The 56,238-nt window shown below is 74.6% G+C and carries 51 protein-coding genes and 1 pseudogene (1 of these 52 only partly in view); 40 read left to right on the top strand and 12 right to left on the bottom strand.

Going from position 1 to position 56,238, the window contains the following annotated elements:
• Nucleotides 1–1,274: the 3' portion of an AfsR/SARP family transcriptional regulator gene (locus AC2TEW_RS05170; RefSeq protein ID WP_484622105.1), read on the top strand. Its footprint begins 664 nt before the window's first position; only the last 1,274 of its 1,938 coding nucleotides appear in the window; its start codon lies beyond the left edge, outside the window; the stop codon is at nt 1,272–1,274.
• A 221-nt stretch (nt 1,275–1,495) separates the two neighbouring features.
• Here the strand turns inward: AC2TEW_RS05170 and AC2TEW_RS05165 are convergent, their stop codons facing one another.
• From AC2TEW_RS05165 to AC2TEW_RS05155, 3 genes are read right to left on the bottom strand one after another with little or no spacing between them, the layout of a single operon-like run.
• Complete coding sequence (locus tag AC2TEW_RS05165; protein WP_484622104.1) at nt 1,496–2,761, bottom strand: multidrug effflux MFS transporter; 1,266 nt, start codon at nt 2,759–2,761, stop codon at nt 1,496–1,498.
• A gap of 3 nt (nt 2,762–2,764) precedes the next feature.
• On the bottom strand, nt 2,765–3,409 hold the full coding sequence (locus tag AC2TEW_RS05160) for an NAD(P)-dependent oxidoreductase (protein ID WP_484622103.1): 645 nt from the start codon (nt 3,407–3,409) through the stop codon (nt 2,765–2,767).
• A 43-nt stretch (nt 3,410–3,452) separates the two neighbouring features.
• Complete coding sequence (locus tag AC2TEW_RS05155) at nt 3,453–4,205, bottom strand: MBL fold metallo-hydrolase (RefSeq protein ID WP_484622102.1); 753 nt, start codon at nt 4,203–4,205, stop codon at nt 3,453–3,455.
• Nucleotides 4,206–4,285: 80 nt separating this feature from the next.
• Between AC2TEW_RS05155 and AC2TEW_RS05150 the strand changes: the two genes are divergently transcribed.
• The 5 genes from AC2TEW_RS05150 to AC2TEW_RS05130 all read left to right on the top strand — a co-directional run bounded on the left by AC2TEW_RS05150 (nt 4,286) and on the right by AC2TEW_RS05130 (nt 8,492).
• Nucleotides 4,286–4,915, top strand: a complete 630-nt coding sequence (locus tag AC2TEW_RS05150) for a winged helix-turn-helix transcriptional regulator (RefSeq protein WP_484622101.1) — start codon at nt 4,286–4,288, stop codon at nt 4,913–4,915.
• Between the two features lie 593 nt (nt 4,916–5,508).
• On the top strand, nt 5,509–6,429 hold the full coding sequence (locus AC2TEW_RS05145; protein ID WP_484622100.1) for a LysR family transcriptional regulator: 921 nt from the start codon (nt 5,509–5,511) through the stop codon (nt 6,427–6,429).
• A 207-nt stretch (nt 6,430–6,636) separates the two neighbouring features.
• The gene (locus AC2TEW_RS05140) at nt 6,637–7,224 is read left to right on the top strand and encodes a hypothetical protein (protein WP_484622099.1); all 588 of its coding nucleotides are present in this window, start codon (nt 6,637–6,639) and stop codon (nt 7,222–7,224) included.
• Nucleotides 7,221–7,613 carry a PIN domain-containing protein gene (locus tag AC2TEW_RS05135; RefSeq protein WP_484622098.1) on the top strand — a complete coding sequence of 131 codons (393 nt, stop codon included), beginning with the start codon at nt 7,221–7,223 and terminating at the stop codon, nt 7,611–7,613. The genes AC2TEW_RS05140 and AC2TEW_RS05135 overlap by 4 nt, the downstream gene beginning before the upstream one ends.
• Nucleotides 7,614–8,306: 693 nt before the next feature.
• Nucleotides 8,307–8,492 (top strand): hypothetical protein, encoded by a 186-nt coding sequence (locus AC2TEW_RS05130; protein WP_484622097.1) that lies wholly within the window; start codon nt 8,307–8,309, stop codon nt 8,490–8,492.
• 150 nt (nt 8,493–8,642) lie between these two features.
• On the opposite strand, the gene AC2TEW_RS05125 is transcribed toward AC2TEW_RS05130, so the two are convergent.
• A complete protein-coding gene (locus tag AC2TEW_RS05125; RefSeq protein WP_484622096.1) occupies nt 8,643–9,998 on the bottom strand; it encodes a GH1 family beta-glucosidase in 1,356 nt (451 codons plus the stop codon).
• A gap of 278 nt (nt 9,999–10,276) precedes the next feature.
• On the bottom strand, nt 10,277–10,861 hold the full coding sequence (locus AC2TEW_RS05120; protein WP_484622095.1) for a TetR/AcrR family transcriptional regulator: 585 nt from the start codon (nt 10,859–10,861) through the stop codon (nt 10,277–10,279).
• Nucleotides 10,862–10,957: 96 nt separating this feature from the next.
• Here AC2TEW_RS05120 and AC2TEW_RS05115 point away from each other — a divergent pair, with 96 nt between their 5' ends.
• Nucleotides 10,958–11,758: an SDR family NAD(P)-dependent oxidoreductase gene (locus AC2TEW_RS05115; RefSeq protein ID WP_484622094.1), complete on the top strand. Its 801-nt coding sequence runs from the start codon at nt 10,958–10,960 to the stop codon at nt 11,756–11,758.
• Nucleotides 11,759–11,852: 94 nt separating this feature from the next.
• Here the strand turns inward: AC2TEW_RS05115 and AC2TEW_RS05110 are convergent, their stop codons facing one another.
• Complete coding sequence (locus AC2TEW_RS05110; protein WP_484622093.1) at nt 11,853–12,830, bottom strand: Lrp/AsnC family transcriptional regulator; 978 nt, start codon at nt 12,828–12,830, stop codon at nt 11,853–11,855.
• Nucleotides 12,831–12,949: 119 nt separating this feature from the next.
• Here AC2TEW_RS05110 and AC2TEW_RS05105 point away from each other — a divergent pair, with 119 nt between their 5' ends.
• Entirely contained in the window at nt 12,950–14,410 is a 1,461-nt protein-coding gene (locus AC2TEW_RS05105) for a carboxylesterase/lipase family protein (protein ID WP_484622092.1), read from the top strand.
• A 159-nt stretch (nt 14,411–14,569) separates the two neighbouring features.
• Here the strand turns inward: AC2TEW_RS05105 and AC2TEW_RS05100 are convergent, their stop codons facing one another.
• Nucleotides 14,570–15,091, bottom strand: a complete 522-nt coding sequence (locus AC2TEW_RS05100; protein ID WP_484622091.1) for a PadR family transcriptional regulator — start codon at nt 15,089–15,091, stop codon at nt 14,570–14,572.
• Between the two features lie 182 nt (nt 15,092–15,273).
• On the opposite strand from AC2TEW_RS05100, the gene AC2TEW_RS05095 reads away from it, so the two are divergent.
• From AC2TEW_RS05095 to AC2TEW_RS05075, 5 genes are all read left to right on the top strand, one after another.
• On the top strand, nt 15,274–15,942 hold the full coding sequence (locus tag AC2TEW_RS05095) for a TMEM175 family protein (RefSeq protein ID WP_484622090.1): 669 nt from the start codon (nt 15,274–15,276) through the stop codon (nt 15,940–15,942).
• Between the two features lie 289 nt (nt 15,943–16,231).
• Entirely contained in the window at nt 16,232–16,750 is a 519-nt protein-coding gene (locus AC2TEW_RS05090) for a hypothetical protein (RefSeq protein ID WP_484622089.1), read from the top strand.
• A gap of 125 nt (nt 16,751–16,875) precedes the next feature.
• Nucleotides 16,876–17,730: a DUF4097 family beta strand repeat-containing protein gene (locus AC2TEW_RS05085; RefSeq protein ID WP_484622088.1), complete on the top strand. Its 855-nt coding sequence runs from the start codon at nt 16,876–16,878 to the stop codon at nt 17,728–17,730.
• Nucleotides 17,731–17,889: 159 nt separating this feature from the next.
• Nucleotides 17,890–18,876 carry an ATP-binding cassette domain-containing protein gene (locus tag AC2TEW_RS05080; RefSeq protein ID WP_484622086.1) on the top strand — a complete coding sequence of 329 codons (987 nt, stop codon included), beginning with the start codon at nt 17,890–17,892 and terminating at the stop codon, nt 18,874–18,876.
• The gene (locus AC2TEW_RS05075) at nt 18,873–19,664 is read left to right on the top strand and encodes an ABC transporter permease (protein WP_484622085.1); all 792 of its coding nucleotides are present in this window, start codon (nt 18,873–18,875) and stop codon (nt 19,662–19,664) included. The genes AC2TEW_RS05080 and AC2TEW_RS05075 overlap by 4 nt, the downstream gene beginning before the upstream one ends.
• Before the next feature lie 90 nt (nt 19,665–19,754).
• On the opposite strand, the gene AC2TEW_RS05070 is transcribed toward AC2TEW_RS05075, so the two are convergent.
• Nucleotides 19,755–20,639, bottom strand: coding sequence for a helix-turn-helix transcriptional regulator (locus tag AC2TEW_RS05070; RefSeq protein WP_484622084.1), 885 nt, complete (start codon nt 20,637–20,639; stop codon nt 19,755–19,757).
• 181 nt (nt 20,640–20,820) lie between these two features.
• Here AC2TEW_RS05070 and AC2TEW_RS05065 point away from each other — a divergent pair, with 181 nt between their 5' ends.
• The 15 genes from AC2TEW_RS05065 to AC2TEW_RS04995 all read left to right on the top strand — a co-directional run bounded on the left by AC2TEW_RS05065 (nt 20,821) and on the right by AC2TEW_RS04995 (nt 38,902).
• Entirely contained in the window at nt 20,821–21,048 is a 228-nt protein-coding gene (locus AC2TEW_RS05065) for a hypothetical protein (RefSeq protein WP_484622083.1), read from the top strand.
• A 423-nt stretch (nt 21,049–21,471) separates the two neighbouring features.
• The gene (locus AC2TEW_RS05060; protein WP_484622082.1) at nt 21,472–23,130 is read left to right on the top strand and encodes an NAD(P)-dependent oxidoreductase; all 1,659 of its coding nucleotides are present in this window, start codon (nt 21,472–21,474) and stop codon (nt 23,128–23,130) included.
• Nucleotides 23,127–24,302, top strand: a complete 1,176-nt coding sequence (locus AC2TEW_RS05055; RefSeq protein WP_484622081.1) for a Gfo/Idh/MocA family oxidoreductase — start codon at nt 23,127–23,129, stop codon at nt 24,300–24,302. Before AC2TEW_RS05060 ends, AC2TEW_RS05055 begins: the two co-directional genes overlap by 4 nt.
• Entirely contained in the window at nt 24,299–25,564 is a 1,266-nt protein-coding gene (locus AC2TEW_RS05050; RefSeq protein WP_484622080.1) for a B12-binding domain-containing radical SAM protein, read from the top strand. The genes AC2TEW_RS05055 and AC2TEW_RS05050 overlap by 4 nt, the downstream gene beginning before the upstream one ends.
• A 31-nt stretch (nt 25,565–25,595) precedes the next feature.
• A complete protein-coding gene (locus tag AC2TEW_RS05045) occupies nt 25,596–26,432 on the top strand; it encodes a phosphotransferase (protein ID WP_484622079.1) in 837 nt (278 codons plus the stop codon).
• Between the two features lie 10 nt (nt 26,433–26,442).
• A complete protein-coding gene (locus AC2TEW_RS05040) occupies nt 26,443–27,516 on the top strand; it encodes a Gfo/Idh/MocA family protein (protein ID WP_484622078.1) in 1,074 nt (357 codons plus the stop codon).
• A gap of 11 nt (nt 27,517–27,527) precedes the next feature.
• The gene (locus AC2TEW_RS05035) at nt 27,528–28,745 is read left to right on the top strand and encodes a cytochrome P450 (protein ID WP_484622077.1); all 1,218 of its coding nucleotides are present in this window, start codon (nt 27,528–27,530) and stop codon (nt 28,743–28,745) included.
• Between the two features lie 11 nt (nt 28,746–28,756).
• On the top strand, nt 28,757–29,614 hold the full coding sequence (locus AC2TEW_RS05030; protein ID WP_484622076.1) for a class I SAM-dependent methyltransferase: 858 nt from the start codon (nt 28,757–28,759) through the stop codon (nt 29,612–29,614).
• A gap of 754 nt (nt 29,615–30,368) precedes the next feature.
• Nucleotides 30,369–32,651, top strand: a complete 2,283-nt coding sequence (locus tag AC2TEW_RS05025) for a peptidase domain-containing ABC transporter (protein WP_484622075.1) — start codon at nt 30,369–30,371, stop codon at nt 32,649–32,651.
• Nucleotides 32,639–34,012, top strand: a complete 1,374-nt coding sequence (locus AC2TEW_RS05020; RefSeq protein WP_484622074.1) for a condensation domain-containing protein — start codon at nt 32,639–32,641, stop codon at nt 34,010–34,012. The genes AC2TEW_RS05025 and AC2TEW_RS05020 overlap by 13 nt, the downstream gene beginning before the upstream one ends.
• Nucleotides 34,013–34,062: 50 nt before the next feature.
• Nucleotides 34,063–34,332: an acyl carrier protein gene (locus tag AC2TEW_RS05015; RefSeq protein WP_484622073.1), complete on the top strand. Its 270-nt coding sequence runs from the start codon at nt 34,063–34,065 to the stop codon at nt 34,330–34,332.
• A 6-nt stretch (nt 34,333–34,338) separates the two neighbouring features.
• Nucleotides 34,339–35,757, top strand: a complete 1,419-nt coding sequence (locus AC2TEW_RS05010) for a class I adenylate-forming enzyme family protein (RefSeq protein WP_484622072.1) — start codon at nt 34,339–34,341, stop codon at nt 35,755–35,757.
• Nucleotides 35,754–37,433 carry an AMP-binding protein gene (locus AC2TEW_RS05005; protein ID WP_484622071.1) on the top strand — a complete coding sequence of 560 codons (1,680 nt, stop codon included), beginning with the start codon at nt 35,754–35,756 and terminating at the stop codon, nt 37,431–37,433. The genes AC2TEW_RS05010 and AC2TEW_RS05005 overlap by 4 nt, the downstream gene beginning before the upstream one ends.
• A 52-nt stretch (nt 37,434–37,485) precedes the next feature.
• Nucleotides 37,486–38,412: a JmjC domain-containing protein gene (locus AC2TEW_RS05000; RefSeq protein WP_484622070.1), complete on the top strand. Its 927-nt coding sequence runs from the start codon at nt 37,486–37,488 to the stop codon at nt 38,410–38,412.
• A 49-nt stretch (nt 38,413–38,461) separates the two neighbouring features.
• Nucleotides 38,462–38,902: a hypothetical protein gene (locus AC2TEW_RS04995; protein ID WP_484622069.1), complete on the top strand. Its 441-nt coding sequence runs from the start codon at nt 38,462–38,464 to the stop codon at nt 38,900–38,902.
• A 22-nt stretch (nt 38,903–38,924) separates the two neighbouring features.
• Here the strand turns inward: AC2TEW_RS04995 and AC2TEW_RS04990 are convergent, their stop codons facing one another.
• Complete coding sequence (locus AC2TEW_RS04990; RefSeq protein WP_484622068.1) at nt 38,925–39,875, bottom strand: LysR family transcriptional regulator; 951 nt, start codon at nt 39,873–39,875, stop codon at nt 38,925–38,927.
• Nucleotides 39,876–39,981: 106 nt separating this feature from the next.
• Between AC2TEW_RS04990 and AC2TEW_RS04985 the strand changes: the two genes are divergently transcribed.
• The 5 genes and pseudogenes from AC2TEW_RS04985 to AC2TEW_RS04965 all read left to right on the top strand — a co-directional run.
• On the top strand, nt 39,982–40,875 hold the full coding sequence (locus AC2TEW_RS04985) for an NAD(P)H-binding protein (RefSeq protein WP_484622392.1): 894 nt from the start codon (nt 39,982–39,984) through the stop codon (nt 40,873–40,875).
• 54 nt (nt 40,876–40,929) lie between these two features.
• Nucleotides 40,930–41,295, top strand: a complete 366-nt coding sequence (locus tag AC2TEW_RS04980; protein WP_484622067.1) for a darcynin family protein — start codon at nt 40,930–40,932, stop codon at nt 41,293–41,295.
• Nucleotides 41,296–41,414: 119 nt separating this feature from the next.
• Nucleotides 41,415–41,837, top strand: coding sequence for a DUF7144 family membrane protein (locus AC2TEW_RS04975; RefSeq protein WP_484622066.1), 423 nt, complete (start codon nt 41,415–41,417; stop codon nt 41,835–41,837).
• A 143-nt stretch (nt 41,838–41,980) separates the two neighbouring features.
• Complete coding sequence (locus tag AC2TEW_RS04970; protein ID WP_484622065.1) at nt 41,981–42,658, top strand: TetR/AcrR family transcriptional regulator; 678 nt, start codon at nt 41,981–41,983, stop codon at nt 42,656–42,658.
• 590 nt (nt 42,659–43,248) lie between these two features.
• Nucleotides 43,249–43,572 (top strand): annotated as a pseudogene (locus tag AC2TEW_RS04965) (transglycosylase family protein); the annotation flags it as partial.
• Between the two features lie 88 nt (nt 43,573–43,660).
• On the opposite strand, the gene AC2TEW_RS04960 reads toward AC2TEW_RS04965, so the two are convergent.
• A complete protein-coding gene (locus tag AC2TEW_RS04960; RefSeq protein ID WP_484622064.1) occupies nt 43,661–46,528 on the bottom strand; it encodes a discoidin domain-containing protein in 2,868 nt (955 codons plus the stop codon).
• Between the two features lie 317 nt (nt 46,529–46,845).
• On the opposite strand from AC2TEW_RS04960, the gene AC2TEW_RS04955 reads away from it, so the two are divergent.
• Together AC2TEW_RS04955 and AC2TEW_RS04950 are read left to right on the top strand one after the other, a co-directional pair.
• The gene (locus AC2TEW_RS04955; protein ID WP_033823726.1) at nt 46,846–47,040 is read left to right on the top strand and encodes a DUF1918 domain-containing protein; all 195 of its coding nucleotides are present in this window, start codon (nt 46,846–46,848) and stop codon (nt 47,038–47,040) included.
• A 37-nt stretch (nt 47,041–47,077) separates the two neighbouring features.
• Nucleotides 47,078–47,767, top strand: coding sequence for a DedA family protein (locus AC2TEW_RS04950; RefSeq protein WP_484622063.1), 690 nt, complete (start codon nt 47,078–47,080; stop codon nt 47,765–47,767).
• Here AC2TEW_RS04950 and AC2TEW_RS04945 read toward each other — a convergent pair.
• On the bottom strand, nt 47,728–48,471 hold the full coding sequence (locus tag AC2TEW_RS04945) for a PIG-L deacetylase family protein (protein WP_484622062.1): 744 nt from the start codon (nt 48,469–48,471) through the stop codon (nt 47,728–47,730). The genes AC2TEW_RS04950 and AC2TEW_RS04945 overlap by 40 nt on opposite strands.
• 44 nt (nt 48,472–48,515) lie before the next feature.
• Entirely contained in the window at nt 48,516–49,172 is a 657-nt protein-coding gene (locus AC2TEW_RS04940) for an NADPH-dependent F420 reductase (protein ID WP_484622061.1), read from the bottom strand.
• A gap of 288 nt (nt 49,173–49,460) precedes the next feature.
• Between AC2TEW_RS04940 and AC2TEW_RS04935 the strand changes: the two genes are divergently transcribed.
• From AC2TEW_RS04935 to AC2TEW_RS04915, 5 genes are all read left to right on the top strand, one after another.
• Nucleotides 49,461–52,463 (top strand): polysaccharide lyase family 8 super-sandwich domain-containing protein, encoded by a 3,003-nt coding sequence (locus AC2TEW_RS04935; RefSeq protein WP_484622060.1) that lies wholly within the window; start codon nt 49,461–49,463, stop codon nt 52,461–52,463.
• A 176-nt stretch (nt 52,464–52,639) separates the two neighbouring features.
• Complete coding sequence (locus AC2TEW_RS04930; protein ID WP_484622059.1) at nt 52,640–53,047, top strand: YciI family protein; 408 nt, start codon at nt 52,640–52,642, stop codon at nt 53,045–53,047.
• An 8-nt stretch (nt 53,048–53,055) separates the two neighbouring features.
• The gene (locus AC2TEW_RS04925; protein WP_484622058.1) at nt 53,056–54,201 is read left to right on the top strand and encodes an RNA polymerase sigma factor; all 1,146 of its coding nucleotides are present in this window, start codon (nt 53,056–53,058) and stop codon (nt 54,199–54,201) included.
• Nucleotides 54,202–54,294: 93 nt separating this feature from the next.
• Nucleotides 54,295–55,053, top strand: a complete 759-nt coding sequence (locus AC2TEW_RS04920; RefSeq protein ID WP_484622057.1) for a YqjF family protein — start codon at nt 54,295–54,297, stop codon at nt 55,051–55,053.
• Between the two features lie 79 nt (nt 55,054–55,132).
• The gene (locus AC2TEW_RS04915; protein WP_484622056.1) at nt 55,133–56,233 is read left to right on the top strand and encodes a calcium:cation antiporter; all 1,101 of its coding nucleotides are present in this window, start codon (nt 55,133–55,135) and stop codon (nt 56,231–56,233) included.
• Nucleotides 56,234–56,238 lie beyond the last annotated feature (5 nt).

Here is a 56,238-nt window from a genome sequence, read left to right as displayed (position 1 = left end):
TCGGCCAACTCGGACTCGACCCCGGTGGCGACCTTCAGCGCCTGGAGCGGGACATCCTCAACGGGTCCGCGCGCACCGAAGGAGCGCGTACCGCGTGGACCGGCCCTGGTGTCCGGCTCGGCCCGCGCACCACCGTGGATCTGGCCCGCACCCTCGCACTGGCGGGTGGCGACGCCCTCGTCCACTCGCGGCGCGACCGCCTCGCCGCCGTCCGGGCGGCGGAACGCACGGGCGACCTCGCCCTGACCGCCCGCATCATCGGCGCCTACGACGTGCCCGCCATCTGGAGCCGGGCCGATGACCCGGAGCAGTCCCGCGCCGTCGTCGCTGCTGCCGAGCGCACGCTCACCGGGCTCGGCCCGGGCGGCCCCGCCGACCTGCGCGCCCGCCTCCTGGCCACGGTCGCCGTCGAGAGCCGCAGCGCCGATCTGTCGGGGACCGAGCTGAGGCACGCGCAGCAGGCGGCGCGTCAGGCAGAGGCGCTGGCACGGGACCTGGCCGATCCCGCCCTGCTGGCCTTCGCCCTCAACGGGGTGTTCCTGCAGTCCTTCAGCGGCCCCGGGCTCGCGGCAGTACGGGACGGGATCGGCGCCGAGATCCTCGACCTGTCCACCCGGCACGGGCTGCCGAGCTTCGCCGTACTCGGCCGACTCGTCCGCCTGCAATCCGCCTCCGCCCTCGGCGACCTCGATGCCGCGACCTCGCACGCCGATGCGGCCGACCGGCTCGCCGCCGCCACCGAGGCGCCCTTGGTCCCCGTCCTCACCGGGTGGTTCAGGGCCCGGGCTACGGCCGCCCGCAGCGCCGAACCCGGCGGACCGACCGCCGCCACGGCAGCAGCGCACTACCGCGCCGCCGAGGACACCCTCCGGACGGCCGGAATGCCGGGGCTGCACCGCGGTCTTTTCCCGCTCGCCCTGCTGGGACTGCGCCTGCTGCACGAGCGGCCCGCGCCCACCGACCCGCACCTCGACTGGGGCCCGTACCTACCCTGGGCGCGCCCGCTGGTGCTGCTCGCCCAGGACCGGGTCGAGGAGGCGCGTGCCGCCCTCACCGCGGCGCCCGAACCACCGCGTGACCACCTGCAGGAGGTCATGTGGTGCCTGACCGCCCGTGCCGCCGTACGCCTCGGCGAGCGCGGAATCGCCGCCCGGGCTGCGGCTGCCCTGCGTGATGCCTGTGCAGAACACGCCGGCGCCGCCAGCGGCATGCTGACCCTGGGCCCGGTGGCGCGGTACCTGGCGGAGGCGGAGGCATGCGCCGGGGCGGGGTGAGCGACCGCCGTCCGCGGGCCCCGGGGCCGTCCGCGCTCACCTCACGGCGCGCGGGATCAGGTCGCCATGACGTTCAGGGGCGTCCGTGGCCGACACCGGGCAGTCGCGACGGCCTCGGCGCCACGCGCGATGGTCCACCTGCTCAACCCTCGTGCCCCCCGCTCTGCGCGAGCTTGAGGTGATCGTGCCGGGGGGACCGCGACCCGGGCCGCCGGCCCGATTCACCGTGTACCTGCCCGCCCGTGCTCGCTGTGCCGGCGCGGTCGCCGGCGCCCGGCAGGTCCTCGGCGAGCCGGCCTGCGGGTGCGCTCACCGGGCATCGACCGGGTGAGGACGCCGAGTGCGAGCAGGGCGAGCGCCGGCAGCACGGCGACGATGATTCCCATCGGCAAGGCGTCGGTGGCGCCACCCGCGCCGGCCAGCGGAGCGAGTGCCGCGCCGAACATGAACTGGCTGAAGCCGAGCAGGGCGGCGGCCGACCCGGCGTGTCCGCCGTGGCCGGCCAGGGCCTGGGCCGCGGCGTTCGGCATGACCAGGCCCACGCTGGAGACCAGGACGAACAGGCCGATCAGCAGCACGGGCAGGGGTGCCCGTGTCAGCACCGCGCCCAGGACCGTGGTGCCGCCGGCTGTCGCGCCCAGCAGACCGGCGAGCAGCAGCGCGCGGGCGCCGGCCCGGGCCACCAGCCGGCCGCTGATCCGGGCGGCCGCGACGAGTCCGGCGGCGTTGACGGCGAACACGGCGCTGTACTGCTGCGGTGACAGGCCGTGGATTTCCTGCAGGACGAACGGCGAGCCGGAGATGTAGACGAACATCGCCGCGAAGACCAGGCCGTTGGCCAGGACGTACCCGGTGAAGACCCGGTCGCCGAGCAGCTGCCCGACGACAGCCGGCAGCGGCTCGCGTGACGCGGAGGGCCGGGTCTCCGGCAGTCCTGCGGCACAGGCCGCCAGCATCACGGCGCCGAGTACGGCCAGGGCCACGAAGATCCCCGGCCAGGCCGTGACGCGCAGCAGCTGGCCGCCGAGGACCGGCGCGAACACCGGCGCCAGGCCGGTGATCAAGGTCAGTGCGGAGAAGAGACGTGCGGTGCGGGTTCCGGAGGTGCGGTCGCGGACCATGGCGTTGGCGATGACGATGCCGAACGCCCCGCCGATGCCCTGGACCAGGCGTAGGCCGACGAGGGTCCGGACGTCGGGCGCCACCGCGCAGAGCGCGCTGGCGAGCGTGTAGAGGGCGAGGCCCGCCAGCAACGGACGCCGCCGGCCGTAGGTGTCGCTCAGCGGCCCGGCGATCAGCTGCCCGACGGCCAGCCCGGCCAGGCAGGCGGTGATGGTGAGCTGGGTGGCCGCGGCGCCGGCGCGCAGGTCGCCGGCGAGGTCCGGCAGTCCGGGCAGGTAGCCGTCGATGGACAGTGGTCCCAGAGCCACGAGCGCTGCGAGCAGGACGATGAATCGGGGGTGCGGGCCGGCGGCGTCGTTGCTCATGGCTCAGTACGCCACGGTGATGCGGCGGCGGATCGCGGTGCCGTTCTCGATCGTGTCGGCCAGGGCGATCGCGTAGTCGGCGTAGGAGATGCGGCTGTTGCCGTCGTCGTCGGTGAGCAGGGTGTCCCCGGCGCTGCGGTAGGCGCCGGTTCGCTCGCCCGCTGCGATGACCGCGGCGGGCGACACGTACGTCCAGTCGAGGTCGTGCACGCCGCGGTAGAGGTCGAGCGCTTCGGACTGGGCCTCGGCGTTGGCCTTCCACAGCGCGGGGAAGGCCGGGTCGTCCATGACCCGGGTGCCGGCCGGCGTGCGCAGGCTGCCGGCACCGCCGATGGTGACCAGGCGGGTGACGCCGGCTCGGCGGAGTCCGTCGATCAGCGCACGGGCGGCACCGACGATCGTGGCGCGGTCGTCCTCCTGGCCGATCCGGGGGCCGACGGCCGACAGCACGGCGTCGTGGGAGGCGGCGAGGCCGGCGACCGCGGCGGCGTCCGTGACGTCACCGGTGGTCACGGTCAGGGCCTTGTGCTCGAGTCCGTCGACGTGGCCGGCCCGGGTGACCGCGGTGACGGTGTGGCCGCGCCGCAGTAGTTCCTCGGTGGCGGGCCGGCCGATGTTGCCGCCGGCACCGAATAGGACGATCTTCATGTGTTGCTCCTTGTTTCCAATGGTTTCTGAGGTTTTCTGATGGTCAGAGGACGGGCTGGCCGTCGGCGATGATCGCCGCGGTGATGCCGCGCTCGTCGGCGGCCTGCTGGAAGCGCCGCTCGATGTCGGGTTGTTCGGTGTAGAACGGCGGGTTGTGGAACAGGCCGTAGTGCATGGCGCAGACGGTGCCGGCGCCGAGTGCGACGGCGGCCTCGACACCCTGCTCGGGGGTCATGGTCGCCGGGACGTTGGACGCGTAGCCCTCGAAGTGGGCGATGACGCCGTTGACCGGGACGAACGCGACGTCGAACGGGCCGTGGTCGCGGGCGATCTGCCACCAGCTGCCGTGCCACTGGGTGTCGCCGCAGTGGATGATCCGCCGGCCGGCGCCTTCGACGACCCAGGCGACCTGGTCGCAGTCGTTGCCGCGCCAGTCCAGCGAGGTCACCGGGGTGACGGTCAGTTCTCCGATGCGGCGTGAGCGGCCCAGGTGCTGGGCGACGGGGGTGATGCCCGCCTCCTGCAGCGCCGCCGCGCTCGGGGTGTGGCAGCCGATCGTGCCGGTGGCCGCGATCCGGGCGATCAGGTCGTGGTCGTAGTGGTCGGGGTGCAGGTGGGTGATGAGGGCGTGGGTGCCGGGCGGGGTGTCGACCGGGTCGACCGGCCGGTGCGGCGGCCCCATCACCGGCGCCAGTGGAGCAACGTTCTCGAGCGGGTCGATCAGCAGGCGGGTGTCGCCGAGACGGATCTCGACGCCGGCCCAGGACAGCCGACGAACGGAAAGGGTGGTGGTCATGGCAGCGACGCTAGACCGACGTTGTTGAGAAAGTCAACAAGGGAGTTTTGAATCTCAACGCCGCAAGGTAGGATGGTGGCATGCGGACCTACGGGCAGTACTGCGGCATCGCGAAAGCACTGGACACCATCGGCGACCGGTGGACCCTGCTGATCGTCCGTGAACTGCTAGCCCTGGGTCCGTGCCGGCACACCGACCTGCGCAACGGGCTGCCCGGGATCGCCAGCAACCTGCTGGTCGACCGGCTCCGCGAACTCGAGGAAGCCGGCCTGATCCGCCGCGAGGCCGCCCCGCCGCCGGTGGCCACCACCCTGTTCTCCCTCACCGAGCGCGGCCGCACGCTGGAGCCGGTGCTGCAGGAACTGAGCCGCTGGGGAATTCCACTGTTGCGCGAGCCGGGCGGCAACGACACCTTCCGCACCCACTGGCTGGACGTGCCCGCCCGGGCACTGACCGACCACCGCCCCGACCAGCCGGCAATCGCCCTGCAACTGCACGCCGACGGCAACGAGGACCTGGTCATCGAAGTCAAGGACGGCTCCGTGCACACCCACGCCGGCCGGGTCGACCACCCCACCGCGTCCCTGACCGGACCGCCGCACCTGCTGGCCGCGACCCTGCTCGGCGACCTCGACCTGAACGCCGCGGTACAGCAAGGCCTGCAGCTCAGCGGCGAACGCGAGGCGGTACTGCGCATCCTGCCCCGCTGATCCGGGTGTGAGACTGGCGAGCTCGCATGTTGAGGAGTCACGAATCGGTCCGCACGGTCGACACTGTGACCACGATGAGTGATGACCAGCTGCCGATGGCCCCGCCCGGACGGGCACATTCTGCCGATAACTTCGCCGTGGTCTTGTCGTGATAGCCGAGGGCCCGAGCAACGACGGGTGCGGGGGCTCCTTCGCGGTGGGCCGAGCTCGGCGAACGGCGCCCACGTGTTCGCCGGGCTGTCCGAGCAGCACCCACAGCCCTACCCACCGCAGAGCTGCGGGCCGCCCGGCGGCAGGCGACGGCCCGGTGGAGCACAGCCCCCCACACACAACCCCACCTGCGCCGCATTCATCCGGGCCGGCATCGCGGAGACGACGGTGGTGCTTCGCCCTGGTGCCGCTGCCCGCCCCAGGCGGGACCGCCCGTGAGCTCGCCCTCCTGTGCTCACCACACGTCGGCGGCGCGGCTCCTCCGGTCTGGCGACGGCCGCTCCAGCGGCGGCGACGCGATGGCGCTCTCGGCCTCGCATCGCCAAGCCGGAACCCCCAACTGTTAACAACAGTGCATGATTTCCACTCCTATAGTTACTGTCATGCAATTGGATCTGAATCTGCTCACCGCCCTGGACGCGCTGTTGGAAGAGGGCAGCGTGGCCGGAGCCGCGGACCGGCTTCACGTCACCGCGCCGGCGATGAGCCGCTCGCTGGGCCGTATCCGCAAAGCCACCGGCGACCAGATCCTGGTCCGCACCGGACGCCACATGACGCCCACGCCCCGCGCGCTGACCATGCGCACCGAGGTCCACGCCCTGGTGCAGCAGGCCCACCAGTTGCTGTCCGCCCGTACGGACCTCGACCTGGCGGGCCTGGAGCGGGTGTTCACCGTCCGCCTGCACGACGCCCTCACCACCGCCTGCGGGACCGCCCTCGTCGCTGCGATGCACCGCCAGGCCCCAGGGGTGAAGATACGCCTGACGGTCGAGCCCGGCCACGACACCCCCGAGCTGCGTCGCGGTGAGGTCGATGTGGCCTCCAGCGCCGGACCGTCGCCCCAGCCCGACATCCATCACCGCCTCATCGGCCAGGACAGGATCATCCTCGCCGTCCGGGCGGGCCATCCGCTCACCGAAGGACCGGTGACCGTCGAGCGGTACGCGGCGGCCGACCACGTGACCGTCTCCCGGCGTGGGAGCCTGCGCGACCGGGTCGACGACGTCGTCGCCGCCCTCGGCCACGAGCGCCGCGTCACCGTCTCCGCCCCCGCGACGGACACCGCCCTGCAGCTCGCCCGTGACGCCGACGTCGTGGTCACCCTCCCCGACGCGGTCACCCGCTCCGCCCGCGACCAACTGGGCCTGACCACCCTGCCACTGCCGTTCGACCTGCCGCCCGTACCCCTCTATCTGCTCTGGCACAAGCGCTACGACGACGACCCCGCCCACGCCTGGCTGCTCGACCTGGCGACCCGGACCCTGCAGAACCTGTTCACCACTGCGGAGGCCTCCGGTCAGTAGCATTCCGCCGCAGCAGTACACCCGACAGTGCCGGATGCCGAACCGTCCGCCCCGGCGCGGGCCAGGCTCTGCCCATCGGCGGCGAACTCGACTTCTCCACACCTCCGGCGGACGCGACGAACGACCCGGTGCTCACGCTGTCCCGCGGGCACCGGGTCGTCCTGCACGGTCCCGGCCGCACCCATGCCTTCCGGGAGCACCACCCGGGTGGGCAAGCACCTGCTGACCGCCCTCATCGACACAGGTCACGTCGGCAGCACGCAGTTCGACCGGCGGCCGGTCCCCTTCGACGCCGTGCCGTTCAGCATGTCGACCATCGCGGCTCTCATCAGGCCAGGGGCCGACAAGGCCGTCAACCGGCACAGGCCGCGAGGACAGGACGGCGGGGAGCAGCTCAACCACGGCGACGGCCGCCTGGGCGCAGCCGCCCCTGGGCCGGGCGGCGGCATTCCAGGAGGGGCAGATCGGTACACCGGTGGTGTACCAGCGGTGTACGATCGTGGTATGGCTGATGCGACGATCAAGGTTTCCCCTGATACGCGTGACCGGCTGGCCGCTCTCGCGGCGGCCCGCGGCACCACGATCGGCGCCCAGGTGGCCCTGCTGGTGGAGCAGCAGCCCACCGCGGAGCAGATCGCGGAGCGGGTTGCCGAAGGCCGCCGCCTGCTTCGGGAGCACTTCGGACTGACCCTCACCGACACCGAGCTGAACGAGGGCCCGGACCTGCTGCAGCGGGTCTACGACATCGCCGCGGCGGATGCGCGCGCCAAGGTCGCCCCCAGGCGCAGCGCGTGATCATTCTGGATTCCAGCGCCCTGTCCGCGCTGGCCGCCGGCCACGCTCGCCTGCACCGGATCATCGACTCCGCCCTGCACAGCCCGTTCCAGCACCTGCTGGTTCCGGTGCTGTGCCTGGTCGAGGCCCAGATCAAGGACGAGGGCGCCGCGGATGCGGTCCCGGCGCTGCCCTCGCTCGAGTTCGAGCCCCTGGACGCGGGCACGGCCGCGGTGGTGGCGGCCATGGTCCGCGACGGGTACGGCGGCCAGGACCTGGCCCACGCCATCGCCACGAGCCTGCCCACCCCGGTGCGCCCGCAGCACCACCTGATCCTGACCGCCCGCCCGGAGCTCTACCCGCCCGGGATCGTCACCGTCGACATCGACGATCCCCGCCTCGAGCCGTAGCTGCCGCCGGCGGGAGGTGTCCCGGGACGGGCTCGACCCGGGCGGCAGAGCACAGGTCCTCGCCGAGGAGGTCCCGCCCGCCGTGCTTCACGGGCCGTGGCGCAGGACCGGCCGGGTGGTGGTAGTCGTGGCCGGGCAGGCCGGCAGCGGCAGGACACTCGTCGTGGACCTGGTGCACGCGGCGCTCGCGCGGCGGGGGCGCCGATGGGTGGCCCGCGACGCCTACACGGCCCGCCCACCCCCACTGTCCATGGTGCTTCGAGGTGGCACGGTGCGTGCCGGTGCCGGCCCGGATTGTGCGTCTCGGGTCCGGCGGGCACCGGCGCAGCCGGGTCAGGTGCGCTCGGGTGGGCCATGCTGCGGGGTGCGTGATCCGGACGGCCCGAACGGCGGTCATCCGGTATGGCGATCCCACCTCCAACCGTGTTCGGCGCCCGGCTCCTCCCCGGCCCGACGGCTCTCGGGCCCGCCAATCGCCTCGCCGGCAGCCCCGGCCACCGCCTTGGTCGGCTGGCCGGGCAGATGGACGCGCTGGCGGGCCGACTGCTCGCGGCCAACGTGGACGGTGCCCTGAGCCGGGCCCTGGGTGAGCCGGACATCGCCCGGCAGCGGGGGCCGTCGGGCGTAGCCGAGCTCTGGCGGCGTCGCCCGGTCCGGGACACAGTGGACGCAGGCGAACAGCCAGGAGGGCACGTGGCCGACGACGAGCTGGCCGAGCAGGAGATGGACCTGATCCGCCGCTACGTGGATCTCGCCCCTGGTGTCCGGGCCGGCCGGGACGATCTCTACCGAGCCCGCCTCGCCGAACGCGAAGGTGGCCGCTTCCTCGAGCTCGGACCCGGCATGTACCAGCAGCGGATCGACCTCGCCGAACCGTAACCGGCCGGGGCGGCGCGTGGTTGCGTTCAGGGAGGTGGTGTACGGGTCCTGCCTGGTCGTCGTTTGGTGCGGCCGGAATCTCCGCCGGCTGTGCCACTGTTCGGTCAGGCGATGCAGATCCGCATCGCCTGACCGGGACCGTCGCCAGATCTACCTACCGTGCCGCGCCCGTTGGGCACCGATCAGGTCGCGGTACCACGCGTACGACGCCTTCGGCGTGCGCACCTGCGTCCCGAAGTCGACGTGGACCAGTCCGAAGCGCTGGTGGAACCCCTCCGCCCATTCGTAGTTGTCGAGGAGCGACCAGGTGTAGTAGCCGCGGACGTCGACGCCTTCGGCGACGGCGGCGGCCACGGCGTCAAGGTGGCCGGCCAGGTAGTCGATGCGCGGCTGGTCCTGGACTGTGCTGTCGGCGGCAAGTTCGTCGGCGACGGAGCAGCCGTTCTCGGTGATGGTGATCGGCGGGAGGGCAGTGCCGTAGCGGCCGCGGAGGCCGGTCAGGAGTTCCCGCAGGCCGTCGGGGACGACGGGCCAGCCGAAGGCGGTACGGGGGACGCCCTCGATCGGGGCTTCGGCGAAGGGGAGGCCGGGGTCGGTGGGGGCGGCGATGCGGGTGGGGTTGTAGTAGTTGACGCCGAGGCCGTCGAGGGGGGTGGCGGCGATGAGCTTGAGGTCGCCGTCCTGGACGCTGCCGCCGAGGTCCTCGCCGACGCCGAACGCCGACAGGTCGGGGTAGCGCCCGAGCAGCAGCGGATCGGTGAACAGGCGGTTGTGGAGGGCGTCGTAGGCGGTGGCGGCCGCGGTGTCGGCGGGGTCGTCGGTGGCCGCTCGGACCGGGGTGAGGTTGTTGGCGATCATCACCTCCAGGCCGCGTTCGCGCAGCGCCGCGGCGGCCAGTCCGTGGCCGAGGAGCTGGTGGTGGGCGGCGGGCAGGGCGTCGAGCATCAGGGCGCGCCCGGGGGCGTGGATGCCGAGGGCGTAGCCGTACACCATGTGCACGAAGGGCTCGTTGAGGGTGATCCAGGCGGGGACGCGGTCGCCGAGCCGGTCGGCGACGATCGCGGCGTACTCGGCGAAGCGGTACGCGGTGTCGCGGTTCAGCCAGCCGCCGCCGTTCTCCAGGGCCTGCGGGAGGTCCCAGTGGAAGAGGGTGGGCAGCGGGGTGATGCCGGCGGCGAGCAGGGCGTCCACCAGGCGGTCGTAGAAGGCGAGTCCGGCCGGGTTGACCTCGCCGGCGCCGGTGGGCTGGACGCGGGGCCAGGCGATCGAGAAGCGGTAGCCGTCCAGCCCGAGGCCCTGCATGAGCGCGACGTCCTCGGGATACCGGTGGTAGTGGTCGCAGGCCACCGCCCCGGTGTGGCCGTCCCGGACGGTGCCGGGGCGGGCGGCGAACGTGTCCCAGATGGAGGCGCCGCGGCCGTCCTCGTCCACCGCCCCCTCGATCTGGTAGGCGGCGGTGGACACGCCCCAGCGGAAGTCGGACGGGAGGTCGAGGCGGTTCGGCATGGTCGGACTCCCAGCTCACGGTGGCGATCGACGGGAACGCAAGAACACGAGGAATGCTCATGTTAGTGCGCCGCCGCTGAAACGCCAGCCCCGGCAGCTCAGTTCAAGGCTGCGAGTGCTCAGCTGCCACCAGGCCCCGACCGGGACCGACACGGACGGCGCGCCGATCATGGAGCCGATCAAGCCGTCCCCGACGTAGCTGATGTCGGGACCTCGGCCGGCCTGTGATCGCCCGCAGGGCGGCGGTCCGGCAGCGGTCCGGTGCGGCGGCCGGTGGCTCAGCGCCCGCCGTCGCGGACCGCGACGAGGCACTGGTCGTAGAGTCCGGCCAGGTCGAGCCGCCCCTCACCGGCGGCCCAGAGTTCGGTGGCGGTGTCGACGCAGGCGAACACCGTCGCGACGATCGCCCGCGCGCGCGGGTCGCGGGCATCGGGGTCGAGGCCGAGGCGGGCCTGGACGACGGGGACGAGGTCGGCCTGCCAGCGCAGCCGCTTCTCGACGTAGCGGGCGCGCAGGGACGGGGTCTCGAAGATCAGCCGGGACAGCTCCAGGGCCCGCTGCGGGGTGTGCTCGGCGGTGAGGATCGTTTCGAACCCGGCCCGCAGGGCGTCCCAGACCGAGACCTCGGCGGGCTGCAGTTCGACCGTGCGCCGCAGCAGTTCGCCGAGCGCCTCCTGGTCGCCGCAGACCAGGTCCTCCTTGGTGCCGAAGTAGCGGAACAGCGAACGCTGCGAGATCCCCGCCTCCCGCGCGATCTGCGCGATCGTCGTCCGCTCGTAGCCCTGCTCCTCGAAGAGCCGGAGCGCGGTGTCGAGGATCTCCTGGACGGCGGCCTGCCGCGAGCGGTCCCACAAGGTCGTCATGGCGACAAGACTACCCCGCACTGGACAGCGACCGCCTACCTGGCATTAACTGCCAGGTAGACAGCGACTGCAGCGACTGCAAAACAGGAGAGCGTCATGACAGCCGTCGACTACCACGGACAGACCACCCTGATCACCGGCGCCAGCGCGGGCCTCGGCGCCGAGTTCGCCCGCCGGCTCGCCGCCCGCGGCTCCGGCCTGGTCCTGGTCGCCCGCCGCCGGGATCGCCTGGAGGAGCTCGCCGTCGAGCTGCGCGAGCGCCACCACGTCGAGGTGCACGTACTCGCGATGGACCTGGCCACCGACCGCCCCGGCCGGGCCCTGGCCGACCAGCTGGAACAGCTCGGCCTGCACGTCACCAGCGTCATCAACAACGCCGGGTTCGGCTCCTTCGGCCCGTTCCACCAGGCGGACCCGGACCGCCTGCACCAGGAGATCGCCGTGGACGTGACCGCGGTGGCCGACATCAGCCGCGCCTTCATCGGGCAGCTCCGGGCGTCCGGGCGCGGGGTACTGGTCAACGTCGCGAGCATGGCCGCCTACCAGCCCAACCCCAGGATGGCGCTCTACGGGGCGACCAAGGCCTTCGTGCTGAGCCTCACCGAGGCGCTGTGGGAGGAGTCGCGCGGCACCGGACTGCGGGTCCTGGCCCTGTCCCCCGGCGCGACCCGGACCGAGTTCTTCGAGGTCGTCGGCACCGACCGGGCCGCCGGCGGCACCCGGCTCGCCTCCCCCGCCGACGTCGTGAGCACCGCGCTGGCCGCCCTGGACCGCAGGAACCCGCCGCCCAGCGTCATCGCCGGACGGCTGAACCGGGTCATGGCGTCCTTCGCCCGGCTGGCCTCCCGACGGCAGCTGGTCCGGGCCGTCGGCCGCATGACCGCGGCGCAGGCCTGACCGCGGCGCAGACGTGACCGCGGCGCAGACGTGAGCGCGGCGCAGACGTGAGCGCGGCCCGGCCGGAGCGGGGACCGGCCGCGCCGCCCGGGTGTCAGCTCGCGGACGTCCGCAGCCGGCCGGTGCGTTTGACCGAACTGAGGATCCGGGTGACCTCCACGCCGTGGATGCCGCCGATCGGCCCGACGGTGCCGGTCAGGAAGGTGTAGAGCCCGGGCAGGTCGGCCGCGGCCACGGCGACCAGCAGGTTGGCGGCGCCGGTCGTCGCGGCGGCGAACCGCACCTGCGGGTGGCGGCTCAGCCCGTCGCCCACCTCCTCCAGGCTGCCCGGGCCGGTGGTGATCCACAGCAGCGCCTCGGCGTGGATGCCGAGCAGGCCCAGGTCCACCTCGCAGGCCAGCCGCACCACCTGGCCCGGGACGATCAGGTCCAGGCGCCGGCGCACCGTCGACGCCGAGGTGCCCAGCGCGGCCGCGAGGTCGTCGAGGGTGGCGCGGGAGTCGGCGGTGAGCCGCTCGATCAGCGGCTCGTCCAGCGGGTGCGGGTCCGGAGCCGGGCGGGGTTCGCCGCTCAGGGGCGCCAGCGCCCCGAACTGATCGGCGGTCAGCAGGCCCGCGCTCCACACGAAGCCCGCCGGGAACACCCTCATCAGGTCGTACGCGTCCCAGGACCGGACGCCCGTGGTGGCGGGCAGGTCCCGGAGCAGCAGCGCCGCCCTGGCCTGCGGCCCGTCCAGGAACAGCACGGCGCTGACCTCGTCGCCGCCGCCCAGGATGTCGACCCAGACGCTGTCGGGCCGCCGTGCCAGCGCCGCGGCGATCGCCGTGATGCGGCTCGGCCGGCACCGGATCCGCAGGGCCACCGGGGTCAGCCCAGGGAAGCGCAGCGGGTTGCGGACGGCCGTGGGCCGCAGCGTGCCGTCGTGCAGCAGCGGAGCCGCCCGCCGTACGACCGTGCGCTCCGAGAGCCCGAGGGTGCGCGCGACCGTCCGCCAGGACGCCCGCGGCGACGCCATCAGCACGGCCGCGATCCGCCGGTCCGTCCCGTCCAGCTCCTGTCGTCGGTGTCCCACATCCGTCAGAATTCCACGCCGTGCGGCGCACAATCCCTGGACTCGGCCGGCTTCCCGTACCTTTCCGCCCTCCGACGGTAGACCTGGACCATAGCACCGCGGCCAGGAAGGTGACACCGATGACCCTGATCGAACGATCCGTCGCACACCCCGAGTCGGGCAGTGTCCGGGGCACCGTCGAGGACGGGATCGCCGCGTTCCGCGGCATCCCCTACGCGGCCTCCCCCGTGGGGGAGTTGCGCTTCGCGCCGCCCGAGCCGCACCCGGCCTGGCCGGGCGTGCGGGAGGCGGACCGGCCCGGTCCGTCCGTCCCGCAGGACCCCTCGCGGCTCGAGGCGGTGATGGGCCGCCGCACGCCCGACTGGGACGAGGACGGCTGCCTCACCCTCAACGTGTGGACCCCCGCCCTCCCGGCCGGCGGGACCGGACCGGGCGCCCTGCCGGTCCTGGTCTGGTTCCACGGCGGCGGTTTCACCAGCGGCTCGGGCGGCTGGGACTGGTACGACGGCCGGCACCTGGCAGCCGCCGGCGGGATCGTCGTCGTCACCGCCAACTACCGTCTCGGGCCGCTCGGTTACCTCCATCTTCCGGACCTCGGCAGCGAGAACCTCGGTGTGCAGGACCAGGGCGCCGTGCTGGCCTGGGTGCGGCGCAACATCGGCGCCTTCGGCGGCGACCCCGGCAGTCTCACCGTCGGCGGGCAGTCCGCCGGCGCGTTCTCCGCCCTCCACCTCGCACTGTCCCCGGTCACCGGCGCGTGGATCGGCCGGGTCATCGCCCAGAGCGGCCCGTTCGGGCTCGCCCCGCAGGACCCGGACACCGCGCACGACCACGCCCGGCGCTTCCTCGGCCTGCTCGGACTGGACGGCGTGCGCGACCCGCGGCCCGCGCTGCGCGCCGTCCCCGCCGGCCGGCTCCTGACCGCCTACCGGCAGCTGTCCCGGGACCTCGCCCGCCCGGGCGACGTCGCCCCGCCGATGTACCCCGTCCTCGGCGCCGCCGGGATCCCCGCGACCTGGCAGCGGGCGCTGGCCGGGGGACGGCTCGACGGCAAGGACCTGCTCACCGGCACCACCCGCGACGAGATGACCGCGTTCTTCGCGTCCGACCCGCGCCTGCGCGACGCCACCACGGACCGGGCCCGTCCGATCGCCGCCGCGATGGCCGGTGACGGCGGCGAGCGGTACGACCGCACCGCCGCCCGGCTCGGCGCGGCGACGCCGGGCGAGGTCCTGACCGAGCTCGGCGGCGAACTCCTGTTCCACGACGGCACCTTCGCCATCGCCGGGCACCACGCCGCGGCCGGGAACCCGGCGTACGTCTACCGGTTCGACGCCGCCCCGGCCGACGATCCGGCCCGCCTCGGTGCCACGCACTGCGCCGAACTCCCGTACTTCTTCGACACCTTCGCGGCCTACCCGGACAGTCCCATGCTCGGTCGGCCCACCCCTGCCGCCCGGTCGCTCGGCCGCACCTTCTCCCGCGCCGTGGCCAGCTTCGTCGCGACCGGCCGGCCCGCGGCCGACGGCTGGCGCCCGTACGAACCGGCTTCCCCGGCAACGGTCCGCCACTTCGGCTGAGCCGCCGTACCCGGGCCGACCGGCCAGGGGCGGGTGACGGCCGGTCGAGCACGTCCGGCGCGTCCCGTGGGAAGGCCCGGGAGGTGACACCCGTGCGGCCGGCCGGGGGTCCGTCGGTGGTGTCGGTGGAGCGGTCGGGGTCCGCGCAGCCGGCCGCGCTCAGAGGTGCTCGGTCAGGCGTTCGGCCGCCCAGTCCGCCCACTCCTCGGCCGACTTGGAGCCGCGGATCCCGAACTCCAACGCCAGCCACTGGCAGACCTGGGCCGGATCCCCGCGCCACTCGGCGCCGTCGCGGAGGCTCTCGAGGAAGGCGTGGCGCTCCTGGTTGCGGCGGGCGAACTCCTTGAGGTAGGCGGCGCCCTCCTCGCGCGGCAGCGACCACAGGAAGAACACCCGCAGCAGGGCGGCGCTGCGGTACGCGCTCTCCGCCCCCGGCCCGGTCATCCACTCCCGCAGTTCGGCGCGCCCGGTGTCGGTGATCCCGTACTCGCGGCGGTTGCGCGCGCCGACGCCGGTGACCTCGATCAGGCCGGCCTCGCTGAGCTTGCCGAGCTCCCCGTAGACCTGGCTCGGCTTCGCCGGCCAGACCATGGCGAGCGTCGTCTCGAAGCGCTTGTTGAGGTCGTATCCGCTGCTGGGGTTCTCGGCCAGCAGGCCCAGGATCGCGTGGCGCAGGCTCATGGTTCGCACTCTACCGGGGCCGACCGTTCAGAACTGGACAGAACTCTCTTGACCGGTCATTCTTTCACCGTCCAACTTTTGACTGTGGCGGCCGCCGGAAGCACCGACCGGGCCGCGGCCACCGCGGCCACCGCCGACACCACCGACACCACCGACACCGAGAGCCGGAGGAAGACCCCGCCATGGCCGACACAGCCGCCACCCCCGCAGGTACGGGACAGCACGGGCCCGGCACCACCGAGCTCGTCAGCCCGGAGCGCCTGATCTACTTCTCCGACGCCGTGATCGCCATCGCCATCACGCTGCTCGCGCTCGAGCTGCCGGTCCCGACCGGGGGCGTCCACGGCAACGACGGGCTGCTGGACTTCCTGCGCGAGCACCTGACCGAGTACGTGGCGTTCCTGATCAGCTTCACGGCCGTCGCCATGCACTGGCTGTTCCACCAGCGCCTGTTCCGCTACGCGAAGGGGGTCGACGGCGGCGCGATCCGGTGGAACCTGGCCTGGCTGCTCATGATCGTCATCACCCCCTTCGCCACCAAGCTGCTGACCGCCGAGGCCGACGCGTTCCAGGTCCAGTTCACCGTCTACGCCGCCAGCCAGGCCCTGGCCGGCGTCTTCCTCCGGCAGGCCTTCGCCTCGGTCCGGCGCGCCGGCCTGCTGCGCGAGCACACCCCGCCCGCGGCCGTCGCCGACACCCTGGCCTGGGTCACCGCCGTCACCGTGACCTTCTCGGTCTCGGTACCGCTCGCACTGGTCACCCACTCGGCCTCGCTGTGCTGGCTCCTGCTCCCGGCGGTCCGGTTCGCCCTGCACCGGGCCGGCCGCCCGGGGCGCGCAGCCAGGGCCTGACCACGGCGGCACCGCTCCGCCGCCGACCCTGCGGAGCCGCGCGACAGCATTCGGCATCGGATGGCGCCAGGTGACACCACCTGGCGCCATTTGGCTCCCCCTGGCACCACTTGGCATCACTTGGCGCCATCTGGCGCCACTCCTCACCCCATGGCACACCCGGGCGCCACCCGCCCCGCCGCCCCACGCATCACATCTCCGCAGGTCAGAGCCGCTACCACCGATCCGACCCCGAGCGGCGCCGCCATGACGCTTGCGCATGGCGCCAATGTGGTGCCATGATGGCGTCATGGACCTCAGCCCGTATGTCGCCACCCTCCGCCGCGAACTCGCGGTGGCCGCCGAAGCCGGCGGGGACGACGCCCGCGCCCTGGCCGAGCGGCTGCTCGCCCCGCTGGAGTCGGCGACCCGTCTGACCATGCTCAACGTGCTCTCCGCCGCGATGGACGAGATCACCCGCGAACTCGCCCCCGGCTCGGTCGACGTACGGCTGCGGGGGCTCGACCCCGACTTCGTGGTGACCCCGCCGCCCGCCTACAGCGGCGCCACGGAAGCCGGCCCCGTGTCCGCCGAGCCGCTCAGGGCGCCCCTGCCCGCCGACGGCGACGAGGGCGGCACCGCACGGGTCAACCTGCGCCTGCCGGCCCACCTCAAGGCGCGCGCCGAGGAGGCGGCGGGCCGCGAGGGGCTGTCGGTCAACGCCTGGCTGGTGCGCGCCGTGTCGACCGCGGTCGACGGCGGCCCGCAGCCGGCCGCGACGGCGAAGACCCGGACCGTCGGACAGAGCATCACGGGCTGGGTGCGCTAGCCCCACCGCCCGACCCGCACCCGCCCGGCCCACACCACCACACCCGCACCCGCACCACCTCATCTCACCTCCCACCACGTCCCACCAGCGGGGACGTCACCAAGACCCATGAGGACGGGACAGCCATGCCTTCTTTCGACACCCCCGAACCGATCTCGGTCACCGCGCACGTGGAGGCCGGCTCCATCCAGTTCACCGCCGGCGACCGCCGCGACACCGTCGTCGAGGTGCGGCCGCGCGACCCGAAGAAGGACCTGGACGTGCGGACGGCCGACCAGACCGAGGCCGTCTGCACCAACGGTGTCCTGACCGTCCGGACGCCCAAGCCCAATCCGTACCTGCTCGGCCTCGGCCGCACCGGCACCGTCGACGTCACGGTCGAGCTGCCCGCGGGCTCGCAGGTCGACCTGACCGGCGCCTGGACCCTCGTGTTCGGCGAGGGCCGGCTCGGCGAGGTCCGGGTGAAGACCTCGTCCGGCGACGTCCGCCTCGACACCACCGGGCCGCTGAAGCTGACCGCGTCGCACGGTTCGATCACCGTGGACCGGATCGAGGGCGCGGCCGAGATCACCACCAGTTCCGGCAGCCTGCGCGTCGGGGCCATCGAGGGCCCGGCCGTCCTGAAGAACTCGCACGGCACGACGACCGTCGGCACCGCGGCCGGCACCCTCCGGGTGAGCGGGGCCAACGGCGACATCGACATCGCCCGCGCCGCCGACTCGGTCACCGCCACCACCGCCCACGGCACCCTGCGGGTCGGCGAAGTGGCGCGCGGCAGCGTCCAGTTGGAGACCTCCTACGGCGCGATCGAGGTCGGCATCCGGCCGGGCACCGCCGCCTGGCTCGAGGTGCACTCGGGTTCGGGCCAGGTACGGAACTCGCTCACCACGTCCGGGACGCCCGAGGACACCGAGGACACCGTCGAGGTCCGCGCCCGCACCCGGCACGGCAACATCGACATCCTGCGCGCCAAGGCCTGACCGACAGCCCTCCCCACCCGCAGCCCCGCCCCGCCGGCGCCCCGCCCCGCCCGCAGCCCGCCGCACCCGCGCCCGCGCCCCGCCCCGCTCCCCCGCCCCACCCGTAGCCCCACCTGTCACCTCAGCCCTCGATCGGAGAGGCACATGCCCACTTCTGTCATGCCCACGTCCAGCAGGAGCGCCGACCCGCAGTCGCCCGCCGCCGTCTCCGCGGTCGGTCTGCGCAAGTCCTACGGCGACAAGAGCGTGCTCGACGGAGTCGACCTGTCCATCCCGGCCGGGACCGTGTTCGCCCTGCTCGGGCCGAACGGCGCCGGCAAGACCACCGCCGTCAAGATCCTCTCCACCCTGATCGGCGCCGACGGCGGGCAGGCCCGGGTCGCGGGCCACGACCTCACCGCCGACCCGCAGTCGGTCCGCGCCGCGATCGGCGTCACCGGCCAGTTCTCCGCCGTCGACGGCCTGATCACCGGCGAGGAGAACATGCTGCTGATGGCGGACCTGCACCACCTCCCGCGCAGCGAGGGCCGCCGGGTCGCCGCCGCCCTGCTGGAGCAGTTCGACCTGACGGCCGCGGCGAAGAAGCCCGCCTCCACCTACTCCGGCGGCATGAAGCGCCGGCTGGACATCGCCATGACCCTGGTCGGCAGCCCGCGGATCATCTTCCTCGACGAGCCCACCACCGGCCTCGACCCGCGCTCCCGCCACACCATGTGGCAGATCATCCGCGGCCTCGTCGCCGACGGTGCGACCGTCCTGCTCACCACCCAGTACCTGGAGGAGGCCGACCAACTCGCCGACCGCGTCGCCGTCCTGCACAACGGCAGGATCGCCGCCGAAGGCACCCCGGACGAGCTCAAGCGGCTGATCCCGGGCGGGCACGTCCGCCTGCGCTTCACCGACCCGGCCGCCTACCGCACCGCCGCCGCCGCGCTGCCCGACGCCACCCGCGACGACGAGGCGCTGGCCCTGCAGCTCCCCGGCGACGGCAGCCAGCGCCACCTGCGCGCCGTCCTCGACCGGCTGGACGGCGCCGCCGTCGAGGCCGACGAGCTGACCGTCCACACCCCCGACCTCGACGACGTGTTCTTCGCCCTCACCGGCACCACCGACATCCCCCACCAGTCCGAGGAGAACGCCCGATGAGCCAGCTCGCCCTCGCCGTCCGCGACTCGTCCACCATGCTGCGGCGCAACCTCCTGCACGCCCGGCGCTACCCGTCGCTCACCCTGAACCTGCTGCTCACGCCGATCATGCTGCTGCTGCTCTTCGTCTACATCTTCGGCGACACCATGAGCGCGGGCCTGGGCGGCGGGCCGGCGGACCGCTCCTCGTACATCGCGTACATCGTGCCGGGCCTGCTGCTGATGACCATCGGCAGCACCGTGGTCGGCACCGCGGTCTCCGTCTCCAACGACATGACCGAGGGCATCATCGCCCGCTTCCGCACCATGGCGATCCACCGCCCCTCGGTGCTCGTCGGGCACGTCGCCGGCAGTGTGCTGCAGTCGGTCGCGAGCGTGGTCCTGGTCGGCGCGGTCGCAGTGGCCATCGGCTTCCGCTCGGTGCACGCCACGGCCCTGGAGTGGCTGGCCGCGTTCGGGCTGCTGGCCCTGTTCGCCCTGGCGTTCACCTGGATCGCCGTCGGGATGGGGCTGATCAGCCCGAACGCCGAGGCGGCCAGCAACAACGCGCTGCCGATGATCCTGCTCCCGCTGCTGTCGAGCGCGTTCGTCCCGGTCCACTCCATGCCCGGCTGGTTCCAGCCGGTCGCCGAGTACCAGCCCTTCACCCCCGCGATCGAGACGCTGCGCGGCCTGCTGCTCGGTACCGGCATCGGGCACAACGGCTGGCTCGCCGTCGGCTGGTGCCTGGCCCTCACCGCCCTCGGCTACCGCTGGTCCACCGCCACCTTCAACCGCGACCCGAAGTAACCCGCACGGCACACCCCCCGTCCCCCCGCCGGCCCGGCGGGGGGACACAGGTCGTTGGCGCCGCTCCCCCGTCACGGTCATGACGGAGGGTCAGGCGGGGTGGAGCTCGTCCTCCGGGGAATCGAGGAGCCCGGTGCGGGTGGCGATGACGGCGGCCTGGAAGCGGCTCCCGGCGCCGAGGCGTTCGAGGATGTCGGCGACCCGGCGACGGACGGTACGCAGGGACATCCCCAGGCGGCGGGCGATCGTCTCGTCCTTGAGGCCGGCGGCGAGCAGTCTCAGCAGGGTGGCGTCGATGTCGCGGGCGGCCTGCCCGAGGGCTTCGGCGCCGAGCGCGGTGGGGTCGACGTAGACGCTGGCGTGCGTCCAGGCCTGTTCGAAGATGCCCCGCAGGTAGGCGATGAGGTGCGGTTCCCGGACGACCAGGGCGCCCCAGGTGGTGGTGTCGGTGGGCAGGAAGGCCACGGTGTCGTCGAAGACGATGAGGCGGCCGAAGAGTTCGTGGGCGGTCCGGTACTCGCCGCCGAGGGCGGTGGCGGCGGCGACGTAGACCTGGGTGGGGCCGTGGAAGCGGACCGAGTGCTGCTGGAGGGTGCGCATCCTGATGCCGCGTTCGAGCAGGGCGCGGTCGCGGGCCAGCGCCGGTTCGAGGTTGGCGGGGTTGCGGGAGACGTCGCCGGGCTGGCAGGCGATGACCTCGTGGCGGCAGCGGGCGGCCTCCTGTTCCAGCAGCGCGTGGACGGCCGCGCTGTCGGGCAGCAGGGTCACCGCGTCCGCGTCGCCGCCGGGCGCAGCGGGGCGGGTGAGGAGGGTGGCGCGCTGGATGTCCTCGTGCAGGGCGGCCAGGCGCTGCTGGTGGGCGGCGGTCTCGGCGGCGATGCGGGCCTCGAACTCGGCGGCGAGGTCCGCCAGGGCGGTGTGCGGGGGCAGGGGGTCGCCCTCGTCCCGGCGCAGCTCGCCATGATTGTCCGTCATGTCTGTTTCGCTCATTTCCTCCCCCTGTCTTGTTGGTGCCCTGACACTTTAATGACGGGCGTCGTGCCTGGTCGGTTGATCGTGCACGGGAAACAATCCAGACATCGGCAGCGAACGCGGTCTTTTCGTCGGCCTCGCCGTTCGCGCCCGCACCACGACTTTTGATCTGAGGGATCCTGCTTTGAACCGTCTCCTGAGCACCGCCGCCGGCGCCGTCACGACCCTGATCGCCCTGTCCGCCCTGGCGGTCCCCGCCACCGCCGCCACCGCCGCGCCGGCGCCGCGCGCCTCGGAGGTCCGGGAGCAGCACCCCGACCCCGCGCAGCCGCACCGCGTCGGCAGCGTCCTCAACACGTCCTGGGGTGACTGCTGGCGCGGTCCCGACTGCGGCAACCGCGCCAGCCAGTAGCGGCACCCAGGGCCCGTCCGGCGGACCCGCGCGCCCCTCTCCATTCGCAGCCGCCCGGCCGCCTGCTGACGAGGCGTCGACCGCCCACGGCACGACGGCCCCCGGCCGTGCCGCGCCCGCGCCGTTCCGCGTGCGTGAGCCCTCCGCCCGCCCGGGCCCGAGCGGCCCGCCCCGGCCCGAGCAGCCCGCGCGGCCGGCCGGCCGTCGAACGGTCCGCCCCAGCCACCTGAACGCACCGCCCCCGTCACCGCTGCGCGCGGAGCCGCGCACCCGGGTGCGCCCGTTCGTCATGCCCCGATCCGAGGAGACCGCTTTGACTGCTCTGCCCCTGCGTGCAAACGCGTGGCTCCGCCCGGCCGGCGCCGCGGCCCGCGCACCGTGGGACCCGCCGCGGACCTCCGGCACCCGTCGGGAGGTGGCCCGGTGACCGCCGAGGTCGTCACGGCCGCCCCCGGAACCCGGCGCGGCGACGCCGACGGTGCACCGGACGGCCTCCGGCTGGTCGAGGCGGTGACGGGACCGGCCTCGCCCGCCGAGGTGCGCGACGCCGTCGCGCAGGTGCTGGGCCCGCGCCTGGCCGCGGCGGCGTGGCACACGGCCGACGGCCCGGACGGCCAGCCCCGCACCGTCGACCTCCGGCTCGACGGACACCGCGTCCGGCTGGCCCTGGAGCCGGCCGCACCGGCCCGGCACCGCACCCTCGACCCCGTGGTGCCGGAGCCCGCGCTGTGGCGGACCGCCGTCGAGACGGACGCCCCCGCGGGCACCGAACTGCCCGCAGCGGTACGGGAGGTCGTCGCCGCGGTCCGCGAGCGGGCCGACCGGCTCACCGACGCGGAGAGTGCCGCCGTGTGGTCCGCGATGCCGTTGCTCCGTCACTTCGCGGGCCGGGGACCCCGAATCGACGGCTGGGCCTTGGTCTTCCGCGACCACTACGTGGAGAACAGCGTCGGCTTCCTGCTCGCCGCCGAGCGGGCGGGCATCCCGCGCGAGTGGATCTACGCGCTGGCCAAGGGGGACCGCACCTCGGGCCGGCACCGGGTGCACGCCTGGTTCCGCGCCCGCGGCTACCGCAGCGCCGTCCTCGACAACTCCGTCATCGACGGCACCGCCCCCGGCCAGGAGGTCGCGGCCGCGCAGCGGGTCGCCGCCGACGTGGACCGCTTCATCGCCGCCGCGCACCGGGCCGGCCGCCGGGTGCTGGTGATCGACGACGGCGGGCTGCTCGCCCGCGGTCCGGGCGCCGCCCGGCTGGTGGGCGAGCCCGTGGACGCCGTGGTCGAGCTCACGGTCAGCGGTCTCAAGCGGATCGGCGCCGGACCACTGCCCGGCGTGCCGGTGTTCAACGTCGCCCGTTCCCAGCTGAAGAGCCTGCTGTCGTACGAGGAGATCGCCGACTCCTGTCTGCGGCGGCTGCGCGAGCTGGTGCCGGGGCAGAAGTTCATCGGGCGGCGGGTGGTCGCCGTGGGGTTCGGCACGCTGGGTTCCCGGCTGGCCCGCCGGCTGCGCTCGCTGGGCTGCCGGGTCACCGTGGTGGACCGGGACACCCTGGCCCTCGTCCAGGCCGCCGAGCAGGGCTTCGAGACCGAGCCGACGCTCGCCGCCGCCCTCCGCCGCTGCACCCCCTTCCTGGTGACGGGCAGCACCGGCGAGGCACTGCTCGGCCCGGAGGAGCTGCCGCTGCTGCCCGACGGGGTGCTGCTGGCCGGCTTCGCGACCAAGGACTTCAGTCTGCTGAGCACCGGCGGCGCGGGCACCGTCGAGTCGGTGCTGACCGGTGTCGGGGTCCGCCACCGCCTGCCCGGCGGCGGGGTGGCGACGCTGCTGGGGGACGGCCGTTCGCTCAACCTGTTCGAGTACGAGGGCATCCCCAACTCCGGCTACGACGCCTACCGGGCGGGCACCCTGATCGCGGTCCGCGAACTGTGCCACCGGGCCGACGAACTCGCCCCGGGCGTGCATGTGCGCGAGGTCGACGAGGCCATCCGGGCGGCGGGCCTGTACGAGGCGTACTACGACACGTACATCGCCGACACGGCCGCCCACCGGACAGGTCCCGCCGCGGCGGAGCCGCGCCCGTGAGCGGGGACGCACCCGTACCGGGCGGGCGTGCCTGCGTCATCGGGTACGGCAGCGTCGGGCGGCTGCACACCGAGGTCCTCACCCGGCTGGGGCTGGAGGTCGGCGTGCTGGACCCGGACCCGGCCCGGCGCCCCGGCCCGGGGGTCGCGTGGTGGCGGGGCATCGGGCAGGTCCCCGACGTCCGCGGCATCGACGTCTGGGTGGTGTGCACCCCGACCCACACCCATCTGCCGGTGGTCGCCTCGGTGCTGGCCCGGGACGCCGCCGCGCGCATCGTGGTGGAGAAGCCCGCCTGCCGGGCCGCCGAGACCACGGCGTTCACCGACCTGCTCGCCACCCGGCCGGCGGCCCGCGTCGTGGTGGTGAACCAGTACCGCGAGGCCGCCGTGCTGGCCTCGCTGGCGCGGCTGGTCGCCCGCGAGGCGCCGGGCGAACCGGTCCGGGCGGTACGCGTCGCGTTCACCAAGGACCGCCGGCCCGACGTCGCCCGGGGCCGTTTCGTCGACCGGGACCACGGCGTCTTCGGCTACGAGTGGCTCCACATGCTCGCGGCGCTCGGCCAACTCCTGCCCGCCCCCGCCTACGACGCCTACCTGCGCGGCCCGGTGGAGCCCGGATCGCTGCTGGTGGCGCCCGACCCCGCCCTGCTGCTCGCCGCCGCGCACGAGCGCAGCACGGTGGACGGGGTGGCGGTGGAGCTGTTCTCCACGGTGGCGGGCGACGGCGCCGAAGGCGTACTCCCCCGGCCCGCCTGGACCCGCGGCTACCCCAAGGCGATCGGGGAGCGGCAGCGCCTGGTCCGGGTGGAGACGGCGTCCGCCCGCTTCACCGCCGAACTGGAACCGCTCGGCGGGCCCGCCCGCGGGCAGGTCCGCCGGGACGTGCACCGGATCACCGTACGGACCCCGGGCGGGGACCGCCGGCTGGAGGTCGTCGACCCGCTCATCGGCAGCGCCTGGACCGGCATGCTCACCGCCCTGGCGGCCGACGACTGCCCGCCGCCGGACCTGCGCACCCTGCACCGGATCGCCGCCCTGCTCGGCACCGTGTGGCCGCAGGCCGCCGGTCCGGCGCTGGTCGGCGCCGACCGGGCCGGGCCGCCGTCCCGCACGGGCCGCCCGCCCGGCCGGCCGGCCGGGTCCGTCCTCACGTCCCGACAGGAGTCCGCATGACCCAGGTGTGTTTCGTCGTCCCCCAGGACGAGTTCGAACGCCACTTCCTCCAGCAGCCGTTGGACGTGCTCAACGCCGCGGCGGTACTGCAGCGGGACGGGCTGGCGGTGAGCCTGTGGGACCGCCGGCTGGACCCGCTGCCCGCCGGCGGGGACACCCCCGACCTGGTGGTCGTGGTGACCGCCGTCGCCGACCGGGCCCAGTGCTACCCCCTGGACCTCAGCCCGGTGAAGGACGCCGTCGCCGCCGTCCGCTCCCGGTGGCCCGGCGTGCCGGTGCTGGCCTGCGGACCGCACGCCACGCACCTGCCGCAGGCCTGCCGGCGCGAGCTGGGCGTCGACTTCGTCGCCCGCGGCGAGGCCGACTCGGCCGCCGTCCAGGCGGTCCGCGACGTCCTGCACCGCCGCGCCCTCACCCCGGTGCTGCCCGCGGCCGGCACCTACCCGGACCTCCCCGTCGACCAGTGGCCGCTGCCCGCCTACGAGTTGACCGACCCGTCGGCCTACACGGCGGAGGTGGTGATCGACGGGCGGACCCGCCGCGCGCCCTGCGGCCTGGTGATGGGCGTCCGCGGCTGCAGCTACGGCTGCTCCTTCTGCCACCTGCCCTTCGGCGCCCGGATGCGGGACCGGCCGGTCGCGCAGACGCTGGCCGAGACCGCCGCCCTGCAGGCCCGCGGCACCGAGTCGGTGTTCTTCCTGGACTACGTCTTCGGGCTGCACCGGACCTTCTACGACGAGCTGTGCGACGGCCTGGCCGGCTCCGGCCTGGAGTGGACCGGCCAGACCCGCGCCGAGGTGGTGCTGCGCACCGACGTCCGGCACTGGGCGGACGCGGGCTGCCGCGGCATGTGGCTGGGCGCGGAGTCCCCCGGCGTCGCCGACACCGGCGTCGGAAAGCGGGTGCCGCCGCAGAAGGTGTCCGAGGCGATCGACAAGCTGGCGCAGGCCGGCATCAAGCCGTTCGCCTTCGTGCTGCTCGGCCTGCCCGACGACCCGGCCTGCGCCAACGGCGAGCTGGTCGACTGGGCGGCCTCGCTGCCCGCGGACTTCGGGCTGAACCAGCTGGTGCTGCGGCCGGGGACGGCGCTCTACGACCGGCTCGCCCCGCAGTACAACGACGGGCGCACGCCCGTCTCCTGGGCCGAGGTCGCCGAGGTCACCCGGCGCTACCGCCAGGCGTACCCGACGGACCTGGACGCCCAGTGGGACCGGCTCACCGCCCTGCCCAACTACCTGGGCAACGCCATGGCGGCGGCATGAGGCCCGCCGGGGCGGCGGGAGGTGCGGGCGCATGAGGGACGGCGAGGAGCACACCGGGATGTCGACCGTGCGGCGCGTCGGAGCCACCGTGCGCCGCACGCCCGGCCCGTGGACCCCCGCGGTCCACCGGCTGCTGGGCCACTTCGAACGCGTCGGCTTCGGCGGCGCCCCCCGGGCGCTGGGCATCGACGCGGACGGCCGGGAGGTGCTCCGGTACGTCGAGGGCGAGGTCCCGCGGGGCACGCAGGTGGCGGACCTGCCGGACAGCGCGGTGTTCGAGGTGGGGAGGCTGATGCGCCGGATGCACCGGGCCGCCGACGGCTTCTCCCCCGCGCCCGCCCGCTGGGCCCACCCGCCGGCCCCCGCCGACGGGGAGGCGGTCGTGTGCCACAACGACATCGCCCCGCGCAACACCGTCTTCGTGGCCGGCCAGCCGGTCGCCTTCGTCGACTGGGACGCCGCCGGGCCCGGCACCCCCGAGTGGGACCTGGCCCAGGCCGCCTGGCAGTTCGCGCCCCTGACCGACGACGCCGGCTGCGCGGCGCTCGGCTGGCCGGCCCCGCCGGACCGCGGCCACCGCTTCCGCCTGCTGGCCGACGGGTACGGGCTGGCGGCGGACCGCCGCCCGGGCCTGGCCGCGCTCGCCGCGACCCGGATCCGCTTCACCGCGGACCTGATCCGGCGGCAGGCGGCGGCGGGCGAACCGGCCTTCGTCCGCCTGGTGGAGTCGGGCCTGGCCGACGGCGTCGACCGCGACGCCCGCTGGACGCTGGCGCACCGCGACGCGCTCGCCGCGGCCCTGCTGGACGGCGCCCCGCTCGACGGTTCCCGGCCCGCCGCGTCCGACCCCCGTCACCCCGCCCGCTAGGAGGCACAGGATGCTCAGATTCGGCATCATCGGCGCCGGGGTGATCGGCAGAGTCCACGCCCGGACGCTCGCCCGGCTGCCGGGACGCGCCACCCTGGTGGCCGTCGCGGGCCGCAGCCCGGACCGGGCCCGCGCCCTGGCGGCCGAGCACGGCTGCACCTGGCACTCGTCGGTACGGGACCTGCTGGCCCGGCCCGACCTGGACGCGGTCTGCATCTGCGTGCCCAGCGGCCTGCACGCCGGGATCGGCGAGGCCGCCCTGCGGTCGGGCAAGCACGTCCTGGTGGAGAAGCCGCTGGAAGTGAGCCTGGCCGCGGCCGACCGGCTGATCGGGACGGCCCGGTCCACCGGCCGCACCCTGGGCGTGGTCCTGCAGCACCGCTTCGACCCCGCCGCCCGGTACCTGCACGACGCGGTCCGGGCCGGCACGCTGGGCGCCCTGACCTCCGCGCACGCCGAGGTGCCGTGGTGGCGGTCGCAGGGCTACTACGACTCCGGCCGCTGGCGCGGCACCGCCCGCCTCGACGGCGGCGGCGCGGTCATCAACCAGGGCATCCACACCCTCGACCTGCTCGGCTGGGTGATGGGCGAGGCGGTCGAGGTCACCGCCCGCACCGCGCTGCTGGCGCACCGCGGCCTCGACGTGGAGGACACCGCCGCGGCCGTGGTCCGGTTCGCGAACGGCGCGCTGGCCACCGTTCTGGCGACCACCGCGGCCTACCCGGGCCGCACCGCCCGGCTGGCCGTCCACGGCACCCGCGGCTCCGCCGTCCTCGACGACGACCGGATGGCCTACTTCCACGCCACTGCGGACGGCGACAGCGCCGACCCCTACGGCGCGTACGGCGCCGGCGACCACAGCGCCGGCCTCCCGCTGCGCTACGACGACGAACGCGACCCCACCGGGATGCCCGCCGCACCCCACCGCGACCAGCTGGCGGACTTCTGCGACGCCGTCGAGGACGGACGTCCCCCCGCGGTGAGCGGGCCGGAGGCCCGCCGCTCACTCGCCCTGACCCTCGCCCTGTACGAATCCGCGCGCACCGGACGGACCGTGCGTCCGGACGGAACCCGCGCACCATGAAGGAGAGTTCGATGCCCGGACCGGACCTCGCCGACCTGCTGTACGGCGACTACTCCGCGGCGGATCCCCGGGAGGCCCTGCGGGCGCTGGCCACGGTCGCGGCCCTGCCGGACCCGCGCAGCGGCGCGCTGCTGGTGACCGGCCACGAGCTGGTCCGGGAACTGCTGCTGGACCCGGGGCTGACCAGCGCCCCGCCGGGTGACCCGCTGGCCGGCACCGGCCTGTCGGAGCAGCAGCTCGCGCTGCACCGGCCGGTCAGGGACTTCTTCGGCCGGTGGCCCGTATTCAGTTCCGGGCCGTACCACCAGGAGGTCCGCGCCCGGATCCGGCCGGCCCTCGACCGGCGGAGCACCGCCGCCCTGGTCGCGCGGCTGGAGGGCGACTGCCGGGACCTGCTGGCCGGGCTGCGGGACGCAGGCGGGGAGTGCGACTGGGTCGCCGGGTTCTGCCGGCCCTACTCGCTGTCCCTGCTGGCCCGGCTGTTCGGCACCGGCCGGGACCGGATGGAGGACCTCGCGCAGGCGGCCGACGGACTGATGGCCTACCTGGCCAAGCCCAGGTCGTACACCGACGACGACCTGGCGCGCACGGCGGCCGCCTCGCTGGACCGGGCCCGGACCGAGGTGCGGGAGCACATCCTGGACCGGGCCGAGGGCGAACTCGCCCTGACCCTGCGGGAGATGGCCGACGATCCCCGGCTGGGGCCCGATGTCGCGGTCGCGGTGACCACGCAGATCGTCACCGGCACCATCGAGCCGCTGGCCGCCGTCCTGACCGAGGCGGTCGTGCGGGGCGGCGAGCAGTTCGCGGCCGCCGGACCGGCGGACGGATCCGCCGCCGCGCAGCGGGAGTTCACCGACGAGGCGCTGCGGATCAGCTGCCCGTTCCGGTTCGCCCCCCGGTACGCCGTGCGGGAGATGGAGATCGCCGGCCACCGGGTCGCAGCCGGGCAGCGGGTCATGCTGGTCCTCGCGTCGGCGAGCCTGGACCCCGCCGTCTTCCCGGATCCGCTCGCCTGGCGCCCGGGCGCCCGCGAGGCCCGCCCGCTGGCCTTCGGCGCCGGCTCGCACTTCTGCGTCGGCGCCCCCTTGGCGCGCGGCGCGACGGACGCCCTGTGCCGGGTGCTCGCGGCGGACGGCATCCGGGTGAGCCACGACCCCGCCACCTTCGCGCGCGCCCCGCACCTGGGCTCCGAGCGCATCCTCGGGCTTCGCGTCCGCATCCACTAGGAGTCTGCCCCGTGCACCGTCCCCTCCCCGCCCCGCCCGACGGCGACCGCATCGCCGGGCTCTTCGACCGCGCCGCGGCCGGCTACGACCGCGTGGGCATCGACCTGTTCCCCGCCGCGGGCCGTCTGCTGGTGGCGCACGCCCGCATCGCCGCGGGCGAGCACGTCCTCGACGCCGGCTGCGGCACCGGCGCGAGCCTGTTCCCGGCCGCCCGCGCGGCCGGGCCGCCGGGCAGCGTGACGGGCATCGACGCGTCCCCGGAGATGATCGGACGCGTCCGGCAGCAGGCCGCCGAACAGTGGCCGCACCCGCTGCGCACCTACGTCGGCGACCTCGAGGACCCGGACCCCGGGGCGCTGCGCCCGCCGCCCGGCGGCTACGACGCCGTCCTGGCGGGCATGGTGCTCACCTTCCTGCGCCGGCCCGACCGGACCCTGCGCGGCTTCCACGCGGCGCTGCGCCCCGGCGGGCGGCTGGCGCTCTCCTGGTGGGGCCCGGAGCCGCCCGGCTGGGACGGCGTGGTCGAGGCGACCCGGCCGTTCGGCCCGGGGACGCCCGAGGAGATCGAGCGCGGCGTACCGGGACAGCGCAGGGCGCCGGCCCCGGAGTCGGTCCGGGAGCTCGCGCTCGCCGCGGGCTTCACCGGCGTCGAGCTGCACCAGGAGCGCCTGGCGGCCTCGTTCCGGGACACCGACCACTGGTGGGCGTGGATGTGGTCCACCGCCGCGCGGGCGTTCTGGGAGAGCGTCCCGCGCGACCGCCTGCCGGCCGCCCGCGCGGCGGCCGAAGCGGCCCTGGCACCGCTGCGCGCCGCCGACGGCACCCTGCCGTACGTGCTCACGGCGCATTTCGCGGTCTGCCACCGCTGATCCCCCCACCCTCAGGAAATCCGTTCGACCGCACGGCCGGCGCCGCCGGGCCGGAATTCACGAATTCCCGCCCGGCACCTCCGGCCATTTCGGCATGTCAATTTCCGGAACGCCCAGGAATTTCCGGAGAATGCCATTCGGGACTTGCAGATCCGGTTCGGACGGATCTATGGTTCTGACATCCGGTCAGCCGGACCGGAGATGGTGAAACACCATCGATCCGCGCTTCTTTCCGCCTCCTGGCCTGGTGCCGCCGCAGCCTTCGGCCGGCCGCCGGCCCCCAGACGGCCATTTCCGAGGAAATCGAGGAAACCGCCGCAGGCGCAGCGATTCCCGGCCCGTGGGCGCGAAGAAGCCACACCCGAGAGGAAACGTCATGAACAACTTCGACGACATCGACATCACCGAGCTCTCCGACGAGGAGCTGGACGACATCGTGGGTGGCCAGTTCGCCATCGCCGCGCACTGCGTCATCTGACACAGCACCACCTGGCGCCGCGTCGTCCGACGCGGTCTTCCCGGGCCGGGCGGTTGATCCCGCCCGGCCCGTGGCGGCGGAGCCGACTCCGCCGCCTGTGCGTCCCGCCGGCGGGACGCACCCGGTGCCGGGGGGGAGGTGGGGAAGGTGTTCCATCCCACCCCACCAAAAAAGAGGAGGGAGTTTCTCCCTGCCGGTGAGACACACCTGGTTCCGGTGTGGGTAGGGAGTTCTTCCCCGACACACGCCGGCGACGCACGGAGAGGGAGCGGATCGATGACCGGTGAATCGCGCTTCCGGCCCGAGGCGCTGGAACACCACCGCAGGCGCGACGGGCTGGGGCCGGTGCTCGGCCACTCCCCCGCCCCGCCCCGCCCCCGGGGCCTCACCGAACGGCTGAAGGCCGCCCGTACCCGCCTCCCCGGCCGCCCGGGCGCCGACCGGCTGACCGTCTGCTTCCAGACCCAGGTCAGCGACTGCGGCCCGGCCGCCCTGGTGACCGTGCTGCGCCAGCACGGCGTCGAGGTCTCCCTCGACGCGATCCGCGCCCGCGCCGACTCCGGCCGCAACGGCGCCTCCGCCCGCACCCTGCTGGAGATCGCCCGCGAGTACGGCGTCAAGGGCCGCGGCGTACGCGCCGACCTGGACGCCCTGCGCCGGCTGCGGCCCGGCGCGATCCTGTTCTGGAACTTCAACCACTTCGTCGTCCTCGCGGGCGCCGGCCAGGACCACGTGGACGTCGTCGACCCCGCGTACGGGCGGCGCCGGCTCAGCCGGGCGGCCGTCGCGGAGTCCTTCACCGGCGTGGCGCTGGAGTTCGACCCGCCACTGGCCGGTACCGCGAAGGCCGGCCGCGGCGCGGAGAGCGGCAGCCCCTGGCGCCGGTTGCGCCAATTCCTGCCGGGCCGCCGGGAGCTGGGCCTGCTGGTCGCGGCCTCGGTCGCCCTGATGGCCTTCGAGCTGGCCCTCCCGCTCACCGCCGGGATCCTGGTCGAGCGGGTGGTGCCCGACGGCTCCGCGGTCACCCTGTGGGGTGCCGGGGCGCTGCTCGCCGCGGTCGCGGTCCTCTTCCTCCTGCTCCAGCTGGCCAGGTCGGTCCTGGTCGCCGAGCGGCAGGCCGTGATCGAGAAGCGGCTCACCCTGGGCATCGTCGACCACCTGGCCGACCTGCCCTACGACTTCTTCACCGTGCGCAACCCCGGTGACCTCGCGATGCGGGCCCGCGCCAGCAACGTCCTGATCCAGGTGCTGAGCGTGACCGCGGTCTCGGCCGTGCTGGACAGCCTGCTTGTCCTCGCCTACCTGGTCGCGATGGTGCTGGCCGATCCGCCGCTGGCCGCCCTGGTCGCCGCCCTGGTCGCCGTCCAGGCGGGTCTGCTGGTGGTCACCTGGCGACGGCAGACCGAGCTGAGCCAGGAGGTGCTGGAACGCCAGACCAAGGCGCAGGAGGAGCTGGTCGAGATGCTGGAGAGCATCTCCTCGCTCAAGTCCAGCGGCCTGGAGGGCCTGGCCGCGGAGCGCTGGTCGCACACCCTGGTCCACGAGGTCAACAAGCGCCTCGGTGCCCGCCGCAACCTCGCCCTGTTCACCTCCCTCAGCCGCACGGTCCAGTTCGGCGCCCCGCTCGCCGTCCTGCTCGCGGGCGTCCGGCTGGTGCTGACCGGCCGTGACTCGCTGGGTGAGGCGCTGGGGTTCATGACCCTGACGATCGCCCTGTTCATCCCGCTGCAGGGGATGTTCGACGCCGGGTCCCAGCTCGCCGCCGTCCGGCCCACCCTCGCCCGGCTCGACGACGTGCTGCGGGCCGCCCCCGAACCGCGTGGCGCCCTGGTCGGCACGGGCGTCGCCGAACCGGGCAGGATCACCGCCGAAGGGGTCTCGTTCCGCTATCCCGGAGCCCCCAGGCCCACCCTCACCGACATCCGGCTGGACATCCGGCCGGGCCAGTTCGTGGCGGTCGTCGGCCGCTCCGGCTCCGGCAAGTCCACCCTCGGCATGCTGCTGGCCGGGCTGTACGTCCCCACCGGCGGTGCCATCACCGTCGACGGCATGCCGCTCGCCGAACTCGACCGGCCGACCTACCGGCGCCGGATCGGCTACGTCAACCAGAACGCCCACCTGTTCGGCGGCTCGATCCGCGACAACATCCTGCTCGGCAGCGAGGACATCGGCGAGGAGGACCTCAAGACCGCCGTCCGGCTGGCCCACGTCCACCGCGAGATCACGGCCATGCCGATGGGCTACGAGACCCTGGTCGCCCCCGGCGGGCACGGGATGTCCGGCGGCCAGCGGCAGCGGATCGTGCTCGCCCGCGCCCTGGCCAAGCAGCCGAAGCTCGTCATCCTCGACGAGGCGACCAGCGCCCTCGACCCGGCACTGGAGGAGTCGATCATGCGCGACCTGCTCGCCGCCGGGATCACCGTCGTCGTCATCGCCCACCGCCTCACCGTCCTGGACGACGCCGACCAGGTCATCGTCATGCGCGACGGCCGGATCGTCGAAGCGGGCCCGCCCGCCGCCCTCAGGGAGACCGGCGAGGAGTACCTGTGCCTGACCTGACCCCCGTCCGGCCCGCGCCCGGCACCCCCGCGCCCGGCACCCCCGTCCCGTTCACCTACGAGCAGGACTGGTTCCACACCAAGACCCGCACCAGCACCTGGGCCCACAAGAACGTCCGGCACGGCTTCGAGATCCTCGGCGACCTCGACACCGACGCCCTGCTGACCGCGGTCCGCGCCTTCGTCACCCGGCACGACGCCCTGCACCTGCAACTGCCTGCCGACCCCGGCCCAAATCCCGAGCAGTGGACCCGGCCGATCGGCGCGGGCGAAGAGGTCGTCGAGGGCCAGAAGGTCGCCGCCGCCTCGCCCGCCCAGTTCTCCCGCTACGCCTCGGCGCTGCTCTCCCGCGACTGCATCACCCCCTGGCGGTACGGCGGGCAACGACCGTTCACCATCCGCCTGCTGCGCTACGACGAGAGCCGCCACGCCCTGCTCGCGACCTTCCAGAACCTGGTCTTCGACGGGCGGGCGCACCACCTGTTCGCCCACCAGGTCTGGCGCGACTACGAGGCGGTCCGGCGCGGCGAGCAGGTCCCCGACAGCGCCCCGTCGTTCGCGGCGGCCGCCGCCCGCCAGCGGGCCGGCACCACCCCGGCCCAGCGGGACCGGGCGCTGGCCGACTGGCGCGAACGCCTCGGGTTCCTGGCCCGCGACCCGTGGACGCGCCCGGCCGGCGCGCCCGTCAGCGAGAGCGGCACGCTCCGCGCCGAGCTGGACGCCCGCACCACGGAGATCCTGCGCCGCGCCTGCGCCGAGCGCCGCCTGAGCCTGCTGCAGTGGACGGTCGGCACCTTCGTCCACGCGCTGGCGTCCTGCACCGGCCGGACCGAGCTGGGCCTGTGGACCTCCATGGACTCCCGGCCGTCCCGGGACCAGGACGTGGTCGGGATGTTCGCCGCCTCCTGCCCGCTGGTGGTCACCGACTCGGCCGGCGACCCCGACGCGGTACGCGGGCAGGTCCGCGCCCAACTGCTCAACGCGCTCAAGCACCAGCGGCTGACCGCGCAGGAGATCACGGCGCTGACCCGGGAGACCGAGGCGCGGCACGGCGTCCCGGTCCGCCGCGACCTCTACCTCAACCTGCGCCGGTTCGACGGCACCTACGCCGCCCACCGCGACACGGGGCCGCTCCGGATCACCGCCGACGCGTACGGGCTGCGCCGGCTCGCCGTCACGGACATCCATGCACTGCACCTGCGGTGCGCCGAGTACCGCGACCGCCTGACCATCGGCCTGCGCTTCGACGGGCGGCGGGTGGGCCGGCCGCTGGCCCGCACGGTCCTGCAGGACGTGCTCGCCGCCGCCGACACGCTCGCCCTGGACCACCGGCTCACCCTGGACCACCGGCTCACCCGCTGAGCAGGCCCGCTCCCGCCGTCCGGGCCGACCGCCACCCCTTTGGAGATGCCATGCCCCACCCGCCGATCGACGCCGTCCTGGCCGCGGCGAGCGAGGTGTTCGGCCGCCGGGCCGAACCGACCGACGACTTCTTCGCCCTCGGCGGCGACTCCATCACCGCGGTCGAACTCGCGGTCCGGCTGGAGGAGCTGCTGGGCGTCGAGGTCGACACCGAACTGATCGTCGGGCTCGCGGACTTCACCGCCCTCGCCGCCGCCCTCGCCGCCGCGCCGGCCGCCCGCGCACAGACCGCCCCCGCCCCGTCGACCCCCCAGCACTGAGGAACCATGCGCCCCCACCTCCGGGACCCGTGGGCCACCGCGCGGACGGCCCCCGACCGCACGGCCGTCGTCGCCGACGACGAGACCTGCACCTTCGCCGGGCTGACCGCCCGCGCGGACGCCCTGGCCCACGCCCTGCGGGCCCGGGGGCTCGCCGACGGCACGGTCCTGTCCACCGACCTCCCCACCGGGCCGCGCTTCTTCGCGCTGGCCCTCGCGGCGCTGCGCCACGGCTACGGCCTGTTCCCGGTCCCGCCGCAGCTGCTCGCCCTCCCCGAGGGCCCGGCCCTGCCGGCGCAGGCCGGCGGGGCACTGCACATCACCGCGGAGCCGCCCGGGCCGGCCCGGCCCGCCCTGCCCTGCCCCGTCGTCGGCGACGACGAACTGCTCGCCGCCGCGGCCACCACACCCGCCGGGCCCGGCCCGGCCGCGCCGCCCGCCGCCGGACACCTGGTGTTCGCCACCTCCGGCACCACCGGCGTCCCGCAGGCCGTCGTCCGCACCCGGCCCGCCCGGCCGTACAAGGGCGTCGCGGTCGCCGAGCGGTACGGCGCCGGCCCGGAGCTCGGCCCGCACCTGATGGCAAACCCGACCTACCACCTCGGCACCCTCGGCCCGGCCCTGTACGCGCTCCAGGCGGGCAGCCCGGTCGTCGTCCAACGCACCTGGTCCACCGACGGGTTCGTCGAACTGGCCGACCGGTACGGCGCGGACAGCGCGTTCCTCAGCCCCGACCGGTTGACCGAACTGGTCGAGGCGGGCCGCGCCCCACGGCACCGCTTCCGGGTGGTCTTCCACGGCGGCGGCGCCTGCCCGCCGGCGGTGAAGCGCGCGGCCATCGACCTGTTCGGGCCGGTCCTGCACGAGTACTACGGCACCTCGAAGAGCGTGCTGACCGAGATCACCACCCCGGAGTGGCTGGACCGGCCCGGTTCGGTCGGCCGTCCACTGCCCGGGATCCGGATCGAGGTCACCCGCGACGGCCGGGTGCTGCCCCCGGGTGAGGCCGGCGAGATCGGCGTGCGGCTGCGCGCCGCCGACCGGGACCCGGGCGAGCCGCCGGTGCACGCCACCGGCGACGTCGGGATGCTCGACGCCGACGGCTACCTGTTCGTCATCGGCCGGGCCGGGACCCCGGAGGAGCTGACCGCCGCCCGCCTCGAACACGGCATCCGCCTGCTGCCCGGGGTCACCGACGCGGCCGTCCGCGGCGGCCCGCGACCGCTCTGCTTCGTGGAACACGTCGAGCACGGGACGTTCCCCGACCCGGTGCCCGCCATCGAGGACTCGGCCCGTCACCTCGGCCTGCCCGCGCCCCGGATCGTCCTGACGCCGTCCGGCTCGCTGCCCCGCACCCCCAGCGGCAAGATCCGGCGCGCCGACCTGGCCGACCCGGGGCCTCTCCCGGGCCGGGGCCGCGGATGACCCCGGCCCAGCGGCCCGTCACCGCCTTCGACCGGCTGGTCCGCCATGCCCGGTACCGGCCCGACACACCCGCCCTCACCTGCCTCGACGGCGACCGGGCCCGCGACCTGACGTACCGCCGGCTCCTCGGCCTGGCCGCCGCGTCCGGTGCCCGGCTGGCCGCGCTCGGGGTCCGCTCCGGGGACCGGGTCGTGCTGGTGCTGCCCAACGACGAGTCCTTCGCCGCCGCCCTGCTCGCGGCGATCGGACGAGGGATGATCCCCGTCCCCGCGGCCACCCCGGCGACCGCCCGGCCCGAGGCGTTCACCCGGCGGCTGCGCGGCATCGTCGCCGACTGCCGCCCCGCACTGGTCGTCACCACCGCGTACTGGCAGGACGCCGTCGGCGGCGCACTCGGCGGCCTCGACGTACCCGGCGGGGTGCACCTCTGGCCGGGGCCGGCCGACGCGCCCGACGACGCGGACCCGGCGGACCACCCGGTCGGGTTCGCCTCCCCGGACGCGCCCGCCTTCCTGCAGTACACCTCCGGATCGACCGGCACCCCCAAGGGCGCCGTCATCAGCCACCGTGCGCTGCAGGCCAGTTGTGCGCAGGCCGCGCGGGTCTACCGGGAGAGCCCGGACGACGTGGCGGTGACCTGGGTGCCGCTCCACCACGACATGGGGCTGGTCACCGGACTGCTGCGCCCGCTCTTCGGCGGCTACCGGTCCGTGCTGATGCCGCCCGAGGCGTTCGCCCGCCGCCCGGGCGCCTGGCTGTCGGCCGTCACCGCGCACGGCGGGACGCTGTCCAGCGCACCCGACTTCGCCTACGCGCTGTGCGCCCGCAAGGTCACCGACCGCGAGGCGGCCGCCCTCGACCTGCGGACCTGGCGGGTCGCGCGCAGCGCCGGCGAGGTGGTGCGGGCCGCCACGGCCGAGCGGTTCACCGCACGGTTCGCCGCCGCCGGGTTCTCCCCCCGGAGCCTGTGCCCCTCCTACGGCATGGCGGAGGCCACCCTCACCGTCACCGCCGGCACCCCGGAGCGCCCGGCCGTCCGGCTGGCCGTGCGCACCGACGCACTGCGCGCGGGCGAGGTGGTCCCGGCCGTCCCGGGGGCGCCCGCCACCGTCCTGCTCTCCTCGGGGACACCGCTGCCCGGCACCGAGGTACGGGTGCAGGACGCCTCCGCCGGTACCGGGGGCGGCCCGCGCATCGGGGACCTCGCCGTGCGGGGGCCGCAGCTGTTCAGCGGCTACTGGCCCGCGGTGCACCGCCCGGACGGGTGGCACCCGACCGGGGACCGGGGGTTCACCCACGACGGGCACCTGTTCGTCCTCGGGCGCGGCGATGACGTCCTGGTGCGCCACGGCAGGAACTTCTACCCGGCGGACGTCCTCGCGGCCTGCGAACAGGTGCCGGGCGTGCGGCCCGGGCGCAGCGCGGTCTTCACCGTCGCGGACCCGGACCCCGACGGCCGGGTGTGCCTGGTGGCGGAGCTCGCGGACGGCCCCGGCACGCCCCCGCCCGCCCGGGTGGCCGACCGGCTGCGGCGGCACCTGGCGAACGCCCTCGACCTGTACGTCTCCGAGGCCGTCCTGCTGCCCGCCGGCGGGCTGCCCGTGACGACCAGCGGGAAGGTGCGGGTCGCCGAGACCAGGCGGCGCCTCGAGCGGGGGACGCTCCCCCGCCTGTGAGCGGCCGACCGATCAGGAACCCACCAGCGGAACGCAGAAGGAATGAGGAACCGTGCACGCTCCGACACTGGCCCAGTGGGTCGGCGACCCCACCGGCTTCGGCACCGCGTACTGGCGCCGGCGGCCGGGCGTCTTCCGGCCGGAGGGGGGCGTGCGCAGCCCCTTCACCCTCGCCGACGTCGATGCCGCGCTCGCCACCGGCTTCCTGCACGAGCCGTACGTGGAGATGACCCGCGCCGAGGACCCGCTCGGCCCCGACGCCTACCTGACCCCGCGTGCGGTCTACGACGTCCCGTACGGCGGGTTCGCCGACGAGGCGAAGATCCGGGCGCTGCTCGACGACGGCGCGACCCTGCTGATGCGCCGGATCGACCAGTGGCACGGCCCGACCCGCGACCTGCTCGCCCAGCTGTCCGCCGAACTCCAGCTGGCGGTCGAGGCGTTCTGCTTCGTCACGCCGCCCGGCACCCAGGGCGTGCCGCTGCACCGCGACGACGCCGACGTCCTGGTCCTCCAGCTGAACGGCAGCAAGTCCTGGGCCGTCCACGAGGGCCCGGCGGACGGCCACTGGCGGCACGGGCGGGTCGACGGCGAACCGCCGGCCGAGGTGCTGCGGACCACCCTGCGGGCCGGTGAAGTCCTGTACATCCCGCGGGGGTTCGCGCACCAGGCGGTCGGCAACGAGGGCCTGTCGGTCCACCTGTCGCTGACCGTCCGGGAGATCAACCTGGGCGACCTGTTCCGCAGCCTGCAGAAGCTCTCGGGCGCCGCCATGAAGATCGAGTCCCGTCCGCTGGACGACGACGCCGTCCTGGCCGCGGCGGCCGCGCTGCTCGACCACGTCCGCACGGCCGTCGCCGGCCTGACGCCCGAGGACCTGGTCCGCCACGCCCGCCGCCGCAAGCTGGCCGCCCTGCCCGCACCCCGTGCCCCGATCTCGCTCTCCGCGCTGGCGGCCGGGTACGACGCCCCGGCCTGACCACGGCCCCGGTTTGCCCCGGTCCGGGCGGGCGCGGCAGGATCGGCCGGTGTTCGAACTGCTCCCCGGCACCGGGGTCGTCCTGCCCGCCGGCGCCGGCCTGCTCCGTTTCGGCCTGGACGACCGGGCCACCGGCCGGACGCTGGCCGCACTCGGCGACGCCCGGGCCGTCCCGATGCTGGACGCCACCTGGAGCCGCACCGCGCGGCACCACGACGTCGAACTCGCCACCGGCTCCGACGAGGTCGACTGGGACGCCCTCGAACCCGCCGAACCGCTGCTGCGCAGCATCGTGCTCAGCCGCGCCCGGCCGGCCTCCTGCGGTCCCGCGGTCACCCCGGTCGTCCTCGACGGCATCGACCTCTTCGGCCATCCCGCCGCCGAGGTGCTGGACGTCCTGGGCCGTGACCTGCCCGTCGGCCTGTGGCTCGGGTCCCCGCCCCGCCGCGGCTACCTGACGGTCGTCCGCCTCGCCGCCGGCCCCGGGTGACCGCTGCGCACCGGCGGGGGGGTCATGCGGTCGGGCTCCCGGGGGTGCACAGGGTGCGGCGGACGGCGTTGCGGAGCCAGTGGTGGGCCCGGTCGGCCGCGTGCCGGGGGTGCCAGGCCATGCCGATGGTCACGGGCGGCAACGCCACTGGTATGTCCAGGAGTTGAAGTCCGAGGGCGGTGGCGTCACCGGTGAGCGGGGAGGGGGCGGCGCCGGGTGGTGCGGCGGGCACCAGGCAGACCAGGTCGGTGCGGGCGGCGAGGGCCATCGCCGCCAGGTGGCCGGGGAGGACGACGCCGACCCGCCGGCGGAGGTTCTGCTCGGCCAGGGCGGTGTCGAGCGGGCCGGTGAAGCGGCCGCGGCGGCTGACCGCGACGTGCTGGGCGGCGGCGAGCCGGGCCGGGGTCAGCGGCCCCTCGGTCAGCGGGTGGCCCGGCCGGACGGCCGCCACCATGCGGAGGGTGACCAGTTCCTCGACCCTCGTCTCAGGGTCCACGTGGTCGATCGAGCCGACCTCCAGGTCGATCCGGCCGTCGCGCAGCGCGGGTCCGGCCTCCAAGTCCTCGGCGCGCAGCCGGAACGACACCCCGGGCGCCTCCTGCCCGGCGAGGCGCAGCAGTCCGGGGGCCAGGGCCGCGCCGACCAGGTCGGCGGTCTGCAGGGTGAAGGTGCTGCTGAGGGTGGCGGGGTCGACGCCGGTGGCGGGGCCGAGCAGGGCGTGCAGGCTCCGGACCACGGCCGCGGCCTCCTCGCGCAGGGCCAGCGCGCGGGGGGTGGGGACCATCCGCTGCCCGGCCCTGACCAGCAGCGGGTCCTGGAGGGTGCGGCGCAGGCGGGCGAGGGTGCGGCTCATGGCGGCGGGCGAGGTGTGCAGGCGGGCGGCGGCCCGGGTGACGCTGTGTTCGGTCAGCAGGGCGTCCAGGGCGAGGGCGAGATTGGCGTCGAGGGCCGCATCCGGGCTGTTCACCAGCATTATTCCGTTCCGGTCAATGATTCCGTGCTGAAGTTCCCATTGTGGCAGCACCTGGATCCTCAGCAGGATGAGGGACGTACCGACCGGCACGACCTACGAGGTTTTCATGATCGTCATTACTGCTCCCACCGGGAACATCGGCCGCCACCTGCTCTCCCTCCTCCTGGAGTCCGACCCCGCCGCGGGCGAGGCGCTGCGCGTGATCGTCCGCGACCCGGCCCGGCTCCCGCAGGAGGCCCGCGGACGCGTGGAGGTGTTCGTCGGCTCGCACGGTGACGCCGAGGTCGTCGACGCGGCCTTCGCGGGTGCGGACGCCGTCTTCTGGCTCGCGCCCCCGGACGCCGCCCTGACCCCGTTCGACGCCTACAGCGGCTTCAGCGCACCCGCCGTGCGGGCGCTCGCCGCCCACGGGGTCGGCCATGTCGTCGGCGTCTCCGCGCTCGGCCGCGGCACCCCGCTCGCCGACCGGGCCGGTCTCGTCACCGCCTCCCTCGCCCTGGACGACCTCATCGCCGGCAGCGGCGTCGCCTACCGGGCCCTGGCCAACCCGTCGTTCTTCGAGAACCTGCTGGAGGAGGCCGACTCGATCCGCGACCGGGGCGTCTTCACCGACTCCGCCGACGCCGACCGCAAGGCCCCGCTCGTCGCCACCGCCGACATCGCGGCCACGGCCGCCCGCCTGCTGCTGGACCGCTCGTGGACCGGCAGCGGCAGCGTCCCGGTCCTCGGGCCGCAGGACCTGTCCCCCAACGACCTGGCCCGCATCATGACCGAGCAGTTCGGCCGGCCGGTGCGCTACGAGCGCCAGGCGCTCGACGAGATGTACGCCACCCTGGTCGGCCACGGGCTCAACGAGGTCTTCGTCCAGGGCATCGTCGACATGAAGCGGGCCAAGGACCAGGGCCTGGACGCCGGTGCGGTCCGCACCCCGGACACCGCCTCCGCCACCACCTTCGAGGAGTGGTGCGCCCGGACCCTCAAGCCGGCCGTCCTCTCCTGAACCCCGAAACCCTGAACCCCGAAACCTGACATCCGCCCCTTTGGAGCCACCCTGATGCCCACCGGAACCACCGAACCCCCGGTCACGGCGTTCATGCTCGTCAAGACCACGCCGGAGTGGCTGGCCCTGACCGTCCCGCAGCGGGTCGCCGCCTTCACCACCGAGGTGCTGCCGGTGATCGAGGCCAGGACCACCGGCGTCCGCTCGCGCTTCTACGACACCGAGTTCTACTCCGCCCGCGTCACCGACGTCTGGATGTGGGAGGCCGAGGACCACCGCGCCTACCGGCTCCTCATCGACGCGCTGCGCGAAACCCCGTTCTGGGACCGCTACTTCGAGGTCGTCGACCTCCTCGTCGGCACCGAGAACGGCTACGCCCGCAGCTACGGCCTCGAGCCCGTCGCCACCATCACCACCTGACCCACCGCTCCCCGCCCGTCTCCTAGGTGGCGGTCCGTGACAGGCGTGGCACCCTGGTTGTGGAGCCTCCGAACAAGGTCGCCGACCGGGTGACCAGCGCACTCGAAGGAGCTCGGACCATGACCAGCAACGTCGGCGGGACCGGCGCGGCGCAGACCACCGGCCGGCCCTGGGCCACGGGGTGGACCGTCTTCGCCGCCGTCATGATGATCTTCGGTGGCACCATGGCGATCTTCGAGGGCATCGCCGCCATCGCCAAGGACGACCTGCTGGTCGTCACCCGCAACTACACGTTCTCGATGAACACCACCGGCTGGGGCTGGATCCACCTCATCCTCGGTGTGATCCTGGCGCTGACCGGGCTGGCCCTGTTCAGCGGCGCCACCTGGGCCCGGGTGGTGGGCGTCGCGGTCGCCGGACTCGCGATGATCGCGAACTTCCTGTGGCTGCCGTACTACCCGTTCTGGGCCATCATCCTGATCGCCATCGACGCCTTCGTGATCTGGGCCCTGTGCGCGGGCACGACCCGTACCACCGCCTAGGCACCACCGAGCAGTTCGCCTCGGACCTCCCCGCAGGGGTCCGGGGCGTACGCGCGCGCCGGACCCGGCCGCGCGGTGCCCCGCCGCCGGCGGCGACGGGTGGGGATTGGCTCCGCGAGCGCCGGATGGGGCAGAGTGAGCGCATGACGGCGCAGACGGGCGGGCGGGAGCGGGAACAGGCGGGCACGGTACGGCGACGGCCGGTGCAGCAGCGCAGCCTGGAGCGGTACGAACGGCTGCTGGACGCCTGCGCCGGGCTGCTGGACGAGGTCGGCGCGACCGCGCTCACCACCAAGGAGGTCGCGCACCGCGCCCAGGTGCCGATCGGCACCCTCTACCAGTTCTTCTCCGGCAAGGAGAGCCTGCTCGCCGCGCTCGCCGAACGGAACCTGGACCGCTACCTCGACCGGCTGGGCCGCCGGATCGCCGCCGAGTCGCCGCCCGGCGTGGCCGGGTTCGTGGATCTCGCCGTCGAGGAGTTCGTGGCGATGAAGCGGGCCGTGCCCGGCTTCGGGCACCTCGACTTCGGCCTGGTCGACCGCTCCGCCGCCGGGCTGGACGACGGCGAGCACCTGCTCAGCCCGGAGCTCGACAACAACGCGGCCGTCGCACTACGGATCCAGGAGATCGGCGCCGGACTGCTCGATCCCACCTCCTTCCCACTCGCCGTCCGGGTCGGCCTGGAGTGTGCGGACGCCGTCCTGAAACTGGCCTTCCGCACCGACCCGGCCGGCGATCCGGCACTGATTGCCGAGTGCAAGCGGCTGCTGCGCTGCTACCTCTCCGACCCCTCCCCCGCCGCCGGGCCCGCGCGGCCGTGAGCCGGTCCTGAGCGGGGCCCCGGGCCGGATGTGACCCAGGCCATCGCGGCTCCCCTCGGACGCTGACCGGCCGTCGGCGGTGCCGTCACGCTGCGTCGACCATGCGCGCGGCCTCACAGCCGGATCCCGGTGACCGGGGCCACAGAACGCCCTCCGGCGGCCCCGGCGGGCGGCGACCGGGCCCGTGAAATCGGGGGTCCGGGCACCGTGTTACCTGCGGAAACACCGCGCTGAGCTGGTACTTCTCCGGAAATCCTTGTGCCGCCCCCGGGGCGCCCGTAGCTTCGAAACCAGTGCACAGCGCACTCCCCGGGTTCACCCCCTGGCGCACCACCCGCTCCCGTACCGGAGCCGCGGCCGGTGCCCGCCCGTCCGACGGCCTCGTGCCGGGACCGGCGGAGGCGGTGACCAGGGCGGCACGGTCCGCACCCTGCGTGACCGGCCGCCATGCGTAGAGACGGACCGACCGGGCCCCCTTGCGGGGCGGGTGCGGCACGCCTTCCCCGAGGACTCCGAGAGGATTCACTTTGACTTTCCGTAACGAGACTTCCGCTGCCACCACCACCGCCACCAAGCGCAAGCGCGTTCGGATGGCCGTCATGGCGGGTGCGGTCATCGCCCTGCCGGTGGCCGGACTCGTCACGGCCACCGGGGCGTCCGCCGCCCCGGCCTCCACCTGGGACAAGGTCGCGCAGTGCGAGTCGACCGGCAACTGGGCGATCAACTCCGGCAACGGCTTCTACGGCGGCCTGCAGTTCACCAACAGCACCTGGGCCGCCTTCGGCGGCACCTCCTACGCCCCGCGCGCCGACCTCGCCACCAAGGCCCAGCAGATCAACGTCGCCGAGAAGGTCCTCGCCTCCCAGGGCCCCGGCGCCTGGCCGGTCTGCTCCGTCAAGGCCGGCCTCACCAAGTAAGGCCCACGCACGACGCACGTCCGGCGCCCCGCCCACCCCCACCCAGGGGTGCGCGGGGCACCGGCATGTCCTGCCGCGGGTGCGGCTAGGAGCCGAACACCTGGAGCTCGGAGAGCTGACCGGCGGGCCAGCCCGAGTTGGCGGTGAAGGTCAGCCGCAGATACCGCGCACTGGTCGCGGGCAGGTTCACCGTGACGGTGTTCCCGCTCGCCGGGTCGAACCCGTACGAGGCCGCACCGACCACCGTCGCGAAGCTCGCGCCGTCCGCCGACCCCTGCACCGCGACCGTCTCGCTGCGCGCACCCCAGGCCGCGGCCGGCGGCAGCTTGAGGACCAGCCGCTTGACCGCCGCCTGGCAGCCGAGGTCGACCTGGACCCACTGCGGGAACGCGTTGTTCGCGCTCTCCCAGTAGGTGTCCGCGTTCCCGTCCACCGCGTTGCCCGCGCCGTAGGTCTGGGTGGAGCCGGACGCGGTCGCCGGACGCCCCTGCGCCAGGTTGCCCGCGGTGGGGCAGGCCGGCGGCGGGGAACTGGGCGAGGAGGACGGCGACGGCGAGCCGGTCCCCGTGCCGCCGAACACCTGGAGCTCGGAGAGCTGACCGGCGGGCCAGCCCGAGTTGGCGGTGAAGGTCAGCCGCAGGAAGCGCGCACTGGTCGCGGGCAGGTTCACCGTGACGGTGTTCCCGCTCGCCGGGTCGAAGCCGTACGAGGCCGCACCGACCACCGTCGCGAAGCTCGCGCCGTCCGCCGACCCCTGCACCGCGACCGTCTCGGTGCGCGCACCCCAGGCCGCGGCGGGCGGCAGCTTCAGGGTCACGGCGGCCAGGTTCTGCAGGCAGCCGAGGTCGACCTGGACCCACTGCGGGAACGCGTTGTTCGCGCTCTCCCAGTAGGTGTCCGCATTGCCGTCCACCGCGTTGCCCGCACCGTAGGCCTGGGTGGAGCCGGACGCGGTCGCCGGACGCCCCAGGGCCAGGTTGCCCGTGGTGGGGCAGGCCGGCGTCGAGGGCGAGGAGGACGGCGACGGGGACGGGGAGCCGGACGGGGACGGGCTGGGCGAGGAGGTCCCCTGACCGCCGCCCGGCACGCCGTCGTACGTCCAGACCGGTGCGGGCCAGGTGCCGGTGCAGGTGGAGCCGGTGTTCCAGCCGGAGTTGCCGCCGCCGTCGGTGATCGCGAAGCCGGTGCCGACGCAGTTGTGGACCGGGGTGGCGGCCTGGGCGATGTTCCTGGCGGTCACGTTGGTGAACCGCATGGTGGCGTTGGCCTGGGCCTGGATCGCGTAGGTGCCGGCGCCGTTGATGGTGACGTTGGTGAAGTTGATGCCGTTGGCGGCGCCCTCGATGGTCTGGATCGCCTCGTAGGAGCTGTCCAGGATGTCGGTGTCGGTGATGTTGACGGTGGCGCCGGAGATCGGCTCGTTGAGGCCGCTGAACCAGACCGCGCCGACCCCGAAGTTCCAGTTGAAGTCGCTGTTTCCGGTGCGGATCAGGGTGTTGCGGGCGGCGGTGATGGTACCCGCGACGGCGGTGCCGCTGCCGGAGTTCACCCCGGGGTAGCGGTTGGCGATGTGCAGGCCGCCGCCGTTGGTGATGGTGTCGGACATGACGTTGTCCGAGATGGTGAAGTCCTTGCCGCCGTAGGTGACGATGTTGTTCGCCAGGATCGGCAGCACCACGGTGTTGTGGGTGAAGCTGTCGTTGACGTTCGGCTTGTCCTGCGGCCAGGAGGCCAGCCCGTCGTCACCGGTGTTGCGCACGAAGGTGTTGGTGACGGTCGAGTTGGTGACGCCGGTGTGGAAGTTCACGCCGTCCGCGGTCTGGTCCAGGATCCGGCTGTTCCGGATGGTGAGCTGGTCCATCGGGCCGTCCATCCAGGCACCGACCTTGGTGTGCTGGAGCCAGAGGTTGTCGATCAGCGAGTTGGACATCGCGCCGCCGATGGCGTTGACCTGGTCCTCGTCGACCCGCTCCCGGATGTCGCCGATGATCGCGAAGTTCCTCAGCGTGACGCCCCGGCTCGGGCCGCCGGCGGTCACGTACTTGCCGTAGATCCCGGCCGCGTGCGAGCGGTTCACCGGGTCCCGGCCGCCGAGCACGCTGTACCAGGGGCCGGCGCCGGTGAGCGTGACGCCGTCCACGATCACGTGGTCGTAGAGGGTGAAGCTGCCCTGCGGGATGTAGACCGGCTTGCCCTGCGCCTGACCGGCGTCGACCGCCGCCTGGAACTTCGCGGTGGAGTCGGTGGCGCCGGTCGGGTCGGCGCCGAAGTCGGCGACCACGTCGAGCGCCCCGGCGGGCCTGGCGATCGGCGCGGCCACGTTCTCGAAGTCGGCCAGGTCGACGGTGAAGCTCGGTGACTGCGCGGTGGAGGCCACCTGGAGGCGGATCTTCGTCCCGGCGGGGTAGGTGGCGCCGAGCAGGGTGCGGGTCTCGTCGTAGAAGTGGTGCGGGTTGGTGTCGCCCGGGTTGTTGTTGAACGGGTAACCACCGTAGTACCAGCTGTACTTGGACGTCACGTCGACGCTCTTCAGCCTGCTGCCGTTGACCAGCAGGTCGAGCGAGGCGTCCCGCCCCTTGCCGTCCGCGGTGTCCGGCAGGCTGTAGCGGAAGTCGATGGAGTTGGCCGCCGCGGACAGCGTGAACTCCACGTACTGGCCGGGCGCGTTCAGCGTGACGGCCTGCCGCCCGGAGGCCTCCGAGGGCAGGTGCCCGTAGAGCCGGTCGGGGCCGATCACGGTGCCGTTGGTGGCCGCGTACTCGGCCTCCTGCTCGACGAACGGGACCGTGGCGCCGCGGCCCGGCACGGCGAGCGGCGACAGCGCTGGAACGCCGGCGGCGTGCGCCGCACCGGCGTTGGCCAGTACGGCGGTCAGCAGTCCGGCGGCGCCCAGCGCGGTCGCGGTGAGCGCCGCGACGGTACGGGATCCGCGGGTTCGGGGTGGTGGCTGCATCTGCGGCTGCACATCCTTGCGGCTCGGTGGGGGAGAGCTCGGGGGTGGGTGCACCCGGCGACGGCCGTGGCCGCCCCGGGCTTGCCGAGACTACGAGCCGTCAACGCACGAAGTCCATACACGTGCGCAAAAACAGGACGACTGTCTGCAAGATTCAGCGCGCACCGGGATCCCGACGCGGGCATGCCGGACCCGGCCGCACCGCACGGCCCGATCCCCGCGCCACGCCGGAGGGGCACGTTGCGCGGGCCAGCCGGGCGCAGCACAGTGGAAGACACCAGTCCGTCCGTCTCCCCGGAGCAGAGCAGGAGCACAGCATGCAGGCCATGGTTGGCGACCGGCTCCACATCCACAGCAGGTCAGTGGGCATGGAGGACCGGCAAGGCGAAATCATCGAAGTCCGGGGGGCCGACGGTGCCCCGCCGTACCTGGTCCAGTTCGAGGACGGCCACGAGGGCCTGATCTACCCCGGGCCCGACACCAGCATCGAACCGCACCTGGAACACCGGTAGTCCCCGCACGGCCGGCGCCTGCCGGGAGCTGTCGACCGTGACCTCGTCCCTGCCCGGCCCGCTGGCCCAACTGGCCCCGCTGCTGGACGACTACGGTTATCCGGCGGTGGGCCTCTTGGTGTTCCTGGACAACTGCGCCGTACCCGTCCCCGGCCAGACCATCCTGGTGCTGGCCGCGGTCTACGCCGGCACCGGCCGCCTCTCGATCGCCGCCGTGGCGGCCATCGCCGTACTGGCGGCCGTCGCCGGGGACTGCCTCGGCTACCTGATCGGCCGCCGCGGCGGCCCCGCCTTCGTCGGGCGCTGGGGCCGCTACCTGCGGCTCACCCCCGCGCGGATGGCCCGCGCCGAGCACTTCTTCGAACGGCGCGGCAGCCAGCTGGTGCTGGTCGCCCGGTTCGTGGACGGGCTGCGCCAGGCCAACGGCATCGTGGCGGGCGCCGCCCGGATGCCCTGGCACCGCTTCCTCGCCGCCAACGTCGCGGGCGCCGTGCTGTGGGTCGGCGTCTGGGCGGGCGCCGGCTACCTGGCGGGCGACAACATCGCCGCGCTGTACGACCGGGCCGTGCGCTACCAGTTCTACCTGCTGGCCGCGCTCGGCCTGCTGGTGCTCGCGCTGCCGGTCCGGTGGCTGCTGCGCCGCGGGCGGGCCGGGGCCGGCGACCGGCCCGCCCGGCCCGGCGCCGCTCAGCCGCGCAGCGGTACCACCTCGAAGGACGACGCGTAGCGCGTCCCGAGCCGCTCCCCCGTGGCCCGGCCGATCCCGTCCAGGAAACCGCGGGCGTCGGCCATCGCGCCGCCGAGCCCGGCCAGGTACGCCCCGTGCGCCTCCAGCGAGGCCACCCCGCGGTCGAAGTGCTCGGTGGTGTCCACCGCGTGCCGGGCCTGCGGCGAGGCGGCCGCCCAGACCTGGCGGACGCCGTCCCACGGCTGGTGGCCCTCGGCGGTCAGCTCGCGGAACACCCAGCGGTTCCCGGCGTCGCGGGCGCCGTCCAGGGTGGCCCGGCCGGTGGCGATGTGGTCCGCCTGGTTCGGGAACGAGCCGAAGTAGGTGTCCCGGAAGTTGGTGGTGATCACGATCTCCGGCCGGTGCCGCCGGACCGCGCGGGCGATGTCCCGGCGCAGCGGCAGCCCGTACTCGACCGTGCCGTCCGGGTACCCGAGGAACTCGACGGTGTCGACGCCGACCAGGGCGGCGGAGGCGATCTGCTCCTGCTCCCGGACGGTGCGGCACTCCTGCGGGTCCATCGAGTCGATGCCCGCCTCGCCGCTGGTCACCATCACGTAGACCACCCGCTTGCCCTGGGAGGTCCAGCGGGCGACCGCCGCGGCGGCGCCGTACTCCATGTCGTCGGGGTGGGCGACCACGGCGAGGGCGGTCCGCCAGTCCTCGTCGAGCGGCTCGAAGGGCGGTGGGCTCTGATCGGTCATCGGTGTCCCCGTGGGTGGTCGGTCGCGGCGGCGGGTGGTGGCGGTCAGTCGGCGGTGGTGATCGAGTAGTTGAAGTCGACGTGCCCGAAGTGCCGCATCAGGTCGAGCCAGAACGGCATCAGCATCTCCAGGCCGCGGGCCGCGGTGATGCCGCCGAGGTCGAGGACGGCGGCGCTCGGCCAGCCGAACTCCACCAGCAGGGCCCGCACCACGGCCTTGGCCTCGGGGTCCTCCCCGGCGATGAACAGGTTGTGGGTGCCGGGCAGGCGGGCCGGGTCGACCATCACGTCGGCGTTGACCGTGTTCAGCGCCTTGACCACCCGGGCGTCCGGGAACTCCCGCTGGATCTGCTCGGCGACGCTGTCGGTGTTGACCGGGTCCAGGCTGACCTCGCCGGTGGCGGAGAAGACCAGCGGGTTGGAGACGTCGATCAGCACCTTGCCGGCCAGCGGGCCGGCACCGGCCAGCCGCAGCGCCGACAGCGCGACCGTGCCCGCGGTCGCGTTGATCACCACCTCGCCGAACTCGGCGGCCTCGGTGAAGGTCCCGGCGTGGCCGTACGGTCCGGAGCGGTCCGCCCACTCGTTGGCGGCCGCGTTGTCCTTGGTCCGGGAGCCGATCGTGACCTGGTGGCCGAGCGAGACCAGTTTCGCCGCCAGCGTCCGGCCGACGGTGCCCGTGCCGATTACTCCGAACCTCATCGCTGCTCCCCAGTACCGTTCCCGCGAAGGGCCTCCCGGTCGTGGGCGGCTGCCCTCGACCCCTGCGCGAACCATAGCCCGGTGCGGTGCTGAGCCGGGGTCATATTCGCCGCCATGTCGGCCGGGCCGCCGCCGGGACGGTCTGCGAGGGCCACGGGTCGCGAGCAGCTTTGACGCGCGGCGGGAAGGCGCCTACCGTCGTCCGCGACCGGAGCGGCGGGCACGGGCCCGCCCGCGCCACCGCCACCGCCACCGTCCCCGTCCCGGTCCTCCCGGCCTGGAGGCCCCATGGACACCGCCCCCGCGGCCGGCCCGGCCGCCGACGGACCGGCCGGTCGTCCCGGCGCCGCGCCCGCGCTGACCCGTCGCCGGCTGCTGCGGGCCGGGGGCACCGCCGCGGTGGCCCTGGCCGGGTCCTGGGCGGCCGCCCGCGCCTTCGATTCCGGCACGGCGGGCACCACCGACGCGGCCGCCGGCACCCCCGCCGACCCCTACGACACGCTGCGGCAGCGCTGGCGCGAGCTGCTCACCGGCACCGGTTTCGACGCCACCGCCGCACCCTACGACCGGGCCCTCGCCGCCCTCGGCGCCCGGGCCGGCACCGCGCTGGACACCATGGCACCGGCCCCCGGCGCGCTGTGGCCCGACCTCCCGCTCGGCACCGCCTCCGCCAACATCACCGCCGGCTACGTCCGGCTCCGCACCCTGGCACTGGCCTGGGCGCAGCCCGGCACCGGCCGCACCGGCGACCCGGCGCTCGCCGCCGCCGTCGCCACCGGCCTCGACCACCTGCACACCCGCGCCTTCACCCCCACCGCGACCGCGTACGGGAACTGGTGGGACTGGCAGATCGGCGCCCCGCAGGCCCTGCTCGACACCGTGGTCCTGCTCCACGACCGGTTGACGCCCGACCAGGTGGCGGCCTACTGCGCCGCCGTCGACCGGGCCGTCCCGGACGACAAGGTGGCGGTGTACGCGGAGACCAGCACCGGCGCCAACCGGGTCGACCTGTGCCGGGTGCTGGCCGTGCGCGGTGTGCTGGGCCGCAGCGCCGCCAAGCTCGCCACCGCCTCCGCCGCGCTGTCGCCGGTCTTCCCGTACGTGCTGGCCGGGGACGGCCTGTACGCGGACGGCTCGTTCGTGCAGCACACCTCGGTGCCGTACACCGGCTCGTACGGCGAGGTGCTGATGGGCGGGCTGAGCCGGCTGCTGGGGCTGCTGGCGGGGTCGCCCTGGGAGGTGACGGACCCGCTGCGGCAGAACGTCTTCGACGCGGTGACCCGCGCGTACGCGCCGTTCGTGTTCAACGGGCTGGCCATGGACGCGGTCGCCGGGCGGGCGGTCAGCCGGGGCTCGCAGGGCTCGGACCAGCGCCACCTCCAGCAGGACGACCACACCCGCGGGCACGCGCTGATGAGCCACATCCTGCGCCTCGCGGACTCGGGTGCGGCCCCGGCCGGGCAGTCGGCCGGCTGGCGGGCGATGGTGAAGGGCTGGATCGCCCGGGACGGGTACCGTCCGTACCTGGCCGACGGCTATGTCGACGTGCCCGAACTCGCCAGGGCCGAGCGCCTGTTGGCCGACCGGTCGGTGACCGGCTCGGCGGAGCCGGCCGGGGCGGTGGTGTTCGGGATGGACCGCGCGGTGGTCCGCCGGGCCGGCTGGGCGGCCTCGCTGAGCCTGTGCTCGGCCCGCACCTCGTTCTACGAGACCGGCAACGGCGAGCATCTGCGCGGCTGGCACAGCAGCAGCGGGATGCTCTCCTGGTGGGGCTCCTCCTTCGGCAACGGCCAGTACTCGGACGCCTTCTGGCCCACCGTGGACCCGTACCGGCTGCCCGGCACCACCGTCTCCGCCAAGCCCCTGGCGGACGCCGAGGGCGGGTCCTGGGGCGAGGCCCGGCCCGACTCCCTGTGGGCGGGCGGCGCCTGCGACGGCACCTACGCGGCCGTCGGACAGGACCTGCGCGGGCTGTCGTCGACCCTGCGCGGCCGCACGTCGTGGTTCCTGCTGGACGATGCGGTGGTCTGCCTGGGGGCCGGGATCTCCTGCGCCGACGGCGCCGCGGTGCGGACCGTGGTCGACAACCGCAATCTCGGCGCCGCCGGGACGCCCGCGCTGACCGTGGACGGCGCGGCGCAGCCCGGCACGCCCGGGCGCGGGGCGCGCTTCCCGGCGGCGCGCTGGATGGCGCTGGCCGGGGCCGGCGCCTACCTGTTCCCGGACGGCGCCGCGGTGGACGCGCTGTGCGAGGCGCGGACCGGCAGCTGGCACGACATCAACGGCGGCGGCGCGGCCGATCCGATCACCCGGCGCTATCTGACGCTGTGGATCGACCACGGCACCGACCCGGCCGGGGCGGGCTACCACTACCAGCTGATGCCGGGCGCGGACGCCGCCGCGGCGGCCGCCCGGTCGGCCGCGCCGACCGTCTCCGTGCTCGCCAACTCCCCAGCGGTGCAGGCCGTTTCGGACTCCGCCTCGGGCGTGACCGCGGCCAACTTCTTCGCCGCCGGGACGGCCGGTCCGATCACCGCGTCGGCGCCGTCCTCGGTGCTGCTGCGGGAGCGGGACGGGACGCTGACGGTGACCGTCTGCGACCCGTCCAGGACCGCCGCCACCGTCCGGGTCACCGTCGCCCGGCCCGGCTGGGGCAGCGCCGAGCCGGGGCCGGGGGTGACCGCGCTCGGGCTCGGCGCGGCCGTGACCCTGCTGGTCGAGACCGGCGGCGCGCAGGGCGCCTCCCGGACCGTCACGCTGCGTCCGGCCGGCTCCGGCACGCGGCCGGCCCGGGCGGTGCTGGTCCCCGCGGCGCGGGACGCGTACCTGCGGGACGGCCCGTACGGTGACACCAACTACGGCACCGCCACCACCCTGACCGTGAAGAGCACCGGCACCCCCGGCAGCGGCTTCGACCGGCGGGCGCTGTTCGGCTTCGACCTCCCGGCCCTCGCGGGCGAGGTGCGGCGGGCGGTGCTCTGGGTGCACGGCGCGGTCGCGGACACCGACGGGACGCAGACCGCGGTGCAGTGCTTCGCGGCCTCCGGCGGCTGGACGGAGGCGGCCGTCACCTGGAACCGCTCCCCGGCCCTCGGTGCGGCGCTCGGCGGCGGCCCGATCTCCACCACCGCCGACTGGATCGGCCTGGACGTGACCGCGGCCGTCACGGGCGCGGCGGGCCCGCTCTCGCTGGCCCTGTGGCAGCCGTCCGGCCGGCCCGGCCTCGCCGTCGACCTGGACGGCCGGGAGCACCCGGCCTTCGCGCCGTTCCTGCAGCTCGTCACCGACTGACCGCCGCTCCCCGCCGCCCCGGCGGGCCGGGTCGGCGGCACGCTCCGGCGTCCCGGCGGAGGCTGCGAGAAATCCGGCGGAGAAAGTCCGGCAGGTGTGTCGAGAAACCGGGACCGGCTCCGTCCCAGGGGTGAACGCGACCACAATGGGTCGCATCAGCACCGAGGAGAGACACCATGGCCAAGTACCTGCTGCTCAAGCACTACCGCGGCGCCCCGGCCGCGGTCAACGACGTCCCGATGGACCGGTGGACCCCGCAGGAGATCTCGGCGCACATCCAGTACATGCACGACTTCGCGGCCCGCCTCGAGAAGAGCGGCGAGTTCGTCGACGCCCAGGGGCTCGCCCCCGAGGGCACCTGGGTCCGCTACGACGGCGAGGGCCGCCCGCCGGTGACCGACGGGCCGTTCGCCGAGACGAAGGACCTCATCGCCGGCTGGATGGTGATCGACGTCGACAGCCACGAACGCGCCGTCGAGCTGGCCGGGGAGCTGTCGGCCGCCCCGGGTGCGGGCGGCGAGCCGATCCACGAGTGGCTCGAGCTGCGCCCGCTCATGGCCGCGCCGCCCACCATCACCGACTGACCCGGTCGATGGACGAAGCACTGCTCCGCAGACTCACGCCGAGCGTGCTCGGCATCCTCGTCCGCCGCGGAGCCGACTTCGCGGCGGCCGAGGACGCCGTCCAGGACGCCCTGCTCGAGGCCGTCCGGGCCTGGCCCGCCGACCCCCCGCGGGACCCGAAGGGCTGGCTGGTCACGGTGGCCTGGCGCCGGTTCCTCGACGCGACGCGGGCGGACACCGCCCGCCGCCGTCGGGAGGACCGCCTCGAGGAGGAGCCGCCGCCCGGGCCGGCGCCCGCCCTGGACGACACGCTCCGGCTCTACTTCCTGTGCGCCCACCCGTCCCTGACCCCGTCGTCGGCGGTCGCGCTCACGCTGCGCGCCGTCGGCGGGCTGACCACGCGTCAGATCGCCCGGGCCTACCTGGTGCCCGAGGCGACCATGGCGCAGCGGATCAGCCGGGCCAAGCGCACGGTGGCCGGTGTGCGGTTCGACCGGCCGGGCGACGTCTCCACCGTGCTGCGCGTCCTCTACCTGGTCTTCAACGAGGGCTACTCGGGCGACGTCGACCTGTCCGCCGAGGCCATCCGGCTCACCCGGCAGCTGGCGGCCGCGATCGACCATCCCGAGGTGGCGGGCCTGCTGGCGCTGATGCTGCTCCACCACGCCCGGCGGGCCGCCCGGACCGCCCCGGACGGCGCCCTGGTGCCGCTGGCCGAGCAGGACCGCGGCCGGTGGGACACCCGGGCGATCACCGAGGGTGTCGCGGTCCTCCAGGCGGCGCTCGCCCGCGACCGGCTGGGCGAGTTCCAGGCCCAGGCCGCCGTCGCGGCCCTCCATGCGGACGCGCCGAGCGCCGAGGAGACCGACTGGGTGCAGATCGTCGAGTGGTACGACGAGCTCGTCCGGCTGACCGGCAGCCCCGTCGTCCGGCTGAACCGGGCGGTGGCCGTCGGGGAGGCGGACGGCCCGCGCGCGGGCCTCGCGGCGCTCGCGGCGCTGGACGACACGCTGCCCCGCCACACCGCGGTGGCGGCGTACCTGCACGAGCGGGACGGCGACCTGGCGACCGCGGCCCGGCTGTACGCCGAGGCCGCCCACCGCGCACCCGACCTCGCCGAGCGCGACCACCTGACCCGGCAGGCCGCCCGGCTGAACGACCGGCTGCGCCGGTGACGGCCGCTCCCGGCCCGGCCGGGGCGCCACCGGACGTTCCCCGCCCGGCCCGGGCCGGCCGGGGCGGCGCGGCCGGGGCGTAGGATCGCGGCCGTGGCCATCCAGCCCGCTCCCCCGGAGCCCGTCACGCCCGGGCCGCCGCGCGCGGTCGGCGCCACGCTGCTCACCCAGTCATGGCTGGATCTGACCTTCCTGCACTGGGAGGTGGAGCCGGAGCGGGTCGCCCCGCTGCTGCCGGCCGGGGCCCGGCCGGACACCGTGGACGGGGTGAGCCACGTCGGGCTGGTCGCGTTCCGGATGCACCGGATCGGCTGGTTCGGCCTACCCGGACTGCCGTACCTGGGGACCTTCCCGGAGACCAACGTCCGGCTGTACTCGGTGGACCGGCACGGGCGGCGCGGGGTGGTGTTCCGTTCGCTGGAGGCGTCCCGGCTGGTCCCGGTGCTGGCGGCCAGGGCCGGTTTCCGGCTGCCGTACGTGTGGGCGCGGATGGCCGTCCGGCACGAGGGCGACACGGTCACGTACACCAGTGCGCGGCGCTGGCCGGGGCCGCGGGGGGCGCGCAGCCGGATCACCGTCGAGGTCGGGCCCGAGCTGGCGGAACCGACCCCGCTGGAGCACTTCCTGACCGCCCGCTGGGGGCTGCACAGCTCCTTCGCGGGCCGCCCGCTGTACCTGCCGAACGTGCATCCGCGCTGGCCGCTGCACCGGGCCCGGCTGCTCGACCTGGACGAGGACCTGATCGCGGCGGCCGGGCTGCCCGGGGTCGGCGGCGAGCCGTGCAGCGTGCTGTACTCGCCGGGCGTCCCGGTGCGCTTCGGCTTCCCCTCGCGGGCCCCGGGCTCCGGCTGACGGTGCGTCGGCCGGGCGCCGCCGCTCGAGCGGGTGTCACTTCCCGGCCGGGGGTCGCCGGTCTGCCAAGCTCGACGGCATGATCACTCGGATCCGCCCGCTCGCCGCGCAGTGGACCACCGTGGTGCCGGTGCTGGCCCTGGTCCTGCTGCTGCTGACCTGGAAGCGTTCGCTGCCGGGCCCGGTGGTGGCGGTGGTGGCCTGTTTCCTGGCCGGGGCGGTGCTCGCGGCGGTCCACCACGCCGAGGTGATCGCGCACCGGGTCGGTGAGCCGTTCGGGTCGCTGGTGCTGGCCGTCGCGGTGACCGTGATCGAGGTCGCCCTGATCGTCACGCTGATGGCCGACGGCGGCGACAAGAGCGCGGGCCTCGCCCGGGACACCGTCTTCGCCGCCGTGATGATCACCTGCAACGGGATCCTCGGGCTGTGCATCCTGGTCGGCGCGCTCAAGCACCGGGTCGCGGTCTTCAACTCCGAGGGCACCGGAGCCGCCTTCGCCACCATCGCGACCCTGGCCACCATGAGCCTGGTGCTGCCGACCTTCACCACCAGCACCCCGGGCCCGCAGTTCAACCCGACCCAGCTGGTCTACGCGGCGAGCGCCTCGATCGTGCTGTACGGCCTGTTCGTCGCCACCCTGACGGTCCGCCACCGCGAGTACTTCCTGCCGGTCACCCCCGCCGGCGACCTGCTCGACCCGGCCGACCACGGCGACCGCCCGACGCAGCGCACCACCCTCGCCTCGGCGGCCCTGCTCGCGGTCGCGCTGACCTCGGTGGTCGGCCTCGCCAAGGGCGTCTCCCCCACCATCGAGCGGGGGGTGGCGGCCGCGGGCCTGCCGGCCGCCGTGGTCGGGGTGGTGATCGCCCTGCTGGTGCTGCTCCCGGAGACCATCGCCGCGGTGCGGGCCGCCTCCCGCGGCCAGGTGCAGACCAGCCTCAACCTGGCGCTCGGCTCGGCCCTGGCCAGCATCGGCCTGACCATCCCGGCCGTCGCGGTCGCCTCGGCCTGGCTGTCCGGCCCGCTGCTGCTGGGCCTCGGGGCCACCCACATGGTGCTGCTCGCGCTGACCGTCGCCGTCGGCACGCTGACCGTCACCCCCCAGCGGGCGACCCCGCTGCAGGGCGGCGTCCACCTGGCGATCCTGGCCGCGTACCTGGTGCTCGCCGTCAGTCCGTGACGGCG

Source organism: Kitasatospora sp. NEAU-CNBT7 (assembly GCF_057220535.1).
This window is presented reverse-complemented; position numbering and strand designations above follow the sequence as displayed.

Coding starts and splice junctions, on each gene's coding strand:
- AC2TEW_RS05165 (WP_484622104.1), bottom strand. CDS start 2,761: ATGAGCAACGACGCCGCCGGCCCGCACCCCCGATTCATCGTCCTGCTC.
- AC2TEW_RS05160 (WP_484622103.1), bottom strand. CDS start 3,409: ATGAAGATCGTCCTATTCGGTGCCGGCGGCAACATCGGCCGGCCCGCC.
- AC2TEW_RS05155 (WP_484622102.1), bottom strand. CDS start 4,205: ATGACCACCACCCTTTCCGTTCGTCGGCTGTCCTGGGCCGGCGTCGAG.
- AC2TEW_RS05150 (WP_484622101.1), top strand. CDS start 4,286: ATGCGGACCTACGGGCAGTACTGCGGCATCGCGAAAGCACTGGACACC.
- AC2TEW_RS05145 (WP_484622100.1), top strand. CDS start 5,509: ATGCAATTGGATCTGAATCTGCTCACCGCCCTGGACGCGCTGTTGGAA.
- AC2TEW_RS05125 (WP_484622096.1), bottom strand. CDS start 9,998: ATGCCGAACCGCCTCGACCTCCCGTCCGACTTCCGCTGGGGCGTGTCC.
- AC2TEW_RS05120 (WP_484622095.1), bottom strand. CDS start 10,861: ATGACGACCTTGTGGGACCGCTCGCGGCAGGCCGCCGTCCAGGAGATC.
- AC2TEW_RS05115 (WP_484622094.1), top strand. CDS start 10,958: ATGACAGCCGTCGACTACCACGGACAGACCACCCTGATCACCGGCGCC.
- AC2TEW_RS05105 (WP_484622092.1), top strand. CDS start 12,950: ATGACCCTGATCGAACGATCCGTCGCACACCCCGAGTCGGGCAGTGTC.
- AC2TEW_RS05100 (WP_484622091.1), bottom strand. CDS start 15,091: ATGAGCCTGCGCCACGCGATCCTGGGCCTGCTGGCCGAGAACCCCAGC.
- AC2TEW_RS05095 (WP_484622090.1), top strand. CDS start 15,274: ATGGCCGACACAGCCGCCACCCCCGCAGGTACGGGACAGCACGGGCCC.
- AC2TEW_RS05090 (WP_484622089.1), top strand. CDS start 16,232: ATGGACCTCAGCCCGTATGTCGCCACCCTCCGCCGCGAACTCGCGGTG.
- AC2TEW_RS05085 (WP_484622088.1), top strand. CDS start 16,876: ATGCCTTCTTTCGACACCCCCGAACCGATCTCGGTCACCGCGCACGTG.
- AC2TEW_RS05080 (WP_484622086.1), top strand. CDS start 17,890: ATGCCCACGTCCAGCAGGAGCGCCGACCCGCAGTCGCCCGCCGCCGTC.
- AC2TEW_RS05075 (WP_484622085.1), top strand. CDS start 18,873: ATGAGCCAGCTCGCCCTCGCCGTCCGCGACTCGTCCACCATGCTGCGG.
- AC2TEW_RS05070 (WP_484622084.1), bottom strand. CDS start 20,639: ATGACGGACAATCATGGCGAGCTGCGCCGGGACGAGGGCGACCCCCTG.
- AC2TEW_RS05050 (WP_484622080.1), top strand. CDS start 24,299: ATGACCCAGGTGTGTTTCGTCGTCCCCCAGGACGAGTTCGAACGCCAC.
- AC2TEW_RS05045 (WP_484622079.1), top strand. CDS start 25,596: ATGAGGGACGGCGAGGAGCACACCGGGATGTCGACCGTGCGGCGCGTC.
- AC2TEW_RS05040 (WP_484622078.1), top strand. CDS start 26,443: ATGCTCAGATTCGGCATCATCGGCGCCGGGGTGATCGGCAGAGTCCAC.
- AC2TEW_RS05035 (WP_484622077.1), top strand. CDS start 27,528: ATGCCCGGACCGGACCTCGCCGACCTGCTGTACGGCGACTACTCCGCG.
- AC2TEW_RS05025 (WP_484622075.1), top strand. CDS start 30,369: ATGACCGGTGAATCGCGCTTCCGGCCCGAGGCGCTGGAACACCACCGC.
- AC2TEW_RS05015 (WP_484622073.1), top strand. CDS start 34,063: ATGCCCCACCCGCCGATCGACGCCGTCCTGGCCGCGGCGAGCGAGGTG.
- AC2TEW_RS05010 (WP_484622072.1), top strand. CDS start 34,339: ATGCGCCCCCACCTCCGGGACCCGTGGGCCACCGCGCGGACGGCCCCC.
- AC2TEW_RS05005 (WP_484622071.1), top strand. CDS start 35,754: ATGACCCCGGCCCAGCGGCCCGTCACCGCCTTCGACCGGCTGGTCCGC.
- AC2TEW_RS04990 (WP_484622068.1), bottom strand. CDS start 39,875: ATGCTGGTGAACAGCCCGGATGCGGCCCTCGACGCCAATCTCGCCCTC.
- AC2TEW_RS04985 (WP_484622392.1), top strand. CDS start 39,982: ATGATCGTCATTACTGCTCCCACCGGGAACATCGGCCGCCACCTGCTC.
- AC2TEW_RS04980 (WP_484622067.1), top strand. CDS start 40,930: ATGCCCACCGGAACCACCGAACCCCCGGTCACGGCGTTCATGCTCGTC.
- AC2TEW_RS04975 (WP_484622066.1), top strand. CDS start 41,415: ATGACCAGCAACGTCGGCGGGACCGGCGCGGCGCAGACCACCGGCCGG.
- AC2TEW_RS04970 (WP_484622065.1), top strand. CDS start 41,981: ATGACGGCGCAGACGGGCGGGCGGGAGCGGGAACAGGCGGGCACGGTA.
- AC2TEW_RS04960 (WP_484622064.1), bottom strand. CDS start 46,528: ATGCAGCCACCACCCCGAACCCGCGGATCCCGTACCGTCGCGGCGCTC.
- AC2TEW_RS04955 (WP_033823726.1), top strand. CDS start 46,846: ATGCAGGCCATGGTTGGCGACCGGCTCCACATCCACAGCAGGTCAGTG.
- AC2TEW_RS04945 (WP_484622062.1), bottom strand. CDS start 48,471: ATGACCGATCAGAGCCCACCGCCCTTCGAGCCGCTCGACGAGGACTGG.
- AC2TEW_RS04940 (WP_484622061.1), bottom strand. CDS start 49,172: ATGAGGTTCGGAGTAATCGGCACGGGCACCGTCGGCCGGACGCTGGCG.
- AC2TEW_RS04935 (WP_484622060.1), top strand. CDS start 49,461: ATGGACACCGCCCCCGCGGCCGGCCCGGCCGCCGACGGACCGGCCGGT.
- AC2TEW_RS04930 (WP_484622059.1), top strand. CDS start 52,640: ATGGCCAAGTACCTGCTGCTCAAGCACTACCGCGGCGCCCCGGCCGCG.
- AC2TEW_RS04925 (WP_484622058.1), top strand. CDS start 53,056: ATGGACGAAGCACTGCTCCGCAGACTCACGCCGAGCGTGCTCGGCATC.
- AC2TEW_RS04915 (WP_484622056.1), top strand. CDS start 55,133: ATGATCACTCGGATCCGCCCGCTCGCCGCGCAGTGGACCACCGTGGTG.